The 47139-nt window shown below is 32.4% G+C and carries 44 protein-coding genes, 1 tRNA gene and 3 pseudogenes; 1 reads left to right on the top strand and 47 read right to left on the bottom strand.

The window, feature by feature from the left end; all coding sequences use genetic code 11:
- From JOC47_RS13675 to JOC47_RS13720, 11 genes and pseudogenes are all read right to left on the bottom strand, one after another.
- Window positions 1-337 (bottom strand): annotated as a pseudogene (locus tag JOC47_RS13675) (IS200/IS605 family accessory protein TnpB-related protein); the annotation flags it as partial.
- Between the two features lie 28 nt (window positions 338-365).
- Window positions 366-854: pseudogene (locus JOC47_RS13680) on the bottom strand (IS607 family transposase); the annotation flags it as partial.
- A gap of 107 nt (window positions 855-961) precedes the next feature.
- The gene (gene ltrA, locus JOC47_RS13685) at window positions 962-2803 is read right to left on the bottom strand and encodes a group II intron reverse transcriptase/maturase (protein ID WP_204702807.1); all 1842 of its coding nucleotides are present in this window, start codon (window positions 2801-2803) and stop codon (window positions 962-964) included.
- Between the two features lie 704 nt (window positions 2804-3507).
- A pseudogene (locus JOC47_RS13690) lies at window positions 3508-3627 on the bottom strand (MerR family DNA-binding transcriptional regulator); the annotation flags it as partial.
- Window positions 3628-3692: 65 nt separating this feature from the next.
- Complete coding sequence (locus JOC47_RS13695; protein WP_204702809.1) at window positions 3693-3857, bottom strand: hypothetical protein; 165 nt, start codon at window positions 3855-3857, stop codon at window positions 3693-3695.
- 71 nt (window positions 3858-3928) lie between these two features.
- The gene (locus JOC47_RS13700; protein WP_204702811.1) at window positions 3929-4174 is read right to left on the bottom strand and encodes a YlmC/YmxH family sporulation protein; all 246 of its coding nucleotides are present in this window, start codon (window positions 4172-4174) and stop codon (window positions 3929-3931) included.
- Between the two features lie 105 nt (window positions 4175-4279).
- Window positions 4280-4741 (bottom strand): dUTP diphosphatase, encoded by a 462-nt coding sequence (gene dut / locus JOC47_RS13705; protein WP_204702813.1) that lies wholly within the window; start codon window positions 4739-4741, stop codon window positions 4280-4282.
- A gap of 22 nt (window positions 4742-4763) precedes the next feature.
- Window positions 4764-5606, bottom strand: coding sequence for a VanW family protein (locus tag JOC47_RS13710; RefSeq protein ID WP_338035356.1), 843 nt, complete (start codon window positions 5604-5606; stop codon window positions 4764-4766).
- A gap of 52 nt (window positions 5607-5658) precedes the next feature.
- Window positions 5659-5889: a divergent polysaccharide deacetylase family protein gene (locus JOC47_RS15580; protein WP_239551266.1), complete on the bottom strand. Its 231-nt coding sequence runs from the start codon at window positions 5887-5889 to the stop codon at window positions 5659-5661.
- Window positions 5890-5906: 17 nt separating this feature from the next.
- Entirely contained in the window at window positions 5907-6392 is a 486-nt protein-coding gene (locus JOC47_RS13715) for a polysaccharide deacetylase family protein (RefSeq protein WP_239551268.1), read from the bottom strand.
- 2 nt (window positions 6393-6394) lie between these two features.
- Window positions 6395-7174 (bottom strand): polysaccharide deacetylase family protein, encoded by a 780-nt coding sequence (locus JOC47_RS13720; RefSeq protein WP_204702817.1) that lies wholly within the window; start codon window positions 7172-7174, stop codon window positions 6395-6397.
- 153 nt (window positions 7175-7327) lie between these two features.
- On the opposite strand from JOC47_RS13720, the gene JOC47_RS13725 reads away from it, so the two are divergent.
- Window positions 7328-8062 carry an N-acetylmuramoyl-L-alanine amidase family protein gene (locus tag JOC47_RS13725; protein ID WP_204702819.1) on the top strand — a complete coding sequence of 245 codons (735 nt, stop codon included), beginning with the start codon at window positions 7328-7330 and terminating at the stop codon, window positions 8060-8062.
- 41 nt (window positions 8063-8103) lie between these two features.
- Here the strand turns inward: JOC47_RS13725 and JOC47_RS13730 are convergent, their stop codons facing one another.
- The 36 genes from JOC47_RS13730 to JOC47_RS13905 form a co-directional block, all read right to left on the bottom strand.
- Window positions 8104-11430 (bottom strand): alpha-amylase family glycosyl hydrolase, encoded by a 3327-nt coding sequence (locus JOC47_RS13730; RefSeq protein ID WP_204702821.1) that lies wholly within the window; start codon window positions 11428-11430, stop codon window positions 8104-8106.
- 716 nt (window positions 11431-12146) lie between these two features.
- Entirely contained in the window at window positions 12147-12422 is a 276-nt protein-coding gene (locus tag JOC47_RS13735) for a hypothetical protein (RefSeq protein ID WP_204702823.1), read from the bottom strand.
- A 79-nt stretch (window positions 12423-12501) separates the two neighbouring features.
- Window positions 12502-12822, bottom strand: coding sequence for a hypothetical protein (locus JOC47_RS13740; RefSeq protein WP_204702825.1), 321 nt, complete (start codon window positions 12820-12822; stop codon window positions 12502-12504).
- Window positions 12823-12836: 14 nt separating this feature from the next.
- Entirely contained in the window at window positions 12837-13559 is a 723-nt protein-coding gene (gene sigE, locus JOC47_RS13745; RefSeq protein ID WP_439109079.1) for an RNA polymerase sporulation sigma factor SigE, read from the bottom strand.
- A 46-nt stretch (window positions 13560-13605) separates the two neighbouring features.
- Window positions 13606-14517 carry a sigma-E processing peptidase SpoIIGA gene (gene spoIIGA, locus JOC47_RS13750; protein WP_204702829.1) on the bottom strand — a complete coding sequence of 304 codons (912 nt, stop codon included), beginning with the start codon at window positions 14515-14517 and terminating at the stop codon, window positions 13606-13608.
- 242 nt (window positions 14518-14759) lie between these two features.
- A complete protein-coding gene (gene ftsZ / locus JOC47_RS13755; RefSeq protein ID WP_204702831.1) occupies window positions 14760-15881 on the bottom strand; it encodes a cell division protein FtsZ in 1122 nt (373 codons plus the stop codon).
- A gap of 28 nt (window positions 15882-15909) precedes the next feature.
- On the bottom strand, window positions 15910-17196 hold the full coding sequence (ftsA, locus tag JOC47_RS13760) for a cell division protein FtsA (protein WP_204702833.1): 1287 nt from the start codon (window positions 17194-17196) through the stop codon (window positions 15910-15912).
- 138 nt (window positions 17197-17334) lie between these two features.
- A complete protein-coding gene (locus JOC47_RS13765) occupies window positions 17335-18039 on the bottom strand; it encodes a cell division protein FtsQ/DivIB (protein ID WP_204702836.1) in 705 nt (234 codons plus the stop codon).
- 230 nt (window positions 18040-18269) lie between these two features.
- Window positions 18270-19208, bottom strand: a complete 939-nt coding sequence (locus JOC47_RS13770; protein WP_204702838.1) for a D-alanine--D-alanine ligase family protein — start codon at window positions 19206-19208, stop codon at window positions 18270-18272.
- Window positions 19198-20475: a UDP-N-acetylglucosamine 1-carboxyvinyltransferase gene (gene murA / locus JOC47_RS13775; RefSeq protein WP_204702840.1), complete on the bottom strand. Its 1278-nt coding sequence runs from the start codon at window positions 20473-20475 to the stop codon at window positions 19198-19200. The genes JOC47_RS13770 and murA overlap by 11 nt, the downstream gene beginning before the upstream one ends.
- 282 nt (window positions 20476-20757) lie before the next feature.
- Window positions 20758-21867: an undecaprenyldiphospho-muramoylpentapeptide beta-N-acetylglucosaminyltransferase gene (gene murG / locus JOC47_RS13780; RefSeq protein WP_204702842.1), complete on the bottom strand. Its 1110-nt coding sequence runs from the start codon at window positions 21865-21867 to the stop codon at window positions 20758-20760.
- Between the two features lie 65 nt (window positions 21868-21932).
- Window positions 21933-23030 carry a putative lipid II flippase FtsW gene (ftsW, locus tag JOC47_RS13785; protein WP_204702844.1) on the bottom strand — a complete coding sequence of 366 codons (1098 nt, stop codon included), beginning with the start codon at window positions 23028-23030 and terminating at the stop codon, window positions 21933-21935.
- A gap of 1 nt (window position 23031) precedes the next feature.
- On the bottom strand, window positions 23032-24396 hold the full coding sequence (gene murD, locus JOC47_RS13790; RefSeq protein WP_204702846.1) for a UDP-N-acetylmuramoyl-L-alanine--D-glutamate ligase: 1365 nt from the start codon (window positions 24394-24396) through the stop codon (window positions 23032-23034).
- Window positions 24397-24409: 13 nt separating this feature from the next.
- Window positions 24410-25375, bottom strand: coding sequence for a phospho-N-acetylmuramoyl-pentapeptide-transferase (mraY, locus tag JOC47_RS13795; protein ID WP_204702848.1), 966 nt, complete (start codon window positions 25373-25375; stop codon window positions 24410-24412).
- Window positions 25376-25389: 14 nt separating this feature from the next.
- Window positions 25390-26760, bottom strand: coding sequence for a UDP-N-acetylmuramoyl-tripeptide--D-alanyl-D-alanine ligase (locus JOC47_RS13800; RefSeq protein WP_204702850.1), 1371 nt, complete (start codon window positions 26758-26760; stop codon window positions 25390-25392).
- 314 nt (window positions 26761-27074) lie between these two features.
- Window positions 27075-28544, bottom strand: coding sequence for a UDP-N-acetylmuramoyl-L-alanyl-D-glutamate--2,6-diaminopimelate ligase (locus tag JOC47_RS13805; protein WP_204702852.1), 1470 nt, complete (start codon window positions 28542-28544; stop codon window positions 27075-27077).
- Between the two features lie 9 nt (window positions 28545-28553).
- Window positions 28554-30650, bottom strand: coding sequence for a stage V sporulation protein D (locus JOC47_RS13810; protein WP_338035357.1), 2097 nt, complete (start codon window positions 30648-30650; stop codon window positions 28554-28556).
- A gap of 26 nt (window positions 30651-30676) precedes the next feature.
- The gene (gene ftsL, locus JOC47_RS13815) at window positions 30677-31195 is read right to left on the bottom strand and encodes a cell division protein FtsL (protein ID WP_204702854.1); all 519 of its coding nucleotides are present in this window, start codon (window positions 31193-31195) and stop codon (window positions 30677-30679) included.
- 37 nt (window positions 31196-31232) lie between these two features.
- Window positions 31233-32168, bottom strand: a complete 936-nt coding sequence (rsmH, locus tag JOC47_RS13820) for a 16S rRNA (cytosine(1402)-N(4))-methyltransferase RsmH (protein ID WP_204702856.1) — start codon at window positions 32166-32168, stop codon at window positions 31233-31235.
- Window positions 32169-32515: 347 nt separating this feature from the next.
- Complete coding sequence (locus JOC47_RS13825) at window positions 32516-33115, bottom strand: LysO family transporter (protein WP_204702859.1); 600 nt, start codon at window positions 33113-33115, stop codon at window positions 32516-32518.
- Entirely contained in the window at window positions 33116-33388 is a 273-nt protein-coding gene (locus JOC47_RS13830; RefSeq protein WP_204702860.1) for a LysO family transporter, read from the bottom strand.
- Window positions 33389-33559: 171 nt separating this feature from the next.
- Window positions 33560-35116, bottom strand: a complete 1557-nt coding sequence (locus JOC47_RS13835) for a secretin GspD/PilQ domain-containing protein (RefSeq protein ID WP_204702862.1) — start codon at window positions 35114-35116, stop codon at window positions 33560-33562.
- Complete coding sequence (locus JOC47_RS13840; protein WP_204702864.1) at window positions 35103-35702, bottom strand: hypothetical protein; 600 nt, start codon at window positions 35700-35702, stop codon at window positions 35103-35105. Before JOC47_RS13840 ends, JOC47_RS13835 begins: the two co-directional genes overlap by 14 nt.
- 5 nt (window positions 35703-35707) lie before the next feature.
- Window positions 35708-36307, bottom strand: a complete 600-nt coding sequence (locus tag JOC47_RS13845) for a type IV pilus inner membrane component PilO (RefSeq protein ID WP_204702866.1) — start codon at window positions 36305-36307, stop codon at window positions 35708-35710.
- The gene (locus tag JOC47_RS13850) at window positions 36291-36878 is read right to left on the bottom strand and encodes a PilN domain-containing protein (protein WP_204702868.1); all 588 of its coding nucleotides are present in this window, start codon (window positions 36876-36878) and stop codon (window positions 36291-36293) included. The genes JOC47_RS13845 and JOC47_RS13850 overlap by 17 nt, the downstream gene beginning before the upstream one ends.
- Window positions 36875-37930 carry a type IV pilus assembly protein PilM gene (gene pilM, locus JOC47_RS13855; protein WP_204702870.1) on the bottom strand — a complete coding sequence of 352 codons (1056 nt, stop codon included), beginning with the start codon at window positions 37928-37930 and terminating at the stop codon, window positions 36875-36877. The genes JOC47_RS13850 and pilM overlap by 4 nt, the downstream gene beginning before the upstream one ends.
- Window positions 37931-38014: 84 nt before the next feature.
- On the bottom strand, window positions 38015-39508 hold the full coding sequence (locus JOC47_RS13860; protein WP_204702872.1) for a hypothetical protein: 1494 nt from the start codon (window positions 39506-39508) through the stop codon (window positions 38015-38017).
- Between the two features lie 31 nt (window positions 39509-39539).
- The gene (locus tag JOC47_RS13865) at window positions 39540-40142 is read right to left on the bottom strand and encodes a PilW family protein (RefSeq protein WP_204702874.1); all 603 of its coding nucleotides are present in this window, start codon (window positions 40140-40142) and stop codon (window positions 39540-39542) included.
- A 20-nt stretch (window positions 40143-40162) separates the two neighbouring features.
- Entirely contained in the window at window positions 40163-40768 is a 606-nt protein-coding gene (locus JOC47_RS13870; RefSeq protein WP_204702876.1) for a prepilin-type N-terminal cleavage/methylation domain-containing protein, read from the bottom strand.
- A 29-nt stretch (window positions 40769-40797) separates the two neighbouring features.
- Window positions 40798-41547: a prepilin peptidase gene (locus JOC47_RS13875; protein WP_204702878.1), complete on the bottom strand. Its 750-nt coding sequence runs from the start codon at window positions 41545-41547 to the stop codon at window positions 40798-40800.
- 65 nt (window positions 41548-41612) lie between these two features.
- Complete coding sequence (locus tag JOC47_RS13880; RefSeq protein WP_204702880.1) at window positions 41613-42077, bottom strand: prepilin-type N-terminal cleavage/methylation domain-containing protein; 465 nt, start codon at window positions 42075-42077, stop codon at window positions 41613-41615.
- Between the two features lie 32 nt (window positions 42078-42109).
- A complete protein-coding gene (locus tag JOC47_RS15820; protein ID WP_275579437.1) occupies window positions 42110-42511 on the bottom strand; it encodes a type IV pilin protein in 402 nt (133 codons plus the stop codon).
- A gap of 103 nt (window positions 42512-42614) precedes the next feature.
- Window positions 42615-43838 (bottom strand): type II secretion system F family protein, encoded by a 1224-nt coding sequence (locus tag JOC47_RS13890; RefSeq protein ID WP_500683578.1) that lies wholly within the window; start codon window positions 43836-43838, stop codon window positions 42615-42617.
- Between the two features lie 16 nt (window positions 43839-43854).
- Entirely contained in the window at window positions 43855-44907 is a 1053-nt protein-coding gene (locus JOC47_RS13895; protein ID WP_204702882.1) for a type IV pilus twitching motility protein PilT, read from the bottom strand.
- 11 nt (window positions 44908-44918) lie between these two features.
- Window positions 44919-46613: a type II secretion system ATPase GspE gene (gspE, locus tag JOC47_RS13900; protein WP_204702884.1), complete on the bottom strand. Its 1695-nt coding sequence runs from the start codon at window positions 46611-46613 to the stop codon at window positions 44919-44921.
- Window positions 46614-46993: 380 nt separating this feature from the next.
- Window positions 46994-47070, bottom strand: a tRNA-His gene (locus JOC47_RS13905).
- Between the last annotated feature and the right edge of the window lie 69 nt (window positions 47071-47139).

The raw sequence follows: 47139 nt of genomic DNA on the forward strand, positions 1-47139 counted from the left end.
ATTTAAAATTACCTCGTACTTTTCTAATAGTCATGACGAGGTTATCTTTTTTAAGTTGTTTCCCAACTTCAATTAAATCCTGCATTAGATCATGACCTTTATATTTTTCTTTCATGTAGGCTACTTTTTCAGCATGTTTCCCACCTTTGGTATCTCTAATCACTGCTCTCATTACATAAGGATTAGAGATCAACTTTCTATCCCCAATCTCTTGTTTATAATCTTGCTCTAGTAAAATAAGCAGCATATTCTCAAAATGTCGGGTTAGATATACCTTATCAATTGCAAATTCTTTAAAGTCTTGATCTTTGATTAATATTTTGCTTGTGCGCAGCATCTATTCTTCTCCTTTAACTTTAAAATAGTTAATCAATAGTAAATAATTCTTTATTACTTGTCTTAATTTTTTTAGATTTATGACTTCGACTTCCATATAATTTAGCTGAAAATACTGTAATAATTGACAATACATCCTCTACTAATTCTTCCTGATAACTTTTATCTTCAGTATAGTTTATTATTTCAATTTTGACATCATTTAACTCGCATATCTGTTCAAACATTTCATAACCAAACCTGATAAGTCTATCTTTATAATTCACTACAATTCTTCCAATTTCCCTACTTTCAATTAATTTAATAAGTTCTTTAAGTCCTTTTTTCTTATAATTAAGACCACTAACTATATCTTTAATAATCCTGAATTGATAACCATTAGCTGTACAATAACTAGAAACTTTATCTATTTGTCGTTCTAAATCTTCTTTTTGACTATTACTAGAAAATCTGCAATAGCCAATAGTTAATCGGCTGTGATTATCCTCTTTAGTTTGAAAAGCAATTAACTTCTTTTTGCATAGAGATAGGTAAGCCTTCAATAGTAGTGTTACCCATTTTCAGCCTTTCCCCCTCTTCACACCTAGCGTGAGATTTTCAAACTCACTAGGCGTTCCATAATAGTCTAAGTTGGTTCGATACAATCATTTCCTGCCTTAGCTCGAAGTTTGTTGAGTTTACTCAAGGCATCTTCATCAAAAATCACTTTCACCTTATCATAGTAGCGATTAATTGTTTCTACTTTAGTAGCGTGGATTAACTTGTGTATATCATATTTAACTAGACACAAGTTCCTATAAGTGTCTTTACCACCATCATCTCGTGGTTTCTTATGATGACACTCTACATCTCCAATTTCTAAAGGCATACCAGTAATAAAGCAACAACCATTTTGACCAGAATATCTGGCAACTCGGTTGTCATTGTATTCTACTGTTTCACCCTGAACAGGATTTTCAACTAAATATTTTAACACTACTGGCGATACACTTCTGAGTTTCTCGTGTATTTTCTCTCTTCCCGTCCTGGTGTAATCACATATCTCCTGTGAGAATTTCTTAGGAGCATTAAATATTACACCTGCTATTGGAAATATTCTAATACCCGCTACATAATAAGATTTATAGTTATACTCTCTATAAAACTTTAGGAAAGCCTTTGATTCAGTCCCCTTTCTACTTAAAACTGACCTAAGACGATTCTCTAGGGTTCTATTGACTAAAAAGGCAATCTCTGAGAAATCCTTATTTACAAGACTAGCCATTGAATAATAATTGTGCATACCAAGTATCATTGAATTTAACTTTGACACCTGTTTAGTTGTGGTTTCCTGTCTAATCTGTCTGATTTGTTTCTTCAATTTATCAGCAAGTTTCTTTTTAACTCCATTGGCTATTCTCGTCCTTGTCACATAGCTATTACCTTTCTTAACAACTCTCAATTTAATACCCAAAAATTCTGTATAGGTTCTTTTAAGGTTAGTAATTTTAGTCTTCTTTTTATTCACATCAAGGTTTAATCTTTCTTTTAACCATTTAATTGTGGCTACTTTCATCTTACTAGCAGTTTCATAATCTCTGCACATAATCTTCAGGTCATCAGCATATCTAACAATGTATACTTCTTTAAGATTTGTTTTCTTTAATGCTCTGTATTTACTATTAGGATGATATTGTTGTTTACGCTGAAAAGTCTCCCATTGGTCCGATCCCCACCAATCTAATTCGTTTAGTACTATATTTGATAATAGAGGTGAGATAATTCCACCTTGAGGAGTTCCTTTGTTTGGAATACCCTCACCTTCAATTTCAGCTTTAAGCATATTTCCTAGTATAGAGATTAACTCTTTATCTTTTATACCCATAGCCCACAATTGCTTTTTTAACTTAGAATGGTCTACATTATCGAAGAAAGATTTTATATCAACATCTACTGAATAGTGTAATTTACTATTCCACGTAAGGTACTCCATTCTAGCTATAGCGTGTTTTGTTGACCTATTGGGTCTAAAACCATAACTATATTTGTGAAACTTAGCTTCACAAATAGGTTCTAAAATCTGTTTTATACATTGTTGGATTAGTCTGTCCTCCATTGTAGGAATTCCTAGAGGTCTTTTTCTACCATCATCCTTTCGAATATATTCTCTTCTAACTGGTTGTGGCTGATAATATTCCAACCTATTCCTTACATAGTCAACTATCTCTTGAGAAGTCCATTTCTCTAAATCCTCAATGGTAGTATTGTTAGTTCCTCTAGTTTTACTACCCGTATTTCTCTTGATATTACGATAAGCAAGTAAAATATTCTTCCTTGAAGTTATATGCTCCATTAAATTCTTAAAATCATAACCTTTTTGACTATACTTATACAGTTTATCCTGAATATCTTGGGTATTATAGTACTCGTTATTTCTTAGCTTCTGTTTCTTTGGACACTCAACGAGTTCCTTTGCTAACGCAGTCATAAGTCGGCTAAAACCTCCTTACAGAGACTTCACCTTTCTTAGTCTTACGAGAACCTTATGTCAAAAACGATATATCTTATAACTTAAAATATTAACTATTGGCTATTTACTGCCAACCCTTTCACCAACATTAAGGTATGTTATGATTTTCATACCACTATTTCATAGGTGTTAAGACCTCTATATTGTTAGCTTTCCTTGTTCCAAAAGACCTCACCTTTACATATACCCTTAAATCTCTCCTATAAGCCTGTATGTTTTATATATACCCTACGAGTATATAAGGATTTTCATAATATGAATTCTTACTTGTCCCACACACCTCAAACTTTGTTGATATAATCATTTCTGATTATTTTGCGTTTAGACCCGTACATTCAGAGATTCGTCAGTACTCTATTCAAGCACATTCTAATCATAGGTATTTTATAGGCGACCGAGTTATCTTAACCTTACCTACCTCTAGGTACATTTCCTTTCAATCTTATGATTAAATTAGGGATTAATCTCACTCGACTTCACCGAGCTTATCACATCAGATATCTTAACATAACTAATGCAATTCGGAGTATTATCGACAGCCCTTCAAGGCGTTACCCTATCATTTGACTGTTTAGGTCTTTCAGTTCTAATTATCCTCTTGATAACTAGGCAATTCTTTTAAAATTACAACAAGTCGCACTCATATCGCAACAAGTCGCACTATATCTTCTATGCCCACCTACAGTACGTTCAGGAACTAATTTCCCTTCTTTATCCCAACGCCTCAGAATTGAAATTGCAACTCCTAAAAAATTAGCTGCTTCTTTAATTGATAGTTTCATTTTTATCATCTATTAATAATATAACCAAAATCTATCTATTTATACATCAAAATAAGTATATTTGATTATAAATAATTAAACTGTTTAGAAGCCCCATATTCTACATCTTCTCCTCCAGTACATTTACTTACTACTGAAATATCATCAGCAGTTAAACCTACTTCTTTTAAATTTATAACTGCTTGATAAGCAGCAGAATAATCTTCAAAACTCCCTACAACTAACTCCATTTTTATCCCCCCTAATTCTACTATTAATTTTAGCTTATGCACAAACAAATTTTTTATCCAAAATAAAAAAATCATTCTTCATTCCCTAAATTAATAACTATTACCTCAGCTCCAATCTTGACAATAGAATCCCAAGGTATTTCCAAAAAATGTTCTTCCCCTAAGAAATCAAAAATCCCCTTTTCAACTGGGATTAATAATGAATTCAAATTTCCTGTTTCCTGCTCAAAAGTCAATTCAACTTCTGCTATTAAACCTAGTTTTTCTCCCGTCGCTAAATTTATTATTTCTTTACCCTGAAGTTGTCTTAAGTTCACTTTTTATAGCACCACCTATCATAAAGAAGTTTATATTATATTTTATGCACTTTAAAATGCAAATAATTACTTACAAAAAAATAAAAAAGATCGGCAAGAGCAATCTCACCGACCAGTTGATCCAAGACCACCTTCTCTACTTTTCTTCGTTTGATCTTGATCTACAGTTAAATATTTTTCAAAGATCCCCTGACAAATCCTAGTACCTGCTTTAAAAGACAACTTTTCTTGGGAACTATTATACAATCTAATCCCAATATTCCCATCATTATCAGGGTTAGAATAATAATCAGCATCAATAATCCCCACATTATTAGCAAGCATTAAACCATGTTTAAACCCTAATGAACTCCTAATATATATTTTTAAGACTTCATCATCCTGCATATAAGCTTTAATATTAGTGAAAAAAGTAGTATAATCCTGCGGCGGAATCTCCAAATCTATCGGAGTTTTAATATCATATCCCGCGCTCTTTTCAGTCGCTCGCTGTGGAATAAACCCTTCCTCATCATATTTTCTTGCTGTTTCAACTACATGTTCAAAACCACGTTGTCTATTTCCCATATCGAAATACCTCCTACATAGATTAATTTTTATTCCCTAATAAACTTACATTGAGCAAATCACCTTTCACTTCTGCTTTAATTATAATCGGATTATCCAAAGTATTTTTGAATTTTAAATCTAAATACTTCCAAGCAACTGCAGCATCTTGTCCCTGGGGAACATAGCCTACTTCTTTAGAATGGAGATGTCGCTCAACTATTTTTAAATTTTGCTTTGCAATTGCATTATAAAGAGTAGTAGAAACTTGACAAATACCCCCACCTACTCCTAAAGTTAATTTACCCCGGACTATTTGAGGTGATTCTTTAAAACCCCTTATTTTAGTTCGTGGGCTAACTTCTTGATTAAATGAAAATATTTCCCCAGCAGTTACTAAAGTATTATTAATCAATTGCGTTGCTAATTTAATATTATCCTTGCGATTTTCCGACCCAGTAATACGAGTTTGATACGTAGAGATCTTTTCTGTCAAGCACAGTAAATCTTCTGCTAGCAAATAAGGAATGACTTTATAATCCACTGCTTCTATTTCTTCTTTACTTCGGGCACTAAATATTTTATCAACTGTTGCTGTAATGTCAATGATTTTTCCCGCAGTTCCAGGGATTACAGCACCAGTTTCTTCATTAATTGTTGCCGGCAGGGGATATCTTACATTATGCTTAGCATAACTACTAATTACTGCTACTACTTCTTTGCGGAGATTTCTTCCTAAATTATAATTATAAAACTTAACTTCAGGCTCTACTCCCCAAATAATACGTCTGATTCTATCTAATTCTCCAATAATCCCTAATATCAATCCCGTTAATAAAATAATAATAAAAGTAATTATTAAACTGCGCCAGACAAATTTAACCACCTCCAAACGAACTGTAATCATTTAAATTAAGTGAGTAATTGAATATTATTGATTACTCACTTAACAATTGACTAATCGTAACTAATTTATATCCCTTATCCTTTAAACCTGCTATCATCTTAGGTAAAGCTTCAACAGTTGCTTTAGTCGGATGCATTAATACAATCGCTCCATTTTCTGCTTTAGGTACTACTCTTTCAACTATCACTTCCGGTTCTGGTCGCTGCCAATCAATAGTATCAACTGTCCACATAATAGTTTTATAACCAATCTTATGCGCCACTTTAACAATTCTTTGGTCTACTTCACCATAAGGGGGGCAAATAGACTAGTTTTATAGTCTGCATTATCTTGGATTAAATCTTCATTCTTTTTTATCAATGCAATTAATTCTTCTTCTACTAACTTTTGAGGATGTCGATGACGATAACCATGATTACCTAATTCATGACCAGCTTCTTTGATTTCTACTACTAACTCCGGAAATTTTTCCACCCAATTACCTACTAAAAAAAAAGTGGCTGCTACCTCTTCATCAGCTAAAATTTCTAACATCTGTGGAATATATTCAGTCCCCCAAGCTACATTAACTGCTAATGCCATTTGATCTTTATCACTTGGCCCTTGATAATAAGCTTTAGGCTGCGGATTAAACACCGCCTGCTCTGACTTAGTATTATCAAATTCAATCACTCCATAACTAACTAAAATAACTGTTAATAGCAAAGAAAAAATAACTTGCCGATTTAAAGGCAAATAAAAAAATTTAATTTTTTTATGGGACATAATTATTCAACTCCTTTATGCTGTTTTTGTAAACCAGAGTGAGATTCTATATAGTAATTATCTTTATAAATCAATTCAGATAAGGGTACAATTTCATAACCTTCTTGTTTAATTTTGGGAAGCAATTTTTTTAAAGCTTCAGTAGTATTTTGACCATTATTATGCATAAGTACAATTTCTCCAGGACTTAAATTTTTCATCACTGTTTTAACAATAAACTCTGTACTGACATCTTTCCAATCTAATGAGTCGATACTCCACTGTACTATATGATAATCCTGTTGACGACTTGTTTTAATTAAGCGATTATTATATTCTCCAAAAGGGGGGCGAAATAAATCTGGCTTCTGACCTGTTAGTTCTTTAATCAATTCTGCCGTTCTATTTAATTCTTGAATAATCTCTTCTGTCCCTAATTGAGCCATATGAGGATGAGTATAACTATGATTCCCTACTTCATGACCATTAGCAGCTATTTCCTTAACTAATTGAGGGTTCTCCTCCAACCAATTACCCCCAAAGAAAAAAGTGATATTTACATCATGGTCACGCAATGTTTTAAGTATTTCAGGGGTTTTTTTAGCCCCCCACATTCCATCAAGAGTAATAGCTACTTTCTTTTCTGGTGTATCTACTTTATAAATTGGTACCAAGCGATTACTACTAACTCTCATCGCTTCAGGTAAATTAAAATCATCAATCCATAATCCCAATAAGAAAAAACTAATACTAAATACTAAACATAAAATCAATAAATCGCGTTTAGCTAACTCAATTTCCATGTTATCTCCTCTCCTTTTACTTACTCTGCTATCTATTTATGCAATTATAAACCTAATTATCACCTTTCCAACAAAATGGAAATTTTTACTGCTAATTATTGCCAATCGTTTCTCATATAATTTTATATCCCCCATAGATAAGGAGTGAAAAAAATGAAAAGAATTTGGTTTTTATTTATTTCTATTAATAAAATTTTTCTATTTTTAATTATTATTTTTGTTATTAGTTTCAGTGCAAATTTGCTTATCAATTTTACTAATAACGCTATTACAGTTAATGGCCAATTGAATAAAAAAGTCATTATTGACCCTGGTCATGGTGGTATGGATTCTGGAGCCCATCACAAAGAAATCTTAGAAAAGAATATTAACTTAGCTATTGCTAAAAAATTAGCTAAAAAACTAAGCGATAGCAATGTTCAGGTCAAATTAACCCGCAATAAAGATAAACTATATCAAAATAATAGACAAAAAGATCTGCGGCATAGAATTAAAGTGGCCAATACTTCACAAGCTGATTTATTGATTAGTATCCATGTCAATAGTTTTCCTAGTTCTAAATCTTTTGGAGGAGAAACATATTATAGTGAAGGCTCTAAGGAAGGAAAAAAATTAGCATCAGCTATCCAAGAACAATTACTTAAAATTCAACCTAAGAATTACCGCACAATTAAAACTGCTCCCTATTATGTTCTTGAAGAAAGCAATATTACTGCCGTTTTAATAGAGGTAGGATTTATCAGTAATCCTCAAGATAGAAAAAGAATTACTAATTCCCAAGAACAAGAAAAAATTGCTGAAGCAATTACAACTGGAATCATCAATTATTTTAACAACAATCTCCATCTCTTACCTAAAAAAAGCTCTAGTTTTAGTGAATATCACTAAAACTAGAGCTTAAAATCAATTATCTATTTTTCATTAAATTTTTATTCTATACTTTTCCCAGCAAATTTTTCAATCAATATAACTCCATTAACTGCTTCAAATTGCACCATAGCATCTTTCACCACAGCAGTCCGACCAGTATAGAAATTGTGGACTTCTGTTCCATCTGCAAATATATCTTTTACTCTAACTTTTTCTCGGCCGTTAGCATTAACTTTAAATACTACTTTATCTTCAATTCTTCCATCATTATCCCGATCCCAAGTTCGCCCATAAGTGTTCTTAGCTAGCTCTATTTGTTGACCTGCACCTACAGCTGGATGTTCTTTCCTAAACTGCCCTAATTTTCGCCAGTGCCGCAATACTTTTTGCTTTTGTTTATCCCAAGGATAATCAGCCTTGGCTGCTTGTTGAGGGGTTAAATAAGCCGGAGCACTTCTATTAATTTCATCTCCATAAAATATTTGTACAGCCCCTGGAGTTAATAATAATTTAGTTCCGGCAGTAATTTTGTCATTCATTCCTGCCAAACCGCGATTCATAGATGAAATATAGCTTAATACATTAAAGTGGTCGTCATTATTGATCTTAATTGCATAATTACCCCAGAGTTGACCTATCTGCTCTATAGATTGTTGATTAGAAAAATGAGTATTTAATAAAGCATCAAAATCTGTCATTTGGTCTTGATTATTATCATTATAATAATCATTCTTTACCACACCATGATTATTAACTTCTCCTAACAACCAAAAATCTTCATTCCATTTAGCTCCAGGAGATTGAGGATGACTCTGACGCCAATTTTTTAAAGCTTGCTGGGCTGCTCCTTTTAACTCTCCCCATCTCTCTTTACCTACATTAGAAACTGCCCGGCATCTAAATCCATCAATTCCAAATTCTCTAACCCAGGCTGATAACCACTTAATTAAATAATCTCTAGGAGCAATTCCTAAATCCTTTCTTAAACTTTGCGCTTCAGGAATTATCCACTGCTGATGATTATTTTTTTCTTGCTGCCACTTCGTTTTCAATACTGGTGGTAATCCTTGGTCTGTATTAACTTCTGTTTTAAAATCCGGGAACCCATGCAAATTTTTAGTCAACTTATCCTTGCCTTCCGAATCATAGCCAGGTAAGTCATAGCGAATCCAATTTGGCCCCCACCAATTAGCCCATTTAGATTGCCCACTTGTATAATCAATCTTATTTTGATAATCTACCCAACTACCACTACTAGTTGGAGCCCAATTGTTACTTAAAGATTTATCAACCCAATTACCAAAATTATATTGATTCATATCCTGAATTGTATTTTTACCAGGATGATTAAGCACTACATCCATTACCACTCTCAAATCATGTTTATGAGCTGTATTCATAAATTTTCTAAATTCAGTAACTGTTCCTATATTTTTATCAATTGCTGTATAATCTAAAGCGTGATATCCATCATAAGCATATTTAGCAAATTCCCCCTTTTTACCTCCACCTACAAAACCATGGACCTGTTCATACGGAGCACTAATAAAAAGAGTATTTACACCTAACTTATCAAAATATCCTGCTTTAATTTTTTCAGTTAAGCCTACAATATCTCCACCATGAAAAGTACCAATTTTACTACCCATAGCATCTACTTGAGGCCGTCCATAAGAATTGTCATTTTCAGTGTTAGCATTATAGAATCTATCTAATAAAACATAATAAGCTGTTGTATTTTGCCAACTAAATCCTTGTTCTAAAGTTTGAGATTCTTCTTTAATTCTCTTAAATTCAAAACTTTTTTCAGACCTTCCTTTTGAATTAACAGCGCTCACTTCTAAAGTAGCAGATTCTCCAACTTCCTTCAAGTAATCTTTCAATTGTATTTTAGTCTCTTGTCCCTGCAAATCAATCTTAGTTCCAGCTAACTCAGCAGATTTAGAGGTAATATGAGCACCAGATACATTAATGGTTATAATTTGACTACCAGGATAAATTCCTCCAGCAGGAGTAATTGAAATTTGAGGTTTACTCAACTTATAAGGTGGTTTAGCATGCCATTTATCACCGTCATACCAAGCATTCTCTGTTGAAGTTGAATTAATTTCTTTTTCTTTCCCATCAAACTGAATTACTAGTTCTTCTTTACTCTGAGGAAGATATCTATCAGCAATCTTAAATAAATACCAATTTTGTGGTGCCTCTGCTGCTGCTTTCATTTTAGCAGGTTGAGTATTACTATACCCCATTTTCTCAGTAATGTTTTCTCCATTTTCAGTCTCAACTACAATGCTCGGAGATTTGTTTTGAGCAGAGTAATAATAAATTCTACTCCCAGAAAATTCAGGGATAGAAGCCTTTCTAGGGCCAACTACATCACTACTAATTCCACTTTCAGCTACCGCCTTAATCCAATAATAATAATTTGTATCATCTTCTATATTTTGATCTAAATAGGTATTCTGTTCTACTACAAATGAAATTTTATTGGCTTGAGAAAAATTATTAGTCTGACTACGATAAATATTATATTTGAGATTTTCATCTTTCCAATTTAATTTCACCTGGGTATCACCTAATATTTGCGTTGAAAAGCGTTGCGGTGCTTCCGGCGCTGATTCCCAAACTACACTAACTCCTAAGCCACCACTGCCATTTTTACAATCCAAATTAATTTTAGTTACTTGATTAGGTAAAACTACTAATTCAGATTTAGTATCACTAAAAACTTCATTTTCCTTGGCGCTTAAAGATAACTTCAAATTATATTGTCCTACTTCTATGTTCTGAGCACTAAAATTAGCTACTGCACTATTATCTTTAGGGTTAACATTAATTTCTTCTGTATATGTTCCTGCATTTTTAGTGACTAAACTTACCGTTCCTGAATCTACATCAGAAGGTAAATTATGCAAATCAACTATTACATTTTTAGTTGCTAAAAACTGTAGCTCATCAACTGATTTAGTAGCATCAGTACTACTGATTACTGCTTGGTCACTGCCTTGGTAAACATAATGTCCTTCATCATCTTTAACCTTAACTTCAATATCATAACTATCATCCAAACTTAAGTCATCAAAGCTAAAAACAACTTCTGATGCATCTGCACTCACATCTTTATCATCTTGTTCCACTAAATTGTGATTTTCATTGTTAGTGATAGTTATTTCAACATTAGATAAATCAATTTGGTCTTCTACTGCTAAAGCTGAACTACTATTATTAGTAATAATATTTTGTAAATAAACAGTTACTCTTAAAGAACCCGTACTAGTTATAAACTCCTCTTTTTCATTACGCGTATTTGTACAACCTCCTAATACTAATACCAAAATTAACAAAACACTCAGCAGTTGCAGTTTATTCTTTATTATACCCATTAATCCCATCTCCTCTTAATTCAATTTAGCCATATATATCCATATACTTTAAACTAAACAACAATCTACTTTTAGAAATTCCTACTTCGCTTATTATCTCTCATCCATAAGCCCAATGAATAATTGCCCTTTAATATATTATAACATATTTATATTTCATTTACTACATTATGCCTATTTTTCAAACTATTTCTTGCTATTAAGTATCATAAAAGGTACTCTCTTTTCATTTTCTACTTTGATTTTACAACCATAAATATCTTTTATATTCCGCAGCTTGTCCTGAAAAATTAATTACAAATACTAATAGAGTGATTATGAGTATTTGTAATATTTTCCATCATAGTTTATTTCATTTACAATGCGCTTATATTATTAATTGTATTATAATTAACCAAGGTCTTCAACAACTTATCTATATAAAACTTCACTTTGTAAGTGAAGTTTTATAGTAACAAGTAATAAGAAAAGAGTGATGAGTAGAAAATCAAAAACAAAGTCAAAATCAAGTTCAAAACCTTTCATTTCAAAGGAATTTAAATGGGGTTTGAGGTTTTGACTTTAAGGTTTTTACTCATTACTGATTACTTTTTACTCGTCACTATAAAGTTGCACTGAAAGTGCAACTTTATATAGACAAATCGCGAGCTATAATAACTCGCGATTTGTCTTCAACCTACCTCTATAGACTTACTTTGCTGATTAGAACTATTTTCTTATGCTGTTTCTAATTCCTTAAGCCAATTTTCGTCTAACTCATCAAATATCTCTGTGGGAATCAAGTATATATAGCCTTCGAATTCTAAAAATTGATGTCTAGTCCATTCTTTGAATTTATTTTCTCTCTTCTCTGCTCCCGAGTCTATTAAATACTCACAAATTTTCTTATATCTCATCTTTTCTGGCATATTATCAATCTTGCGTTTTGAAATAGCAAAAAACTCCTGCATCAATTCTGCACTAGTCATTATTTCATCATTCATTAATTTCATTTCAATTCCCCCAATTAGTTGATTTTTATAGTATATTTTTAGAATATATAAGTTAAACTTCTAATTTTTATATCAGTCTTTAGCTAGCAACTTTAGAATTACTCTTATGCGTACCACTATCCTCTTCTACAGCCTCTAATTCCTTAATCCAACTCTCATCTAATTCATCAAATATCTCTGTTGGAATCAAATACATATCTCCTTCTAGTTCTAAAAATTCATGCTTAGCATATTCTTCAAGCCGCTTCTCTTTCTTCTTAGCTCCAGCATCTATTAGATATTCACAGATCTTTTCATATCTTACCTTTTCTGAAATATTATTAATCATTCTCTCTGACATAGCAAAAAACTCTTTCATCAACTCTGCACTAGTAAGAACCTCATTACCTATCATTTTCATTTGCATCGCCCCCATTATTTCATTTTTTTAATTTGTTTTTGTAATTTATTAATAATCCGTTTCTCCAAACGGGAAATATAAGATTGAGAAATACCTAAAACATCAGCTACTTCTTTTTGAGTTAATTCTTGTTTGTCTTTGCGTAACCCAAAACGTAAAATCATGATTTTTCGCTCTCGTTGGGTTAAACTTTCCATCGCCTCTAATAATAATTCTCTATCTACTTCCTCTTCAATATACTTATAAATTAATTCTATATCTGTTCCTAATACATCAGATAATTTCAACTCGTTCCCATCCCAATCTACATTTAATGGTTCTTCAAAGGATAGTTCTGATTTTTTCTTATTATTTTTTCTAAGATACATTAAAATTTCATTTTCAATACATCGTGAAGCATAAGTAGCAAGTTTGATATTTTTACTTACATCAAAAGTATTCACTGCTTTAATCAATCCAATCGTTCCAATAGATACTAAATCTTCAATATCAATTCCCGTATTATCATATTTACGAGCAATATAAACAACTAAACGCAAATTACGTTCAATCAATACCCCTCTAACCGTCTTATCTCCCTCCTCTAATTTAGCCAATAAATAGTCTTCCTCTTGATTAGACAGAGGGGGTGGCAGAGTTTGACTACTGCCTACATAAAATATTTTTTTGGCTTGATAAAGCCCTAAAATTTGTAATAACTTAATCACATATAATCTAAGTTTCCAACTTACTTTCATTAACACCTTAGTCATCAGAAAATTCCTCCTAATTAATTTTTTAAACTTAAGTTCCAGACATCTTAAATAATTCCGGATTTAATAAAGCTTGATAGTCATCATTTTGATTTAATTTACCCTTTTTTAACGCTATTATAGCACGATCAGTACTTAATTCCTCTTCTTTAGTTTTAATTAAAATTTCATCAGGCCTGAATCCGATCAGCATTCCATTTTCTGCTCCCAAAGAAGAAAATGGAATTAATCTAAAACGTTTGGCCCAAGATGTTTCAATATCTTGCTCAAATAATAAACTTTGATCTGCTTCAGCTGATTCTAATAATTTAATTACTTCTACTGGCAATAAATCAGCCAATGCTTCTAATTCTACTACAATCACTGGAATCTTAGTTAAGGGATCTTGCAAATGATTACCAGTGTCTACTAAGGCAACTAGTTCTTCAACTTGTTCACCAAAAGTAATTTCAATTCCTAAACAAAAAATATTCGGTAGTATCTTTTGTTGAATAAATATCCAACCAAATTGTCCAATAATAATAATAAATAATGAAGCAAAAATTATTAGCCATAAATTATCAGGTGAAATACTTAAAATTCCAGCTAAGCTATTTAAAGGCGAACCACCTGTTAAATTATAGAGAGCTAAAATACCTCCTGCAGTAGCAAAAGTAATTAAATAAAAGTAACCTACTACCTTAAAAAACTTTTTTACTTTTAAAGGAGCAAATGAACCTAAAATCATGAGCATAGAAATAATAATATGAATAAAAATCCGGTTTAAAAAACTAAATTGCGGTAAAATAACTAAAATTGTATAACAAGTACCTAATAATGAAACTAACAACAAACGCCAAATCTTATATTTTAAATCTGATAATTTAGCTGCAGCCCATAGTAATAAATAATTCATCATTAAATTAACACCTAATAATAAATCTAAATAAACAACTAATTTCATGCAGTAATTATCCCCATCCTTCCCTATATAATAAATATGTTATAAGACATTAAAAATATAACTAATAAAACAAATAAACTAAGCACTATTAAATCACCATTAAAAAACTGTTTTCGACAATAATTTAGCAATTATTGAATTTTATCATTTTTTCTCTTACATCTTATATTTTATTACTACATCTTATATTTTCTTGTCGAAATAAAAAATCTCGATGCCCCTAGGGACATCGAGATTTGAAATCATCTATTCTTATTTCTCCGCAGGAATGCGGGTATATCTAAATCATCATCTCCAAAAGATTGAATATCAAAATCATCTTCTGGCTTTTGTTGTTGTTTTTTTCTATTAGATTCTGACTTTTCTTCTTCTTCAACTGACTGCTCAGCAGGTTGTTCTTGTTCTCCACGGTCAAAACCCGTAGCAATAACTGTAACTTTAACTTCATCATTTAATTCTTCATCTACTACTGAACCTAAAATAATATTTGCTTCTGGGTCTGCTACTTCAGAAATAACCTTCGCCGCTTCGTTAGCCTCATGTAATCCTAAATCTGAACCACCAGTAATATTTAATAATACTCCTTTTGCACCTTCAATTGAAGCCTCTAATAACGGAGAAGCAATTGCTGTTCTAGCTGCTTCAACAGCTCGATTATCACCTGTAGCAGTTCCAATACCCATTAAAGCAGAACCTGCATCAGTCATAATTGTTTTTACATCAGCAAAATCAAGATTAATTAAGCCCGGAATAGTTATTAAATCAGAAATACCTTGTACGCCTTGTCTTAACACGTCATCAGCAGTTTGAAATGCTTCTACTAAGCTAGTCTGTTTCTCTACGACATCTAATAGACGATCATTAGGAATAATAATTAAAGTATCAACCTTTTCTTTTAATCTTTCAATCCCATTTTGAGCTTTTTTCATTCTCTGACGACCTTCAACAGTAAATGGTTTAGTCACAACTCCAACTGTTAAAGAGCCTAAATCTTTAGCTATTTCAGCAATAACTGGAGTCGCTCCTGTACCAGTTCCACCGCCCATTCCTGCTGTAATAAATACCATATCTGAACCTTCCAATGTTTCAGCGATCATATCTTCACTTTCTTCAGCTGCTTGACCACCAATTTCAGGATTAGCACCTGCTCCTAAGCCATTAGTTAATTCATCTCCAATCTGTAAAGTGATCTCAGCATTAGAGGAAACTAAAGCTTGACCATCAGTATTAACTGCTACAAATTCAACACCTTTAAGTCCTGAATCAATCATGCGGTCAACAGCATTATTCCCACCACCGCCTACTCCTACAACTTTTATATCAGCAAATTGTTCCATTTCTGAATCAAATTCGAAAGTTGACATTTATAATGTCCCTCCTTAATCTCCTGAATTAAAACACACTTTTAAACCAATCTTTAACCCTATTAATAAAGTTTTCCATCAATTTATCTTCATCTTGATTTTGGGATACATCATTTAATCCCATTTCTGCACCATAACGAACTAATCCTACTGCTGTAGAAAAGATTGCTCCACTTTCTTCAGACATATGATTATAATCTTCACCTAAATCATATATAGAGCCATCTAAGTAATCTAATAAGCCATCCAAATTATTAGGCTTGCCACTTCTAACTGGCATCTCTAATTTTTGTGATACAAAATCAGGCAATCCTTTCAACAACGAACCTCCTCCAGTGATTACCATTCCAGCTGGAACCAAATCTTGGCATTTTCCTTTCCTCAATTCATCATTTACCATAGTAAATATTTCATCAATCCGAGGTTCTATAATTTCAGCCAATCTTTGGCGTGAAACTGTTCGCTGTTGTGCTCCAGAAGTATCTACAATATCAATTTCTTCATCTGCATCAACTAACCTAGCTTCAGCCGAACCATGTATGATTTTTATTTTTTCAGCATTAGTCTTAGGAGTTCTGAGGCCTACAGCTATATCACTTGTAACATGATCACCACCGACAGGCAAAATAGCCGTATACCAAATGCTACCTTCTTTAAATACAGCAATATCTGTAGTCCCACCTCCCATATCTACGAGCACCACTCCTAGATCTTTTTCACTTTCTGATAAAACAGCTTTACTAGCAGCTAAAGGCTGAAGTACAATATCTTCTACTCCAATCCCAGCTCGATTAACACTTTTAGCTAAGTTCTGAATAGAAGTTACAGAACCAGTAACAATATGGGTTTCTGCTTCTAATCTCACTCCTGCCATCCCTAATGGGTACTTTATATCTTTACAACCATCAACAATATATTCTCTCGGTAAAGCATGAATTATCTCACGCTCAGGCGGAATAGAAATAATCTTAGTTGCATCCATAACTCTTTCAATATCTTCATGAGTAATCTCTTTATTTTCTCCCGTTACAGCCACTACACCATGGCTATTCAGTGAAGAAATATGAGACCCTGCTATACCAACAAACGCAGATTCTAACTCTAGTCCCGCCATTCTTTCTGCCTCATCTACTGATGCTTCAATTGATTTCACAGTATCATCTATATCAACAACCATACCTTTTTTTAAACCTTTAGAAGGGCTAGTCCCAACCCCAATTATATCAGTTATTTCCTCATCAGAAACTTCAGCAATAATTGTACATATTTTAGTCGTTCCCACATCTATACCTGCAACTACATTTCGCGGCGCCACTAAATGCCCTCCTTTCTATAATTAAACCAGACTAAAAACTATCTTGTTTGTTTTTAAATTTGTCTTCCTTTACTCTTAAATTCAATAAATATCTTAGTTTTCCTTTTTTTATATCCATTTTTTTGTTTCCAATTGAAATTATTTTTTTACTTTAATGAAAATATTACGGTTATACTTCAAATTTATGTACTTAACTTTAACCTTTTTTTTCTCTAAATCATTATAGATTCTATTAAAAATCTTAGCTTTTTTAGCAATACTAAAGTCCTTACCTAAATTTACTCTACCACCTTCTCTAAGAATTAATAATACCTCACCTGAGGAGAGAACTTTTAATTGTTGGATTTCTTCTAATAATTTTTTAGATAATTTACTCAAATAATCAACAGCTAATTGAGAATTTTTATTTAATTCAACTTTGTTTTTCTTTTTCTTTAAATTTTTATCAATAAACAAAGGATATTTCTTATTGTTTGCATTCTCTAAAGTATCTAAAACCCAACCTTCTTTATCAATTATTACATATGATGATTTATCACTAATTATAGCTACTGGAACTCTTTCCTTAATTTTTATAAATACCTCTCGCGGTAAATCTCTCTTTACTATTGCTCCCTTTACTTGAGGCAAATTTACTAATTTATTTGCTAATCCTTCTTGCTGAACATTAAAAATATTAACTTTGCGATTTAAATTACAAAGTTTAAGTATATATTTATCAGATAATAATTCATTTCCTGTAATATGGACTTTTTTTACTGTAAAATAATTTGAATTTAAAAAACTAACGATACCTATTATAAATAATAACAATAGTAAAATACCTAATTTTGACTTGTCCATATATTCACCTCATTTTAAGGTTCATTAATCCAAAAGTTACTTTGAAACAGACTTACATAAATATTATAACACAAATTACTAATAATGTGAACCTTTCAATTAAGGATAATATTTATTTACTTTAACTTATCTCTTTAAATAGTAATCATTCCTATAAAATACCTTCTTCTTAGCTAGGCTAAGAAGACAAATTTAAACCGCAAGGTTCAATCCTCACGGTTTAAAAATATTTATTCAATTGCTAGTTTCAATATCTTTTCTACTAATTCTGGAAATTCTAATCCACTTTTAGCAGCAGCTTGAGGCAGCAAACTTGTCTCTGTCATACCTGGAATAGTATTAACTTCTAAAACATATACTTCTCCATTTGGATTCACACGCATATCGACTCTTGAGACCCCTTGACAGTTGAGGGCTCGATGAGCTTGTAACGCTAAATTTTGAGCCTTTGCATAGACAGTTTCATCTAACTCAGCTGGGATAATAAATTTAGTTGCTCCTTTAGTATATTTCGCCTCATAATCATAAACTCCCTCTCGTGGTCTAATCTCAATTACCGGTAAAGCTTCTAATTCTTTATTCCCTAATATTCCTACAGTAATTTCTCGTCCGGGAATATAATTCTCAATTAATACCTCTTCATCATAATCAAAAGCCTGATCAATATCACCCAATAAGTCACTTGGGTCTTTAGTAATTGACAATCCTAAACTAGACCCTTCTAAGGCCGGTTTAACTACTACTGGCAATGAAAATTCTTCCTCAATTTTAGTTTTTATATCTGCTTTATTATTACAATACTCTTCTTTTTTAAGCACTATAAATTCTGGAGTAGAAATTTCCATTTGTTCAAAAACACGCTTTGAGCTAACCTTATCCATAGCCAAGGCACTGCCTAAAACACCAGAACCCGTATAAGGAATTCCTTCCATTTCTAAAAAACCTTGAATTGTTCCATCTTCACCATAACGTCCATGTAAAGCAATAAAAGCAATATCAATTTTATTATCTGCTAATTGCTGATGTAAATCCTCTTTGGGATCAATATCTACCACCGTATAGTTTTTGCTTTTTAGTGCATTTAAAATAGCTTTTCCAGTCTTTAAAGAAATTTTTCTTTCAGCTGATTTACCACCTCTAATTACAGCAATTGTTTTATCATTTAACATTATCTAATGCCCCCTCTGATTTTTCTTTATGTAAATTAGCACCTAATTTAATCAATTTTTCTTCTAAGCACTCGTATCCTCGCTCAATATGATAAATATTTTCTATTATACTTTTACCATTAGCAGCTAAACTAGCTAATAATAATGCTGCTCCAGCTCTTAAATTAGCAGCTTTGAGCACTGCTCCTGAAATGTTCTTGCTACCTGTGATTATAGCTTGATTATTATTAACTTCAATCTCAGCCCCCATTTTTTGCAATTCACACGCATGATTTAATCTATTTTCAAAAATAGTTTCAGTAATTATACTCTGTCCTTGGGCCAAAGCTAATAAGCTCATGAACTGTGGTTGCATATCAGTAGGGAATCCAGGATAAGGCAAAGTTTTAACATTAATATTTTTACTGCGAGCTGCTGCTTTAATTTTTACTTCTTCATTTTTAACTTCTATCTGATGACCAGCTTCTGTCAACTTGACCATAATAGCTTCTATATGTTCAGGAATTACATTTTTTATAGTTAACTCACCACCAGTAATTGCTCCTGCTACTAAAAAAGTACCAGCTTCAACCCGATCAGGAATAATTTCATACTCCACTGGATGTAACTGCTCAACACCAGTTACTTTAATCATATCTGTTCCTGCACCTCTAATATTAGCTCCTAGCTGATTTAAAAAATTTTGCAAGTCAACTATTTCCGGTTCTTTAGCTACATTATTAATTATTGTCTGCCCTTCGGCCAAAGTTGCTGCCATCATAATATTTTCTGTTGCTCCTACACTAGGAAAATCTAAATGAATTTCAGCTCCTTTTAATTGCTCTACAGTTCCAGTTAAACACCCTTCTTCCTCTTCAAATTGCACTCCTAAAGCTCTCAGACCTTTTAAATGTAAATCAATCGGACGCGAACCAATATTACAACCTCCAGGTTGACATAACTCCACTTTCCCAAATCTAGCTAAAAGTGGTCCCATTAAAAATACTGTAGCCCGCATTTTATGCATTAACTGTGGAGGAATTCGACAAGCATTGAGACTACTAGTATCAACTCCAAGCCCCTCACTAGTTTCATTAATTTTCGCCCCTAATTCTTCTAACACTTCTTTCATAACTCGAACATCACGCAAGTCAGGAACTTTTTCTAAAACTGACTGACCCTGACCTAAAATAGTAGCTGCCAAAATGGGTAACACAGCATTTTTAGCACCACTAATCTCCACTTCACCTTGCAGCGGAATACCACCTTCAACAATGTATCTGCTCATTCTTCCACCCCCAATCTAGCCAAACGAATCAGCTCATATTTAAGTTTTAAATTTTATCTATTTTCAGTTTATGTTTAGGCATTTTAATCCGTTACTTTAAGTTTGTCCTAGTTTTGCTTATGAGCTCTAAGTCTTGAGCTGTGAGCTTTGGGCTATTGCATTGGCTAGAGATCATTAATTAAAATTCATCTCTTAATTTTTATCTAAATCCTGTTTTGGATTAGGAGGGTTCAGTAATTAACCTGTATTATGCTTTTATTGCTCATAGTTTAGCGCTCAGAGCTAATTACGGCTTAATACCATCATTTCATTAATCAATTTTTCTGCTGCCTGTGGTTCACCAGCAGCTAAGCTAGCTTTACTCATTGCAGCCAATTTATCTTCATCATTTAATAAAACTTTTAATACAGACCATAACCTATCAGCAGTTAAATTATCATCGATAATAACTTTAGCTGCTCCCGCTTTTTCTAAAGCGCGTGCATTATGTTCTTGATGATTATCTGTAGCATAAGGATAAGGAATTAAAATAGCCGGTAAACCTGAAGCAGTAATTTCAGCCAAACCAGTTGCTCCCGCTCGGGAAATAACCATATCAGCTACTGCTAATGCGGCTTCCATGTTATATAAGTAGGGCTTAATTCTAATTTTCCCACTTTCAAAATCATTTATTCCTAATTCCTCTGCTTCAGTGGCTATCCGTTCAAAATCTTTCTTGCCAGTTACATGAAGCAATTGTATATCTAATTTCTCTAATTGTTTATAAATACCTACTAAAGCTTGATTAATACTTTTAGCTCCTCTACTACCGCCAAAAACAAGAATAGTTTTTGGCTCTGGCTTTAAATTTAACTCCTGATAAGCTATAGATTCTTGCTTAGCCAAAATTTCTGGTCGGATAGGGTTACCAGTTACCGTTAATTTATCCTTAGCTTTAAAATAATCTTCAGCTGCTTGATTACTTAAAGCAACTTTATCTACCACTTTAGCTAATAAACGATTAGTAAGACCCGGGTAAGCATTTTGTTCGTGGATTACAGTAGGTATGTTTTGTAAAGCTGCTGCTAAAACAATTGGCCCGCAGACATAACCACCAGTTCCCAATACTAAATCAGGGCCAAATTCTTTTAAAATTCGATAAGATTCTAAAACTCCTATTCCGGTTTTAGTCACTGCCTTGATTAATTGTAGAGATAACTGACGTGAAAACCCTTCCGCCTTAATTGTCTTCAACTCATACCCAGCTTTAGGAATAATATCAGCTTCTAAACCATCTGCTGTTCCTACAAATAAAATCTCTATATCATTTATTTTTTCTTCTAAACTTCTAGCAACTGCTAAACCAGGATAAATATGTCCACCAGTGCCACCACCAGAAATTATCACTTTCATGCCTAACACTCCCAACCCAATATTAATAGTAAAACAGTATAGCAGTTAATCAGTTCCACTTTTTATTATTGATTACTATAGCGAGAAATATTTAATAATAATCCAATTCCAATTGCCATAAATACCAAAGATGATCCTCCATAACTTATAAAAGGTAGAGTAATACCTGTAACCGGCAAAGATCCAGTTACAACTCCCATATTAACTATAGCCTGTAAAGTAATCATAGTTGTAATCCCTACAGCTAACATTGAACCTAACAAATCTTGAGCTCGCAAAGCAATCATCAAACCCCGCCAGGCTAATAAAAAATAAAGCCCAATCACAATCGAAGTTCCCACTAAACCTAATTCTTCTCCTAAAACTGAAAAGATAAAATCCGTTCCTGGCTCTGGTAAGTAGAAAAATTTCTGTCGACTCCGTCCTAAACCTACTCCAAATAAACCGCCCGAACCTAAGGCATATAAAGATTGAATAATATGAAATCCAGTTCCCTGTGGGTCTTCCCAAGGATTAATAAAAGCAAAAATTCTTTTGCGTCGATAAGGCTCACTTAACATAGCATAAACAGCCAAAGGTGCACTAGCAGCTACTAAACTTCCTAAGTGAATTACTCGCGCTCCGGCTGCAAATAACATTACAAAACAGGTAGCTCCAATCACCGCTGTAGTTCCTAAATCAGGTTCCATTAAAATTAAAACACAAACTACTGCTAAAATAGTTAAGATAGGAAATAAACCTACGAAAAAATTACGGATATGATCTTTCCACTTATCTAAATACCACGCCGTAAACATAACCATACCCAATTTAGCAATTTCAGATACCTGGAAATTAATTCCCCCTGCACTAAGCCATCGTTTAGAACCATTAATCTCTACTCCAAAAACTAATACCGCCCCAAGCAAGATTAAACTAAAGAGCAAATAACCTATAGGATGCCACATAGTACTAAACCATTTATGATAATCAATGCGCATTAAAAAAAACATAACTCCTAAGGCTAAAGCGACCCAAATAACTTGTCGTTTTAAAAAATGAAAGCTATCATCATACTTTTGATAAGCAGTCACTGAAGTAGCACTAAAGACCATAATTATGCCAAAGCCCATTAAACTTACAACTGCAAAAAAAACTATCCAATCAGGATTTTTTGCTTTCATGCTACTTCCCCCTTAAATTATTAACTGCTGCTTTAAATAAGTTCCCCCGCTCTTTATAACTACTAAACATATCCCAACTAGCACAAGCAGGAGATAATAATACTACATCACCTTCTTCAGCTAAGGTATAAGCCTTTTCTGCAGCTTCTGCAATACTATCTACATGTAAAAAATTATTATAATTTAACTTTTTAACTTCTGCTTCAATTTCAGGTGCTGTTTCCCCTAATAAAAGCAAAGATTTAACCCGCTGTGGAATTTCACTAGCAAAATCAGCAAAATCGGAATTTTTATCCATGCCCCCAGCTATTAAAATCACTGAATCAGAAAAAGACTGTAGTCCTTTAATCGCTGCAGCAGGATTAGTTGCTTTAGAATCATTAATATAAGTAACACCTTCAATGGTAGCAAACTTTTCTAAACGATGTTCAATCCCTGTAAATGATTTTAATGTGGCAATTAAATCTTCTTTTGCTATTCCTAACAATAAAGCACAAGTTACTACTGCTAAAATATTTTCTAAATTGTGAGGGCCAACTAATCCTAAATCATCTACAGCAATTAGTTGTTCTCCTTGATAATCTAAATCATTAATAATCCATCCATCTTTAACAAAAACCCCACCTTCTACCTTTTCTTTGCGGCTAAAGAAAATAACTTCAGCCTTTGTATCATCAGCAAAATTTCTTACAATCTGGTCATCATAATTTAAAATAGCATAATCATCTTCTTGCTGCTGGGTAACTAATCTCTTTTTAGCATTAATATACTCATCAAAATCAGCATGGCGGTTTAAATGATCAGGGGTAATATTTAATACTACAGAAATTTTTGTTTTGAATTTTTTTACCCATTCTAACTGAAAAGAACTTATTTCAGCTATTGCTAAATCTTCTTCTTCTAGATTTGGTAAATCCTTAATTAAAGCACGACCAATATTTCCTCCCACAGTTACGTTTCTATTTAAATCTTCAGTTATTTCACCTAACAAAGTAGTAGCAGTAGTTTTACCATTTGTACCAGTAATTCCCACCAGCGGCGCTGAAGCAAAACGATAGGCAAGTTCAATCTCTCCAATTATCTCTATTTCCTTTTCCTCCGCTTGCTGTAGCAAAGGAATATCCGCAGGAACACCAGGACTTACCACTATTAAATCTGATTCTAAAATCAATTCAAGACTATGACCGCCTACATCTAATTGAAATTCATATTCTTCTAAAGCATCTAATTCTTCAGTTAGTTCATTCTCTTCTTTAGCATCTGTAATTATTATTTTTGCATTTTTTTGAGCTAAAAATTTAACTACTTCTATTCCTGTTCTCATTCCTAATCCTACTACAGTAACTAATTTATTTTCCAAATTCATAATTTGCTCCTTTCTAACCGATACTTGATAATCCAAGCAGCCCTACTAATGAAAGTATAACTGCCAAAATCCAGAATCTAATCACTATTTTAGCTTCTTCCCAACCTTCTTCCTCAAAGTGATGATGAATGGGACTCATTTTAAAAATCCTCTGCCCACCTGTTAATTTAAAATAAGTAACTTGCATCATTACAGATACTGCCTCAATAACATAAACTCCACCAATAATCATCAATAACAATTCTGTTTGAGTCAAAACTGCTATGGAAGCTAAAGCTCCTCCTAAAGCTAAAGAACCTGTATCTCCCATAAATACTTGAGCAGGATGACTATTAAACCAAGAAAAACCAAGACAAGCTCCTGCAATAGCAGCAGCAAAAATAGATAATTGTAATGCCCCAAATTCAAAAGCAATAAAGGCATAAGTAATGGTCACAATAATTGTCACACCTGAAGCTAATCCATCTAAACCATCAGTTAAATTAACAGCATTAGAAGAACCTACAACTACTAAGATAACGAAAGGAATAAACCACTGCCCTAAATTAATAGTTTGGTCTAAATAAGGAACAATTATTATAGTTCCTATATCTAATTGAGTTACTACTAACCAGGCTAAAATAAATGCAATAACTACCTGCCCCACAATCTTTTGCCAACCACTTAATCCTTTAGAGCGACCAATAATTATCTTAATTGAATCATCTAATAACCCTAAAACCCCATAACCTATAGTCACAAATAAAGCTAAAATAATTTCTAAAGTTAAATCAGCCATAACTAAAGTGGAAATTAAAACTGCTAAAATTATAATAATTCCGCCCATAGTCGGAATGCCTGCTTTCTGCAGATGCCTTTCTGGGCCAACTTTTCTAATTTGTTGACCAAACTCTAAGTGTTTAAACCATTCAATTAAAAAAGGTCCTGTAATAATACATACTAAAAATGAAATTGTTGCTGCATATATTAATTCAACCATTTCCTTTTCACTCCTTAGCTTATTGATTCCACTATTTCTTCTAATTTCATTCCTCGCGAAGCTTTGACTAAAATAGTATCATCAGCCTTCATTATATTCTTCAACTTAACTACTAGATTCTCCTTGTTATTATATGTAAAAATTTTACTTTTATCTACTCCATTATCTTCTGCCCCTCTAGCAATTTCAGCAGCTAAATCACCAATAGTAATAAGATAATCTATTCCTTCTGCTGCTACAACAGCACCTAATTTATAATGTTCATCTTCAGCTACAGTTCCCAACTCTAGCATATCTCCTAAGACTGCAATCTTTCTTTGTTCAGATATCTGACTCAATGTTTTAAGACCTGCTCTAACTGAAGTAGGATTAGCATTGTAAGTATCATTAATAATCTTAATCCCTGCTGCAGTACTCAAAATTTGATTTCGTTTTTCTGTTAGCGAAGCATTAGATAGTCCAACTTGAATTTGCTCTAAATCAAGTCTCAATTCTAATCCTACTGCTGCTGCCGCTAAAGCGTTATATACATTATACTCTCCAGGCATAGGCAAAATAACTTCAGTCTTTTCTCCAGCTCCAAAAAGTTCAAAAAAGACCTGGTCTTGCTGCGCTAAGGTTTTTATGTTTCCTCCTTTAAGGTCTGCTTTAGCTTCTATACCATAATAAATTATATCAGCAGTAGTGAGCTGTGCCATATTCTTAACTCGCTGGTCATCAGCATTTAAAATAGCCACACCTGTACTATCTAAACTCTGCACTAACTCTGATTTAGCTTGAGCAATATTATCAATTGAACCTAATAATTCAATATGAGTTTTGCCTACATTAGTAACAACCCCTATATCAGGTGGGGCTATCTCTGTTAATTGATCAATTTCACCTAAACCTCTCATTCCCATTTCTAAAACTACTGCTTCATAACTTTCATCTAAACGAAATAAAGTTAAAGGTAAACCAATCTCATTATTAAAGTTACCCTGAGTTTTTAAAGTTTTATACTTTTGCCCCACTACAGAAGCAATTAGATCTTTAGTAGTTGTTTTTCCAGTACTACCTGTCACAGCAATCACAGGAAGAGAAAATTGTTGTAAATAATAAGCAGCTAAATCCTGTAAAGCTCTAGTTGTATCTTCAACTTTAATTAACGGTTGGTCAATACTATAATCTTTATCAGCAGAAACAACTGCAGCTTTAGCTCCTTTAGCAAAAGCTTGCTCTAAAAAATCATGAGCGTCAAAATTTTCCCCAATTAAAGCTATGAATAAATCACCTGACTCTAATTGGCGAGTATCAGTAGAAATACTATCTATAGTTAATTCTACTTTGTTATTTATTTCACCATCTACAGCATCAGCAATTTCAATTAGACTTAATGCTTTCACCCTTTTCACTCCCATATTAAAAGCAGATTTTCTTTACTTATCACTACTTTTTTAATTTTACTATCTCTTTTCCTTTTGTCTTTTTCTTATTTCTTTTCTCCCTCCGAGTCTTAGAATTAAAAGACTCTCCGTGCAGCCCCATTCTCTTTACTTTTGGGCTTATTAACAGTCTACGAGTTTTAAACATACAAAACTCTCCGTGTAGCACACAGCGCTTAAATTTAATGCTCATCACTCTACACACTAAATATACAATACATTTTGCAAATTGCTGTGTTTCCGCAATCTATATACAGTTATTTTCCCTAATCTCACTACCAGCTACTATTCTTAATAGCGTTTCGCGCTTGTTCGCGATCATCAAAGTCTATAACGCGGTCACCAAAATCTTGATAAGTTTCGTGACCTTTACCAATAATCAGCACTACATCTCCCGACAGAGCTCGATTAACTGCTGCTTCAATTGCTGCTCCTCTATCTTCAATAACTATATATTCTTCACTAGCATCTCGCTCTAAGTCTTTAATACCCGTCTCAATTTCAGCAATTATATCAACTGGATTTTCACTCCGCGGATTGTCAGAAGTTACAACTGCAAAATCAGCTTCATTGACCCCTAATTGGCCCATCATCGACCTCTTCTTACGGTCACGGTCTCCGCCGCATCCAAATACTACAATCACATCTCTATCGCTACATTCATGAGCAGTCTTTAACACATTTTCCATTCCATCAGGCGTATGAGCATAATCAACAATCACACCATAGTCTTGGCCCTCTTGTACTAATTCAAATCTTCCTGGTACGCCGCTAATCTTTTCTATACCTGCCTTAATATCTGCTAAAGAAAAATCTAAGCTAGCAACTGTAGCTATAGCAGCTAAAGAATTATAAACATTAAATTGACCAGTTAAATTCAATTTAATTTCTAATCTATCATCAGCAGTTAATAAATCATATTTTACACCCTGAGCAGTAACTGCAATATTATCAGCACTAAAATCAGATTCTCCTTCAATACCGTAACTAATTACCTCACCTTCTATCTCACTACAAATTTTATCTGCTCTAGAATCATCAATATTAATAATTGATGGCTTATCATTTGATTTAAATAATTTTAATTTAGCAGCTAAATACTGTTCGAAATTCTCATGGAAATCAAGATGGTCACGACTTAAATTAGTAAATACTTTTCGATCAAAATCAATTTCTAGTACTCTATCTAAAGCTAAAGCATGAGAAGAAGCTTCCATTACTACATGAGTCACTCCATCTTCTAACATTTCAGCAAACATCCGCTGTAAATCAAGTGACTCAGGAGTAGTTCGACTCGATGATTCTTCTTTATGACCTACTTTATTTTTTATCGTACCTACTAATCCAGTCTCCAATCCTAAATTATTTAATACTCCTTCAATTAAATAAGTAGTAGTAGTTTTACCATTAGTACCTGTTACTCCTACAACTGTCAACTCTTCAGCAGGATAATCATAAAACTTAGCGCTTACTTTTGCTAAAGCAGCTCTACTATCATTCACTTTTATCATAGGAATATCTACATCTTCAACTTCCTTTTCTACTATAACTGCTTGTGCTCCATTAGCAATTGCATCTGCAATATATTTATGTCCATCAGTTTCGAATCCACTAATGGCAACAAATAAAAAACCCTTTTCTACCTCACGAGAATCATAGGCAATCCCCGTAATTTTAGTAGTTAAATCACCACTTGTATTATTAATTTCTAATTCTGCAATTAATTCTTGTAATTTAATTAGCATCGCCCCCTTTTAATAGCTTAACCATACTTTTATCTTATCTTCAGAACCTACAGTAAGTCCTGGGTTTGGTTTCTGTTTACTTATTACATTACCCCGGCTTTTAATTTCTATCTGCAGTCCTAGATCTCCTAATAAATCTCTTGCTTCTGATAACTTCAATCCTTTCAATTTAGGCACCGTTACTTGATAATTATCTTTACGATCCTCATTACCAGAAAAGAATAAAATAACAGTACTAGCTTCATTGACTATCACTCCTGCTTTAGGAACTTGCTCAATAATCTTATTCCCACGCCCTTCTAGCTTAACTTCTAAACCACGTTCTATCAATACTTCCTCAGCTTTATCTAAAGTCATATTTTTGACATTAGGTACTTTGACTTGTTCAACGCTTTCTGTTTTTTCTTCTTCTTCTTTAGAATCATTTCCTGGCGGAAGTTCTAAATAGCGCACTGCATCTTTCACCACATTATGAAAAATAGGAGCGGCCACTTGAGAACCATAATAAGGATAACTATCAACTCCATACATCACTACTAAAGCTACTAACTTGGGATCATCTGCAGGTAACATCCCTACAAATGAAGCATCATACAATTTCTTACCATAATGTTTCGCAGTTCCCGTCTTACCACCAATTTTATAACCTTTTACTTTAGCCTTTTTCCCTGACCCCTCTTCTACAACACCAGTTAACAACTTTCTCACAGTTGCTGCTGTCTTATTAGAAATAACTTTTCTTACTAGTTGCGGTTCAATTTTTTTTATTAAACTACCATCCTTCTCTACTATTTCTTTCACTAAATGAGGTTCTAATAATTGTCCATCATTAGCTACTGCTGAAATAGCAGTAATTAACTGCATAGGAGTAACACTAATTCCATGTCCAAAAGAAATAGTTGCTAATTCCACTGGACCAATATTATTTGAAGAATACAATAAACCTTTAGCTTCACCAGGTAAATCAATTCCTGTCTTTTTGCCAAAGCCAAAGGCGCGAATATAGTTATCAAATTTTTCTGTGCCAACTCTTTCTCCTACTTGCACAAAACCAGGATTACAAGAGTTTTCTACTACTTCGGAAAATGTCTGCTTTCCGTGTCCTCCTTCTTTCCAACAATGAATAGTTTGTCCGGCAACCTCTATATGACCAGGACAATAAAACTTATCATTAGGATGTACCACTCCTTCTTCTAAAGCAGCAGAAGCAGTAATTATTTTAAAAGTAGAGCCTGGTTCATATGTATCAGAAATAGCTCTATTACGCCATAACTCTGCTGAATATTCCGTAAACTGATTAGGATTATACGTTGGTCGATTAGCTAAAGCCAACACTCCTCCAGTTTCCGGATTCATCATAATAATAGTTGCTGCTTGAGCATCATGCTCTTTCATTGCTTTATCTAATTCTCTTTCTGTAATGTATTGTAATACATGGTCAATTGTTAAATGTACATTAGTACCATCATCTGGAGCAACATAATCTTTGATTCCATTAGGGATTTTACGCCCAATGGCATCATTTTCAATTGATATTTTACCCGGCTCTCCTCGCAAATAACGGTCATAATAATATTCTATCCCCTGCAGACCTTGGCTATCTACACCAGCAAATCCTAACAGATGGGATGCCAAATTACCTTTAGGATAAAAACGTTTACTTTCCTCAGTAAAATAAATCCCATCTAAATCTAATTGTTGAATCTGCTTTGTCTGTTCTTCACTAATTTTTCGCTCTACATAAACAGCACTAGCATTTTTAGTAATCCGCTGATGAATCTCACTTTTAGACATATCTAAAATTTTGCTTAACTGCTGTGCTACTTGCTGATGATTATCTATATCTTTTGGAGCAGCTACTACTGTATCAGAACTAGCACTAACAGCTAATTCCACCTTATTTCTATCATAAATGATTCCCCGTTTAGGTTCTACTTTTACTTCCCTTAATCTCTGCTCTAAAGCCTTGTTCTGATATTTATTATTATGGAATACCTGTACCCAAGCTGTACGAAGCCCTAATAATACACTACATATAAGAACAAGAATAAATAAAACAAAAATACGCTTGCGTACAGTTACACTTAATTTATTTATTGTTACCACCTCACTCTTTGCTCTTCATTCTATACTCATTCTTTTTTTAATGTCCCTGCTTGTACTGTAGTTAAATCTTTAACCCAGTTTTCTACTTTTTCTTCTAAATTAAGCGATAACTTATTTTTTTTATTACTCTCTTGATTCTTAGTCATTTTTGTTTTTTCTCTTGACTTCCTTCCTTCACTTTCTTCCTTGGCATTAATTACGATATAATTTATATTATCTGGTTGCTCCATATTTAGTTCTTGTTTAGCAATTCTTTCAACTCGCTCTAAAGATTTTAACTTAGCAATTTTTAATTGCAAGTGCTCTTTTTTAGATTCTAATTTTCTTTTTTTATCCTCTAATTTTTCGACCATAAAACTCTTTCTTGATAGTTGAACATACTGATTAATATACATAATAAAAAATAATACAATTACAAATATAATAAAAATAATCATTAACATCGTCTTGGAATTAGTAATTTTATTGGAAGAGTTAGTACTTAATCGATTTTGAGACCGGCTATATTGACTACCACTATAATCTTGTAACTTTTCACTTCTCATTAGCAACCTTATTCACCTGCCTTCGACTTTAGAACTTTTATTTTTTCTCTGCAACTCGCAGCTTAGCGCTTCGCGCCCTATAATTTTCCTCTAATTCTTCTTCAGAAGCAGTTATAGAACTTTTAGTGATTATTTTTATCTCAGCTTCTTCATCACAACCACAAACAGGCATCTTAGGTGGGCAAATACAATCCTGCGCTAAATCTTTAAAGGTATGCTTAACAATTCTATCCTCTAAAGAATGAAAACTAATAATGCAAATTCTCCCCCCAACTTTCAATTTATTTACCGCATCTTTAATAGCAGTTTCGATAATTTCCAATTCATTATTAACAGCTATGCGTAGAGCTTGAAAAGTCCTTTTAGCAGGATGTCCCCCACTTCTTCTTGCACTTGCAGGGATAGCATTTTTTATTAGCTCTACTAGTTCTAAAGTAGTTTCAATTGTTTCTTCTTTTCTCTGCTCTACTATAAAACTTGCAATGCGTTGTGCCCAATTTTCTTCTCCATATTCGCTTATTATCTCAGTTAACTGTTTCTTACTATAATTATTAACTATATCAGCTGCTGTCTGTTCCTGACGCTGATCCATCCTCATATCTAACGGTGCATCATAACGATAACTAAAACCTCGTTCAGGTTCATCTAATTGGTGTGAAGATACTCCTAAATCAAATAAAAAGCCATCAACCTCTGCAATATCTAATTCTCTCAATATAGTGTCCAAATTACTATAATTATCTCTAATCAGATCTATTTTAGGAGCAGTAGCGCTCAAATTTTCTGCCGCTGCTTCAATAGCCGCTTGGTCTTGATCAATGCCAATTATTTGGCCCTCAGAATTTAAATGCTGAGCAATCTCTTTAGAATGACCTGCTCCTCCAATTGTACAATCTACATAAATTCCTTGCTCTTTAATTTTTAAATTATCAATTACTTCAGTTAATAAAACTGCTTCATGTTCAAAATCCATAATTAACTCCCTTTAATAGTAGTTGTTTTTATTATATCTCATTTATTACCCAAGTATAATTCTTATTTACCTCAATGTTTATTTATTCTACATCAACCCCCAAAGTCCTGCTTATTATTACATGACTATTATCAAATAACAACTTTTCCCTCTTATATCTTTTTTTTAATAAAAAGTAACTTTTTAATCCTTGAAACATAAATTAATAATAAGTCAACTTAATGAGGGGGTAAGTCCTATGAAAATTGATTTTTTATTCACCTGGTCTCGGGGAGAGGAAAAAAATCTAAAAGCCTTTGGAGGCGGATTTAAATTACCTCCCCCTTTCAGTTGGATCGGCTCACTATTTAAATCTTAATCAACAAAGGTACCAAGATAGGTACTAAAGAAGATAATACTGCTCCGCTAATAAAAGCAATTGCTACTACCTCTTTTTCCGTCACACTTTCTGAAATCAGGGGTAAAGTAGTATCCATTGTTGTTGCTCCTCCAGGGGCAACAACAATAATTTCATTCTTCCACTGTGCTAATAGTGGGATTAAAATAATAGCAAAAACCTCACGAAAAACATTAGTCAAAAATGCTAATATGCCTAAATCAGTACTATAAATTTTAGTTAATATAACACCAGATAAACTATACCAACCAAACCCAGCACCTATAGCACTAGATTCATTTAGAGACAAATCTAAAACAACACCTACAATACTTGTCCCTACAATGCTGCCGATAGCAATTAAAATGGGAATTAAAAGTACTTTCCATCCCAACTTTTTTAATTTATCAATCACCTGTTGATTAGAGCCTAAATCAATTCCTACTCCTAATAATAACACAGCTAAGCAAAATGTCGAAATGAAATCTAAATTATGTATTAAAAAACCCGGATTACTGAAATAACCAGTTAAAATACCAAAAATAATTACTGCAATAATTGCTACTAACATCTATTTTTCCTCCCCCAAATAAGAATGAAAAACATAAATCATAATCAAACTACCTGCAATTGATCCTCCTGCTAATAAAATGGCTTCTAATCCTATTTGATTTAAATTATTTAATATTTTATCATTATTACCAATTTCAAACCCCATAATAAATAATAAAACAAATAATCCTCCTAAAATCAAATAATGAGCCAAATCAGTTATTTGATTCGGTAATAAATTAAAATATCCAATACAAATTCCAATTATTAAGGAAATGATAAACATCCACATTTTTGTTACCTCCTTTGACTATTCCAATTATAACATATATCCTGGACTAGTTCTAGGAGAGTAAAAAATTACTTGACATAAAATAATACTAGCCAACTTGGGCTAGTATTATTAAAAAACACACTTTTATATTCAATATACTAATTTCTATCCTGATTAATTTTTTAAATATTAATTAACCTCAGCTGGTAATACAATTTTAGTACCAGTTTTATCTTTCAAAGAAGATAAATTATTAATCTCTTTAATATCATTAACGTCTACATCGTATTTTTCTGCTAATTTAACTAAACTATCATCAGATTGAACTTCATAATAACGCTCTTTAGGAACTGGGATTTTAATTTCTTGACCAATTCTTAAATCACTTACATATTGAATATTATTATATTCAAGAATTTTAGCAAAAGAAATATCAAACAAATTACCAATATCCCAAATACTAACCTCGTTTCTTACTTTATAAGTGAATGGTTTAACTATTTTTTCAGTATTCGTATTATTCGTAGTTGATTCCACAATTTTTGGAGTTAAGAAAATAACTAATTCGGTTTTTTCTGTTTCAGTTTTTTTACTGCTAAACATTTTACCGAACAAAGGCAAGTCACCTAGAAATGGAACTTTTTTCATATTTTCTCTTTCTTCTTTAGTGATCAAGCCTCCAATAGCAATTGTTTCTCCACTTGCTACTCGTACATTAGTTTCAACTTTTCTAGTATCAATAATTGGATAGGTAATATTATCTGCTGTCTCAAAAGTATCAGCAACTATACTAGTTTCTGGTTTAACATCCATATAAACTTTATTATTTTCAGTTATTTGAGGCGTAATATCTAAACTAATTCCAATATCTTTAAACTCAACTTCAGTCTTACCATCGCCACCAGGTTTTACAATTGGATATTGACTACCTATATCAATAGTTGCTGATTTACCTTCTACAGTAGTGATCTGAGGATTAGCCAAATTAGTTGCTTCATCATTATTTTCTAACATATTAATTATGCTTAAATAATTAAGACTAATATTATCAGAAATAGTAGATATATTAGATTCTGAACTAGGAACATTATTATCCTCGCTTCTATCTACAATAGTAGCACTATTCCCATTGGCAGTTAACTTTTGAAAATTCCAATCCACACCTAATCTTTCTAGACCGCCATGACTTATTTCTTCTACTCTCGCTTGAATGATTATTTGTAGTTTTTCCTGGTCAAGCTGTTTAATAGTACTCTCAATTTCTGGTAGTTTGCTCTGATAAGTAGTTACTATTAAACTCTTAGTTCTTTTATCAACTCGAATTGCTTTATCATTAACTAATAAATTAATACTTTTCTTTACCTCACTTGGATCACTATTCTTCATTTTAAATACTCTAGTTACTTTTTTTCCAAAACCTTCTTCTAATTTTCCAGGTGCAGCAACTAAAATAGTATTATTGACAATTCTATAATCTAGTCCGCTACTTTTTGCTAACAAGTCTACCGCCTCTCGAAAGGAAATGTTTTCTAAATGAACAGTAGTTTTTCCCTTCACTGAACTATCTGTCACAATATTCATATTTGCTACATCAGCTAGAGCTCTAAAAGCATCTCTTAATTGTACTGATTGAAAATTCAAATCAATATCATTTTTCTGAGCAGCAACATTTCCACCTACTAAACCAATTAACACCATCAATATAAAAACTGTAATTAAGCTCCGTTTGATATTAATCTTGCCCACCCCCAAAAGTATAAGTTAGTTCTTTCCCGTATTCTTCTATAACTACTCTTTTTTGATTTATATCTTTAATGATTAAACTTTTAATTCTATCACCAGGTTTAACTATTTGCACATCTTTATCTATACCAATAATCGCTAATCTTTTTCCCGGCCCTCCTAATAACCCTAACACTCTAACTTTACTAGCAATTCTCTTTTTAACTTTTTCTTTCTTATTCTCTTTCGTAGATTGATTATTTCTATTTTTAGTACTCTTATTATTTGTAGGTTTCTTTGCTTTTTTTACCCTTTTTAATGGTGATTGAAACGGATTAGACTGAGCAGCTAAAGTTTTAACTTCTTTCTCTTCAGTTACTTCCTTACTATCTTTATTTGCTTTAGCAGGTTTTTCATTTACATTACTCACTAATCCCGCAACTTCTTTTTCAAATTGATTAACTGTTTGTTCACTAGTTGTCATCTCTAAATAACTCCAAACACCAATAGCTATCACCCCTACAATAAAAATACTTAAAATAATAATAACTATAGGAGCATTTTCCCTAAATACTGCTGGCTGTTGATTATTATTTGTCTGCAATTTCAACTAACTCACCTCCCCTGGACATCATCAGTAGCAAAGGCTACTAATTTGATTTGAACATTGATTTCTGCTTCGGATTCATTGTTATTAGCAATCCCTGCTTCTAAATTAGAATTCAAATTTAATGTATCGACTTTTATTAAATACTTTAATTTTTCAATTTTATTTACAAAATTAAGCATATTATTATAATCGCCGCTAACCTGAATTCTGATCGGCATTTTAGTATAACCATACTTTTGACTTTCAGTTTTATAATTCTTAATTGATTCCATTGTGTTTAAATTAACACCAGTCTCATCTATTAATTCATTTATTTTTACAACTAAGTCACTCTTTTGACCAATTTTAATTGCTTGGTCTTGGTCATTCTTCTCTAATTTCACTAATTTTTCCTTATAAGCTCGTTTCAATTCTTCTTTTCTTCTTAATACATCCTGATTTTGTTTAATACTAGAAACAGTTTGCTCTAAATCATTATTTATATCTGCTACAGCATCTGACTTAGGTTTATATAAAAAAATGTAAAATGAAATAGAGATTGCTGCTACCCCTAAAATAATCAGCAGAATTTTTTCTCGATTACTAATCTCATTCCAATTGATCATTACTAGTTCCCCCCTTATTAGCTAATTTGCCCGTAATTCTATAATAAACAATTTTACTTTTGTTGTACTGTTTTTTATCTAATTCTCTTTGCTTTACTAAATCAATAGAAATATCCATGAATTTTGGGGAAGCTTTTAACTTTTTAAACAACTCACCAATTTCTCGATTATCAACAGCATAACCTATAAATTCAAATTGATTTTTGCCTAGTGAATTAAAAGAAACGATCCAACTATCATTAGATACTAACTTTTGTAAAGAATTTAAAATAGGAGTTATTTCCAATTTAGTTCCTAAAATTTCTTTCTTTTCTTCTAACTGTGTTTCTACTTGTTCTTTTTTCTGTTTTAAGGTTTTAATTGTTTTTAATTCCGTTCTTAAATTACTGAGTTTATTTTCAGCAATAGTTAACTTTTTTGTAGCAATCCTTTCATCAACAATTAAGCTAGTATAACTATATACTACTACTAAAATAACTGCTATAATAGCTATTCCTCCAAGCAATAACCACTGTTTAGGAAGGTCAAATAATCCTTTCCGTTTATACTCAGGAGGTAATAAATTTATCATTCTGTTTCCTCCTTTCTTAAAGACAAGCCAATACTTACACCTAATAATTGAGCAGCTTCGTCTAAATTATAACCGCTCAAATTACTATTCTTGATACTCAAACGATCAGATAATCCTAATGCTTCTACTTTTACCCCAAATTCTTGAGTTAGATGTCTATCAAATCCGGCTAGATTTGCTCCACCACCAGTTAATACTATTTTTTCAATATCATTATTAGTATTTTTCACTTGGAAATAGTCTAAAGAGCGATAAATTGCAGTAGTTAAATTCTTCAAAATAAAATTAGGCTCAGCTTCAGTAAATAAATTATTCTCTTTTTTATATTTTTCTGCCTCTTCTAGAGTTAAATTATGAGCTTCAGATACCTCTTTAGTAATACTTTGCCCACCCATACTTACTGTTCGACTAAACAATAGCTTATCTTTACTAACTATTGAAATATCAGTTGTTTTGACCCCTACATCAATCACACAGATGGTAGGACTTAAATATAATTTGTCAACTGTTCTAGCTATAGCAATTGGTTCAGTTTCAATTGCTACTGGAATTAAATCTAGCTTATTAAATAATTTTAGATATTTATTAATTAAGTTTTTCTTAATTGCAATTAACAATAATTGATATTGCCCATTAGGGGTTTCTCCTAATAACTCATAATCTAAAACCACTTCATCAACTTCTACTGGCAGTTGGTCTTCAGCTTCCCATCTTACAGTCTCTTGCAGCTGATCTTCATCAAGATTTGGTACTTCAACTGTTCTACTAATCACTTGTTCCCCACTTACTGCTGTTACAACCTTATTAGCACTAAATTCTCCATCATCCAGAGCTTGTTCTATTGTACTAGCTAAGCCATCTATATCTACTAATTCACCATCCTTCACTAATCCTTGAGGAGTCTTCAAAATCTGTAAATTATTAAGACCAATCTTTCCCCAACTAGTATCAACTTCTGTAATTTTAATTGACTCTTCGCCAATATCTAAACCAATTACTTCTTCTTCAAAAATACCATTAAATTTTTTCTTTACTTCATTAAATAAACCCAATCAGCTCACCTCACTTATTAGTTAGTTAAATCATTATTAATTAGTTATAATTAACTATTACTCTCATCTGTCACCTCCTCAAAATTATTTTTCAGTCCAATTTATAACTCTAGGATAAATAGTTCCGGCTTGATCATTTAAACCAGCTTCTAAAGCTTCCCAAACCATTGCTAATCTTGTCTTATCTACATCCTCTCTAGCTTGACTAAAATCTGGATCATATTTTGGATTTTTTTCAGGTTCCTCTTTCATTCCTCCTACATCAACAGCTCCAGAAGTTAAGATCGGCCCATGAAAATAATTATTAGTTATTGACCCACTAATTGCTGGTCTTTTATCATGTATAGAGCCAACACCTGGTCTTCCATCACCATAATCAATTGCTTTCTCTCTTTCCCCTGTATCTTCATCTACTACATTCCATTTGAAGTTTTTAGCTGAATAGATAAAACTATTTTCTGTTTGCAGATCCTTAAATTCATTACGGTGTCTTCCAGTAAATTCCACTTGTCCCTTAACTACAAAATAAATATTACTTAGCTTTTTAATACTATTTCTTTCAAAATCACTAATAGACATATCTCCTTCTAAAACAATCACTGTCGGATCATCTTGAGGACCTACTAAATTGTATTCTCCTAATTCTAATTGAAACCCCTGATCTTCAGGGTCTAGATAAAAGATACCACCAGGCAAATTAGCTTTAGGAGCTCCTTCAGGCAAATCCTCTACAGCCGGGGGCAATGGAGGCTCTTTACCGAAAACATTTTCCCAATAATCTCCATCATAATAACCTCCCCACCAACCAGAAGACCTATATTCACCTAAAATACGATCTCTATCTTCAGGTTCCCATTCCGAACCAGCACCTTTCTTACTATATACCCTCTGAAATATATTTTCTCCCCCTGCATTCCCAGAAAGTTGACCAGTTAAATTTTCAAAATATCTCTGTCTTGAAGAATTTTTAGCTGCTGTCTTAAAAGCTTCAAAATCAAAGAGATTGATCATATTTCTCATCTTAATCAAATTATTTTTATTAAAATTCCAACTATTACATTCAGTAAATTCTTTTACCCACGGGTACTCAATATCATCAGCTACTAAATGTAACTTATAACGATCAATAATATCAGTAATACTTCCTCCGGGGTAAACACTAGCTGCAATTTTTTGAGTAACATCTTTATATTTTCCTTGAATACTTAGTTTCACTAATCCATTATTAGGTCCAGTTTGATATTGCTCTAACTTATATTTATACTTCCCATTTTTAAAACCTAAATTTTCATGATAGCTACTCCAAGTTCCATTACCTACTGCTGGCAAACTAGTAATATCAGGAATAGAATGTATAGCACCAGATACAGTATTGACTGTACTAAGTTTATCCATCAAATCATACATCACTATTTCAAAACCAGATTCTGATACACTTAAGGCTTTAGTTTGTTCTTCAACCTGATTTGTTGCCTTAATTCCAGTGATCACATTATTAGAAACTACGATTCCAATAGGAACTAAAACAATAATAATCATCAGCCCTATCATGAATACTGCCCCTTCTTGGTCTTTCAAATTAATCACCCCACTCCACTTTTTCTTAAATCTACCAATCAAAATTACCTACATTTCTTAACTTAATACTATCATTAACGGAATAAGTGATTTGTAATTTTTTGTGAGTATAAAGCAAAGTAAATCTAATCTTTAATAGCTTCAAATCACTATCATAACTAAATACATCTAATTTATTGCCATTATTATCTTTTTGTCTTACTATTTTTATTTTATCCCCAGCAATAAATTGCTTTTCTAAATGACTACTCCAATCACTGGGATAAGAAGAATTAAAGCGCTGATAAGATATTAAAGAATTAGTATTCGGGTCAAAATGATATCTCCCTACATGATCAATATTATTATCTAAGTCTGAGTCAAATTTATAACATAATTCATTATTGGGCCAAGTATCAGATTGATTAGCTATTTCAGCAGCACCGCGCAAGTCTTTACCTAATCTTGCCATAATAATCTGACTTTTACTCTTCAACAAACTCTTATTTTCAGTTATTTGAGCTGAATTCAAAGAACTTATAAACATAGTCCCAACCCCCGATAAAAGCAACACAAATAGCGCCATGCTGATAAACATCTCTACAATAGTAAATCCTTCTTCTGAATTGTAAATATTCTGATAATGATTAAACATATAATCACCTTCTATTAAATTTAACGACGTGTAATTAAAGTTGATAACTGTTTCTGCTGCATATTATTAGACCGATCCAAGTATTTAACTTCTATACTTACTGTTTTTATTTCCTTAATTTCTATTTCATTGCCACTACTATCTTTAACTAGATCACCATCACTATCTCTCTTTTTATATTCTTCGATTTTAACTACTGCCATCATATTCTCTTTTTTTATAAAAATATTATTCGCGCCATTAATACCTAAGTTATCTGCTAATTTTTCAAATGCATCAGAACTATTCCCATCGTCATCACTATTTAAGCTAGCTATTATATCATTAAAATTACTATAGTATCCATTCAATCTCATCCGAATATGAGTAGGGCTAAATGCACCTGTTTCTGTTTCATCACTATAATTAGTACGATCGTAGCCTTCATTATTTACCATATCTATACTTACAGATTTGATATCTTCGCTAATTCGTTTAGCAAACGATAAAGCTTGAGCTGACTTTTCATTTTTTACAGTCGCTTTGAAATTATAAACAAAAGTACTAGCTATAGTAAGTAAAGAAACAGTTAAAATTGCAACTACTACAACAATTTCAATAATAGTAAATCCATCTTCTTTTTTCATATCACTACCTCCACAACTGATTGATATACTTACATAATTAATCTCAAATACCAATCAATAATCACTTGACCATAAAAAATCATAATTATTGTCCCTAGAGCAATCAACGGTCCAAAAGGCAATTTAGATTTACGAGTCTTCTTGCCTGCTAATAATAAAAACAAAGCAATTATTGAACCCAACAAAGAACCTAAGAAAATACCAAGCAAAGTCAATTTGGGGCCAATAAAAGTTCCAATCATAGCAGCAAACTTAACATCCCCAATTCCCATTCCGCCTTTAGTAATTACGGCAATTAATAATAAAAACCCAGCTGGAATCAATAATCCTAACAAAGCTAACTTAATAGAAATATAATTGAAGATTAGACTAAATATAAGACCAATAATAATACCAAAGTAAGTTATTTTATTAGGAATAATCTGCAATTGTAAATCTATTATACTGCTTGCTATTAATAAACTAATCAACAGCATCAAGACCCCAAGTTTTACAGTTAAAGAAAATTTTAGATATAAACCCAAAAATAAAAAAGCAGTTAATAATTCTACCACTGGATACTGCCACGAAATTTTTTCTTCACAATACCGACACTGTCCTGTAGTCCATAAAAAACTAACTACTGGTATTAAATCATAGTATTTAAGCTGTGTTTCACAATTAGGACAATATGATCTTCCAAATGTAATTGATTGTTCATTAGGAATTCGATAAATTACTACATTTAAAAAACTACCAATCATTAATCCAAAAATAAATATTATGATTTGTATTAGCATTTGATTCCTCCAATTTTCAACATATTATAGTTACTCAGTGTAGATACACTGAGTAACTATATAAATTAATTAGTAACTGTAACACCATTATTAGTTTCTAATGTAACAATAGTACCGCCAGAATTAGGAACATTATATTGTAATTTATAATCTACTGCAACTCCATTTGGATTGCTCAGTTTACCTTCTCCACCATTAGCAATACTACCAGCATTATCATAATCTGTATTATTTATATCTTGAATTTGCTCACTAGAAGCATATCCACCAGTTTGAAGAGCACTTAAAGAATTTGGATATTTACCATTATCAATATAATACATCTCCATTGAAGTTTGAATACTTTTAAACTCACTCTGTACTGCTGATACGTTTGCTTTGCCTCTTACACCTGTCAACTGTGGAATTGCCACAGCAGCTAAAATACCAATAATCGCAATTACAATCATCAATTCAATCAAAGTAAATCCTTCTTCACAACTAAATACACTAGCAAATTTTTCTTTAACTTTATTAATTATAATCGCCACCTTCTTAGAATTATTATTATAATTTATTTATATTAATTAGTAACTGTAACACCATTATCAGCATTTAATGTAACTGTTGTAGAAGTATTAGGAACAGGATATTTCAACTCATATCCTCCACCAGTAGTTGCAGTAAGTGAAGCCCCCGTAGCATCATCATATTCAGTTCCATTCATATCTTGTATTTGTTCGGTAGAAGCATAATCTCCACTTGCCAAGTCAGCTAAATCAGTAGCATATGAACCATTATCAATATAATACATCTCCATTGAAGTTTGAATACTTTTGAACTCACTCTGTACTGCTGATACATTTGCTTTACCTCTTACACCTGTCAACTGTGGAATTGCCACAGCAGCTAAAATACCAATAATCGCAATTACAATCATCAATTCAATCAAAGTAAATCCTTGTTCTCCATTCAACTTAATCATTTTGTACATCCCCCTCTAAAATTTAATGAATTTTTTAATATTATTACAAATTAGATCTTAACTTTTGTTCTTAATTCTTCACCTCCTTAATAAACTCGTCTCTTTAAATACTACCGATCATATTAAACATCGGTAACATAATTGAAATTACTATTCCACCAACTACTAAACCCAAGACTACAATTAAAGCTGGTTCAATTAATGAGACTACAGTTTCAATTCTGTGTTCCACTTCCCGATTGTAAAAATAAGTTACTTTTTCTAACATTTGAGCTAAAGCTCCTGTTTCTTCTCCTACGCGAATCATCTGCAACACCATTTGAGGAAAAATACCATTAGCAGCCAAAGGATCAGCTATACTTTCTCCTTCACTAATACTTTCTCTTGCTTCAGTCACTCTATCAGCAATAATCCGATTAGTCATTATTCTACTAACTACATCTAGACTATCAATAATTGAAACTCCACTTTCAATTAATACTGCTAAAGTACTAGTAAAACGAGCTACAGCAATTTTAGTAATTAAATCCCCGATTAATGGAGTTTTTAATAATAATCCATCAATTAATCGCTCTCCTTGCTCTGTCTTATAATAACGATATAAAGCCAACATTGCTGCAAGTATGATTCCTAAAACTGCTATACCACCTACTCCAGATAAAAAACCACTTAAGTTTAGTAATATTTTAGTCGGCAGTGGTAAAGTTACATCCATATCATTAAACATATTAACAAAAGTAGGTAAGATACCAATTACTAAAAATGCTACTACTCCTATAGCAACAAAAGAAATTACTGCTGGATAAGCAAGAGCTGAAGTAACTTTTTGCTTTAAATCATTTTCATTTTCAAAATGATCAGCCATTTCTTCTAAAGATTCACCAAGTAAACCACCTGTCTCACCAGCTTCAACCATACTAGTAAATAACTGTGGAAAAATATCACTTTCTTGCTTTAAAGCTTTAGATAATGACATTCCACTTTCTACATTATCTTGGACTGAAATTGTTGCTTCTTTTAATTTGTAGTTACTAGTTTGCTGGGCCAAAATCTCTAATGACCTAACTAATGACAATCCAGAATTGATCATTGTAGAAAACTGCCGACAAAAAACTGCTAGGTCACCTAAACCTACACCTTTAATCTTCTTGAAAAATTCTCCAATTCCTTCTTTTTTTTCTTCTAATTCCAATTTAGTGATATAATATCCTTGATCTTTTAATTTGTTGGCAGCTAATCTTTCATTCTCGGCCTGGATTTTCCCCTTTAAATTATCCCCTTGATTAGTTCTAACCTCATAATAAAATAATTGTGGTTGAGCGATAATAGATCACCTTCCTTTTTCAAATTAAGCTCTCTAGAGTTTCTCTATTTAAAGCTCTAGTTAATGCTTGTTCCCTATTTATTTTTCCTTGACGATAAAGATCACGCAAAGAATAATCCATAGTATGCATCCCACTTTGCTTACCTGTCTGCATTACGGATTCAATTTGATGAACTTTGCCTTCTCGAATTAGATTTCTAACTGCTGAATTAGCCATCATCAATTCAGTAGCTAAAACTTTATTCCGCCCATCAATAGTAGGTAATAATTGCTGAGATAAGACCCCCATTAAAGTCAATGATAACTGACTTCTGATTTGGCTTTGCTGATGTGGTGGGAAGACATCAATAATTCTATCAATAGTTTCAGAAGCGCCATTAGTATGTAAGGTTGCTAATACTAAATGGCCTGTCCCTGCTGCAGTTATAGCAGTAGAAATAGTTTCTAAATCTCTCATTTCTCCTACCATAATAATATCTGGGTCCTGTCGTAAAGCAGCTCTTAATCCATCAGCAAAACTATCTGTATCTTCTCCTACTGCTCTTTGATTAATAATCGACTGCTCATGACTATGAGTATATTCAATCGGATCTTCTAAAGTAATTATATGTTTATCATCTTGGCTATTTATTAAATCAATCATAGCAGCTAAAGTAGTAGACTTACCACTTCCAGTTGGGCCAGTTACTAAAAACAATCCTCGAGGTTCAGTAATAACATCTTTAACCTTCATTGGAACCCCTAATTCATTTAATGATAGAATTTTATTAGGAATTATTCTAAATGCTATAGCAGGATTCCCCCGTTGATAATAAACATTAATTCTAAAACGGTACTCATTCCACTGGTAACCTAAATCAGTTTGTCCCTCTTTTTGCAATTCTCTTTTCTTTTGAGAATTTTTTGGTAGTAATTCAAGAACAAAGTTTTCTAAATCTTGAGGAGTTAATTTTTCATTCCCCACTTTATTTAAGCTACCATTTACTCTAATAATTGGCCTGATTCCAACAGTTAAATGTATATCAGAAGCTCCAACATTGACTCCTCTTCTTAATATATTGACTAATTTCATTACTTTCACTCCTAACTTAATTGCACCTTAGTAACTCGCTTAGCTTCTTCAATAGTAGTTAATCCTTTGCCGACTTTACGTAAACTTGAAGTCTCTAAAGTATCCATTTCATCTTCTTTAGCTGCTTCTTCTATTTGCTCAGCAGAAGCACCACTAACTACTAGCTCTTTGATTTTAGGTATCATCTCTAAAATCTCATGAATTGCTGTTCGACCTTTATATCCAGTTTCATTACATTTTCTACACCCAACACCTTTATATAATTCAATACTATCTTCGCCAATACCTAAATAATCCTCTAGTTCTGGATCTACTAACGGATCACTCTCTTTAACTTTACAATTCGGACAAATAGTTCTTACTAATCTTTGTGCCATTACTCCACTAACAGAGGAAGCTACTAAAAAAGGTTCTACTCCCATATCAATTAATCTAGTTAAAGCACCAGCAGCATGATTAGTATGTAATGTACTAAAAACAAGGTGACCAGTTAATGCTGAATGCACAGCCATTTCAGCAGTTTCTTTATCTCTTATCTCTCCTACCATAATTGTATCCGGATCTTGTCTTAAAATTGATCTTAAACCAGTAGCAAATGTAAGTCCTGCTTTAGGATTAGTCTGCACTTGATTAATGCCTTCTAATCTATATTCCACTGGATCTTCAACAGTAATAAGATTTTCATCAGAATTATCTAAAGTACTTAAAGCAGAATATAGAGTAGTCGTTTTACCACTACCAGTTGGACCTGTAATCAAAATCATACCATGGGGTTGATCAATCATCCTTCTAAACATAGTTTTATGCTGGGGAGAAAACCCTAATTGATCTAGGTCTAACATCAAATTACTTTTATCTAAAATTCTTAATACAATTTTTTCTCCTCTTACAGTAGGCAAAGTAGAAACTCGCAAGTCAATCTTTTTACTATTAACTATTATCTGAATTCTACCATCTTGAGGGACACGTCTTTCTGCAATATCTAAATCAGCCATAATCTTCATTCGTGATACCAAAGCAGCATGAATATCTTTAGGAATATTCATTTCAGTGTGTAAAATACCATCTATTCTATATCTAACTCTTACTTCACTTTCCATAGGTTCAATATGAATATCACTGGCAGTAGTTTCTACTCCATCACGAATAATATTATTAGCTAATTTAACAACTGGAGCTTCATCAACCATTTTTTTAAGTTCTTCCACTTCTTCCTCACTTACAGTTTCAAGTTCTCCTTCATCCATATCACTAACAAACTCATTAACTAAATCTTCATTGCCAAAATGTTGCTTTAAAGCTCTATTAAGTTCTGATTCTAAGGCAATTACAGGATCTATTTCATAACCTGTTTTAAGTCTAATATCATCAATTGCCATTACATCCAAGGGATCAGCCATTGCTACGGTAAGTGTGTTATCTTCTTTTTCTATGGGAATAGCTTTATGTTTTTCAGCCATTGATTGTGAAATTTCTTTAGCTATTTTAGGATCAACTATGATATCACTTAAATCAACTTGGGGGATACCCAGCTGAAATTCTAATGCTTCTACTACATCTTCTTCATTAATAAGACCCATATTCTTTAATACTTCACCTAAACGACTATCTGTTGTTCTTTGTTTTTTTAATGCTTGATTAAGCTGATCTTCAGTTATAAATCCAGCCTCAACTAAAATATCTCCTAATCTTTTCTTTTTTATCATTATTAAATTCCCCCACTTTGAAATAATTACTTATTAGATAAGCAACAAATAAAATATTTATATCATGTTTATTACAAAAAAACCATTTTTAATCATCTATAGTAAAATTATTCTATTTATCTTTTGATTGTCCTTCATTAAAATTAAATTTATTAACTTTTATTTACATCTTATTCATAATATATAAGTTAATAAATAATTATAGAGGATATAGCTTTCATTTAATTAAAAAAATAGTATCTTTAGTAAAAATATTCTATTTATCTTTTAATTCTCCTTCTTTTTAGTAAAATTTTTCAAAAAATAAAAAAACTCCTCTATTAGGAGGAGAAAAACAAAAAATAAAAAATACTCCCATTTAAGGGAGTATTAATTTTAATTGGGGTGGATGACGGGATTTGAACCCACGGCCCCAGGAGCCACAATCCTGTGCTCTAACCAACTGAGCTACATCCACCACATTATAAATGAAAAAATTAAAAGTAAGAATTAATAATTTATTTTTACAAAAATCTATTTTTTCATT

The sequence above is a fragment of the Halanaerobacter jeridensis genome, assembly GCF_016908315.1.
In the GTDB taxonomy this organism is placed as follows: domain Bacteria; phylum Bacillota; class Halanaerobiia; order Halobacteroidales; family Halobacteroidaceae; genus Halanaerobacter; species Halanaerobacter jeridensis.

Excerpts from the sequence above, each read along its gene's own strand:
- ltrA (WP_204702807.1), bottom strand. The coding sequence starts at position 2,803 with ATGACTGCGTTAGCAAAGGAACTCGTTGAGTGTCCAAAGAAACAGAAG.
- JOC47_RS13695 (WP_204702809.1), bottom strand. The coding sequence starts at position 3,857 with ATGGAGTTAGTTGTAGGGAGTTTTGAAGATTATTCTGCTGCTTATCAA.
- dut (WP_204702813.1), bottom strand. The coding sequence starts at position 4,741 with ATGGGAAATAGACAACGTGGTTTTGAACATGTAGTTGAAACAGCAAGA.
- JOC47_RS13715 (WP_239551268.1), bottom strand. The coding sequence starts at position 6,392 with ATGTCCCATAAAAAAATTAAATTTTTTTATTTGCCTTTAAATCGGCAA.
- JOC47_RS13720 (WP_204702817.1), bottom strand. The coding sequence starts at position 7,174 with ATGGAAATTGAGTTAGCTAAACGCGATTTATTGATTTTATGTTTAGTA.
- JOC47_RS13725 (WP_204702819.1), top strand. The coding sequence starts at position 7,328 with ATGAAAAGAATTTGGTTTTTATTTATTTCTATTAATAAAATTTTTCTA.
- JOC47_RS13730 (WP_204702821.1), bottom strand. The coding sequence starts at position 11,430 with ATGGGTATAATAAAGAATAAACTGCAACTGCTGAGTGTTTTGTTAATT.
- JOC47_RS13735 (WP_204702823.1), bottom strand. The coding sequence starts at position 12,422 with ATGAAATTAATGAATGATGAAATAATGACTAGTGCAGAATTGATGCAG.
- JOC47_RS13740 (WP_204702825.1), bottom strand. The coding sequence starts at position 12,822 with ATGAAAATGATAGGTAATGAGGTTCTTACTAGTGCAGAGTTGATGAAA.
- sigE (WP_439109079.1), bottom strand. The coding sequence starts at position 13,559 with ATGAAAGTAAGTTGGAAACTTAGATTATATGTGATTAAGTTATTACAA.
- spoIIGA (WP_204702829.1), bottom strand. The coding sequence starts at position 14,517 with ATGAAATTAGTTGTTTATTTAGATTTATTATTAGGTGTTAATTTAATG.
- ftsZ (WP_204702831.1), bottom strand. The coding sequence starts at position 15,881 with ATGTCAACTTTCGAATTTGATTCAGAAATGGAACAATTTGCTGATATA.
- JOC47_RS13765 (WP_204702836.1), bottom strand. The coding sequence starts at position 18,039 with ATGGACAAGTCAAAATTAGGTATTTTACTATTGTTATTATTTATAATA.
- JOC47_RS13770 (WP_204702838.1), bottom strand. The coding sequence starts at position 19,208 with ATGTTAAATGATAAAACAATTGCTGTAATTAGAGGTGGTAAATCAGCT.
- murA (WP_204702840.1), bottom strand. The coding sequence starts at position 20,475 with ATGAGCAGATACATTGTTGAAGGTGGTATTCCGCTGCAAGGTGAAGTG.
- murG (WP_204702842.1), bottom strand. The coding sequence starts at position 21,867 with ATGAAAGTGATAATTTCTGGTGGTGGCACTGGTGGACATATTTATCCT.
- ftsW (WP_204702844.1), bottom strand. The coding sequence starts at position 23,030 with ATGAAAGCAAAAAATCCTGATTGGATAGTTTTTTTTGCAGTTGTAAGT.
- murD (WP_204702846.1), bottom strand. The coding sequence starts at position 24,396 with ATGAATTTGGAAAATAAATTAGTTACTGTAGTAGGATTAGGAATGAGA.
- mraY (WP_204702848.1), bottom strand. The coding sequence starts at position 25,375 with ATGGTTGAATTAATATATGCAGCAACAATTTCATTTTTAGTATGTATT.
- JOC47_RS13805 (WP_204702852.1), bottom strand. The coding sequence starts at position 28,544 with ATGCTAATTAAATTACAAGAATTAATTGCAGAATTAGAAATTAATAAT.
- ftsL (WP_204702854.1), bottom strand. The coding sequence starts at position 31,195 with ATGAGAAGTGAAAAGTTACAAGATTATAGTGGTAGTCAATATAGCCGG.
- rsmH (WP_204702856.1), bottom strand. The coding sequence starts at position 32,168 with ATGGATTTTGAACATGAAGCAGTTTTATTAACTGAAGTAATTGATAAT.
- JOC47_RS13825 (WP_204702859.1), bottom strand. The coding sequence starts at position 33,115 with ATGTTAGTAGCAATTATTGCAGTAATTATTTTTGGTATTTTAACTGGT.
- JOC47_RS13830 (WP_204702860.1), bottom strand. The coding sequence starts at position 33,388 with ATGTGGATGTTTATCATTTCCTTAATAATTGGAATTTGTATTGGATAT.
- JOC47_RS13845 (WP_204702866.1), bottom strand. The coding sequence starts at position 36,307 with ATGATCAATTGGAATGAGATTAGTAATCGAGAAAAAATTCTGCTGATT.
- JOC47_RS13850 (WP_204702868.1), bottom strand. The coding sequence starts at position 36,878 with ATGATAAATTTATTACCTCCTGAGTATAAACGGAAAGGATTATTTGAC.
- JOC47_RS13865 (WP_204702874.1), bottom strand. The coding sequence starts at position 40,142 with ATGTTTAATCATTATCAGAATATTTACAATTCAGAAGAAGGATTTACT.
- JOC47_RS13870 (WP_204702876.1), bottom strand. The coding sequence starts at position 40,768 with ATGAAAAAAGAAGATGGATTTACTATTATTGAAATTGTTGTAGTAGTT.
- JOC47_RS13875 (WP_204702878.1), bottom strand. The coding sequence starts at position 41,547 with ATGCTAATACAAATCATAATATTTATTTTTGGATTAATGATTGGTAGT.
- JOC47_RS15820 (WP_275579437.1), bottom strand. The coding sequence starts at position 42,511 with ATGATTAAGTTGAATGGAGAACAAGGATTTACTTTGATTGAATTGATG.
- JOC47_RS13895 (WP_204702882.1), bottom strand. The coding sequence starts at position 44,907 with ATGAAATTAGTCAATATATTAAGAAGAGGAGTCAATGTTGGAGCTTCT.
- gspE (WP_204702884.1), bottom strand. The coding sequence starts at position 46,613 with ATGATAAAAAAGAAAAGATTAGGAGATATTTTAGTTGAGGCTGGATTT.